Here is a 57,671-nt window from a genome sequence, read left to right on the forward strand (position 1 = left end):
CCCGAAATGCAGATTGAATGAAACCTCAATATTTAAACAGAACTGAGACATGAGCAAGCCAGTTCGGCATTATTAAAGCGAATGGATTTTTTTGTCATGGTTTATAACTCCTGTATGGGTGATAAATCGACTATAAAAGCATTCACTCTGCCTGTGAAATAAATAGAATATATGTGCTTTGCATATTTTTTCTATAGGAATTTTTCCGCAAAATTTATCTGCAATTGCTACTGACTGATTGCCTGTCTGGGTATGATTTTTGGCAAGTTTATAAAATTGAATAACAATTCTATGCTTGCATAAGATACCTGGCTCTGCACATCATAAAGCCCTATAGAAGTAGAAATAGGGACTTAATTTTACAATGGCTAACCCTGCTCAATTAGTACGTCACAAGCTGCTCAATACTTTCTTTTCCCGCCATTCAGTCTGGTTTGCCTGCATTCTGATTGCAGTGATTTTTACCACATTCCATATCGGTTATTCGCCGCGTTATATCTATTATTTTATGCCGCAAACTTTGGTGAATACCCTGTGGATTCTGAGTATTCTCCTGAGCCTGTTGGGTTTGTATGATGTACTGCAAAACAAGCATTCTATTCTGAAAAACTACCCCATCATGGGACATTTCCGCTTTATCTTCGAAGAATTTCGTCCGGAGATTCGTCAATATTTTATTGAAGCCGACCGCGATGCACTGCCCTTCTCCCGTATGCAACGTAGTCTGGTGTACCAGCGGGCGAAAAATGAAAATTCAGATAAACCTTTCGGTTCAATTCTCAATGTCTATGAGGACAATTATAGATTTGTCAGTCACTCTCTGACGCCATGTAAGGTGGCCGATCCACAAACGTTCCGTATCCTGATCGGCAATGAGCAATGTACACAGCCCTTCTCTGCTTCCATTTTAAATATTTCAGCCATGAGCTTTGGCAGTATGAGTGCCAATGCAATCCGTGCGCTGAATCTCGGCGCTCAAAAAGGTGATTTTTTCCATGATACCGGTGAAGGCAGTATCAGCCCCTATCATCTTGAATATGGGGGCGATCTGGTCTGGGAAATTGGCAGTGGTTATTTTGGCTGCCGTACCTTAGATGGACAGTTTGATCCGGAACGCTTTGCGGCACAAGCCAAATTACCGCAAGTAAAAATGATTGAAATCAAGTTATCACAAGGGGCTAAACCCGGACATGGCGGTATTTTACCTAAAAGCAAGATCTCGGAAGAAATTGCCCAAATCCGGGGCATCAGCCGTGAACATGATTGCGTATCACCCTCTAGTCATCCCGCCTTTAGCACCCCGATTGAAATGATGAATTTCATCCAACGATTACGTGAACTTTCCAACGGAAAACCGGTCGGATTCAAGCTATGTCTGGGGCAGCCCTGGCAGTTTATGAGTATGGTCAAAGCCATGCTGCACACCCAGATTTATCCCGATTTCATCGTCGTCGATGGCTCTGAAGGTGGAACGGGCGCTGCACCCATTGAGTTAATCGACTTTGTCGGTGCACCCCTAAGAGAAGGTTTACTATTTGTGCATAATACCCTTGTTGGTGCAGGTTTAAGAGATAAAATCAAAATTGGTGCAAGTGGTAAAATTATTAGTGCATTTGATATTGCCAGCACGCTCGCGATTGGGGCAGATTGGGTGAATTCGGCACGTGGTTTTATGTTTGCCGTCGGCTGTATTCAGGCTCAAAGCTGTCATACCAACCAGTGTCCTGTCGGTGTCACCACACAGGATAAAGATCGTCAAAAGGCCTTACATGTGCCCACCAAAGCAGAGCGCGTATTTCATTATCATAAAAACACCTTACACGCCTTGTCTGAACTGATTGCTTCTGCAGGCCTGAAACACCCTTCGGCGATTAAGGCACATCACTTGGCACAACGTGTGAATAATCACGAAATAAAGAACTTTGCGCAGATTCATTTTTGGTTGAAAGAGGGAGAATTATTATCCTGTGAAAATAAGGATGAGGAGAACTTCTACTTCCGGATGTGGAACCTGGCTAAACTGGATAAATTTTAACTCAATACAGTTAAATTAGAAAAGGCGTTTAATCAAACGCCTTTTTTCACATTGAATTGTAGATCAATAATAGGTTTTACTGCCCTGTGCATGTAGAAAGGCAGGAATCAAGCCGGTCAATGCAGCACGAATATCCGCGCGTTCATTGATCAGTTGATGCGAACCTTCTTCCAGCATCAGTAAGGTCTGGAGACGGAATTTACGTCGGATAAATTCGATATTATAGCGCCAGTCTACGGTCTGATCCTGTGCACCCTGTGCCAGCCAGACCGGAATACGACAGGCCGGACGCGCTTCCATTTCCAGCATCCAGCGCGACATCGCCAGAATCCAGTCCATACCCATCATCCGCGGCTGTAACGGATCTTTAAGCCGGATAAAACGCAGAAACTCCGGATTATGGTTATTGCGTCTGAAATGCCGGGGAACTTCACGCTTGATCCGGCTAATAATGCCCAGCCCGACCGAGTTATGCCACCAGGCTGTTTTCGCAGGACGAATCAGCGGCGATAACAGCAAAACCCGTTCTACAAAAGGATTTTCGCGGCGCTGTGCAAATTCGAGTAAGTGATGCATCCAGATTGCACCACCGGTACTCTGTCCAATGCCGACCCAAGGTTTGGGCAATTGCGCGGCATGTTGTACATAGCGATGTACGGCATGCAAAACCTGCTGATAATGATCAAAATTCTGAATGCTGGCAGGTGAACCATCACTCAGACCATGTCCGGGCAGATCATAGGTCAGCACACTAAAACCTTGCTCCAGCAGCTCTTTGACAATCGGCTGATAAATCCCGCTATGTTCCAGATAACCATGCAGCAAGAAAGCAGTGCCCTGAATCTTGTCAAAGCGGGTATTTTCCAGGTTTGGCTCAAATACCTGTACATGCAATTTAAACAATGGCATCTGTACATAGCCTTGCCAGTGTTTGCAGTCCAATAAATCAAAGCCATACAGCTTGCGATAGGATTGCAGATCAATTGGCGGCTCATCACTACGATTCAGGTTTAACGGCGGCAAGAGTTGTGGCGTTATATCCCGGCTTGGGATGGGTAAATCAAGTTGCTTCAGGATCGTGGGATTTAAAAATGGGATATCAGACATTATGGCACCTCCCGACAGTCACTAGATCCAAACCACATATCGCGCATGGTCGCCAACATTTCATAATTGGCACGACGACTATGATCATAATTTTGCGCACTTGGACGCCATCGTGTCAAAGGCTTCGGCATCGGTGCCTCTACCGGAATGGTTTGTATGCCATTTAAAGCAAATAAACGGCGGGTCCGTGGCATATGATAACGATCCGTAATCAGAATCACAGTCGGTGCTCCACCTTTCTTTTGTAATAATAATGAACTGAAACGGGTATTTTCACAGGTATTCATGCTGCGATCTTCCAGCAATTTGGCATCAACATCGTGGTTTTTCAACCAGCGCTGCATATACGGCGCTTCTACACCACTCAGCACAATCGGTAACTGATAATGTTTTTCTACCGCCAGCGTGGTTTCCAGACGTAAACGCGTATAGTGATTGACCACAATCTCTTCACCCTTTTCATCTAGCGTTAAACCGCCACCCAACACCACAATGGCATAAGGCTGGGAGCTATTCGCCGGTTTCACTTGTTGCTGATCTTGTAGTAAAGCCAGGTCCTGCTGAATTTCCTCTTCAGCGGTTTCTTGTACCGAGCTGGCCTCTTCTTGTTCTATAGGATGCGTACTCAGGAACTCAATATATTGTTCAATACGTTCTTTGTTTTCATTGCTGTCCCAGTCCAGCAACTTCCGAACATTTGCAGTCGGATCAACCGGCTCTGTCGGTACTTGTGAATATAATAATGGAACTTGAGCAGGCGGACTTTGCTCTGCCTTTTGACTTTGCTGCTCACGCTGATGTTCTTCAATGACCTGTTGCAGCGCTTTATAACGTGCCTGAATCAGAATCAGGTTGGCAGAATTGTTTTGTTGGATATCCTTTTCCATGACCTTTAAATATGCCTGACGGGCAATCCATAAATCGGAGCCAGGTTCCAGATTTTCATGCTCGCTCAATGCTGCCATTTTCTGGCTTTGCGCTGCTACTTCATTAAGTTCTAAAGATACAAACTGGTTTAAGCCCTTGACGATCATTTGCGAGTAAAAAGGGGTATAAACCAACACCAGTAGACAGCCGAATAGTACAAACAGTCCAGTGACCACTTGTAGCAAACGTACCATCCAATGGGTTTTATTCATATCATTTTTCATCCTGATGAGAACGGATCAATCCATTTTGGTCAAACAATACAGGTTCTGGTTCCAGCAGCAGCTTGAATTTTTCCCAGACCGACTGCTGTACTGCACGATAAGTTTTACGCACATCGGTAAGAGAGGCCTGACCATAATTCACCAAGACCAGCGCCTGTTTATGAAACATGCCGACAGACCCCAACTGTTTGCCCTTCCAGCCAGCCTGATCAATCAGCCAGCCTGCCGCCAGTTTAACTTGAGTATTGGCTTGCTGGTAATGGGGTAAATTCGGGAAAGATGCCGCAATCTGGTCAAAGACCGGCTGATCTACCAGCGGATTTTTAAAAAAACTCCCCACATTGGGAAATTCTTGCGGATCAGGTAATTTGCTTTGACGGATCTGAATCACTTGCTGTTGCAGGTTTTCTGCTGTAAGCGTATCACCGACGGCTGTCTTTAAGTCACCGTAATTCAGTTTCAAATCTGGCTGTTTCAGTAATTTAAAAGTCACATGGGTAATCACATAACGGTTTGGCTCATCTTTAAAAATACTATGTCGATAGGCAAACTGGCAATCTGCTGCGCTAATCGAGCCAAACTGTTTGAGCTGACGATCATAGACTGCAACCGAATCGATAAACTCGCCAACTTCGACGCCATAGGCGCCAATATTCTGTACCGGCGATGCACCAACACGCCCAGGAATCAGGGCCAGATTTTGTAAACCATACAGACCTTGTGCTGTAGTCCAGAGCACGAAGTCATGCCAGCCCTGCCCGCCGCCCACGCGTAAACGTTGCGACTGATCATCGCCATCCAGCATCTCAATGCCCTGAATATCGATATGCAAAACCAGTGCGTGAATCTGTTCAGGCAACAACATATTGCTGCCACCTGACAGAATCAGCACATTTAACTGTTGCTGTTCAGCAAAATCCAGAGCCGCCAGCAGATCATCGGTCGATTGAATATGGGCATAGTGTGAAGCAATGGCTTCTAAATTTAGGGTATTAAAGGGTTTAAGTTGAACCTGAGTTTGAATCTGCATTGCTTAAACCTTGTGTACATTCTGTTTGAAAATTTCAACCCATGCCTGACTGCTGGACTCACACTGATCGAGCACCCGTTCAAAACCATCCGCTTCGCCATAATAAGGATCGGGCAAGGCCTGTTGTGGATAATCCTGATCATGCTCACTCATCAATGCAACGCGTGCACGTAAATGACCGAACTCAGTTTCGGCCAGACGCTGTATATTCTGGATATTAGATAGGTTTTCCAGATCCATTGCCAGAATCAGATCATAATCAATAAAATCATGCGTGGTCAGCTGACGTGCGCGAAGCGTTGACAGATCATAGCCACGTTTCAGTGCATGCTGCTGGCTACGCAGGTCTGGGGCCTTGCCCGGATGATAATTACTGGTTCCAGCAGAATCGACCACAATATTCAGTTGCTGTTCATCACAATAATGTCTGAGTACCACCTCTGCCGTGGGAGAGCGGCAAATATTTCCCAAACAAACACATAACACCTTGTATGGCGTTCTGGATGACATAAACAACCTCAGAGCTACTTTATTTTAAGGATTCTTATGTTAAGTTATTTATATACTGATTCCTATCTCACAACCATAGAATAATCTCGTATTTGCAATAAAAAAATCAAGGATATCGCCATGAATCGTTTTCAGTTTCAAACCGTCCCCAATATCATTGCCGGACTAGGCACGATTCAGGAATTATTTAAAATTCTAAAAAATGGCCGTTATCAACGTCTTCTACTGGTGACTGACCCGGGTATGCTGAAGCAGCAATTACATCTGCCGATTCTGGATATTATTGAATCTGCCGGTCTGGATTATGTGATTTACTCAGATGTTCAGGCTGACCCGCCCGATAACGTAGTGCTTGAAGCAGCAGCTTTTGCAAAGCAGGAAAAGATTGATGTGGTGCTAGGCTTTGGTGGTGGCAGCTCGATGGATGTGGCCAAGCTGATTGCGATTTTGGCGCATCCTGAGCAGCATCAGACGCTTTCCGATCTGTATGGCGTCGATAATGCCACCGGGCCACGTTTAGCTCTAATTCTGGTTCCCACCACAGCCGGAACGGGCTCCGAAGTCACACCAATTTCGATTGTTACTACAGGTGAAACCACCAAAAGCGGCATTGTCGCGCCTATTCTCTATGCCGATATTGCTATTCTGGATGCGACTTTCACTCGGAATTTGCCGGCACAGATTACCGCTGCCACCGGAATCGATGCCATGGTACATGCCATTGAAGCCTATACCTCAAAACACAAGAAAAATCCTTATTCGGATATGCTGGCCAAACAGGCTTTAAGATTATTGAATGCCAATTTGCAACGTGTTCTGCAAGATGGTCATGATCTAGATGCCCGTCAAAATATGCTGGTCGGTTCCATGCTGGCCGGACAAGCCTTTGCCAACGCACCGGTTGCCGCCGTGCATGCGCTGGCTTATCCACTCGGTGGGCATTTTCATCTGTCGCATGGACATAGCAATGCTTTGGTGCTGACCGAAGTCTTAAAATTTAATGCACCTGTAGCCAAACAGCTCTATGCCGAATTGATGACCTGGTTAGAACCCCACAGTAAAGGTTGTCATGATGGACTGACCGATCTGTTTATTGATCATTTTAATAATCATCTGATACAGAGCGGCTTAACCTTAAAATTAAAGCAGTTAAATGTACCAGAACAGATGTTGATGGTTATGGCAGAAGATGCCATGCAACAAAGCCGGCTGTTGCAGAACAATCCACGCGAACTCAAGTTGGATGACGCTTACCAGATTTACCAGGCGATTTATGCCTAAATCTATTTCCACACTAAGCCTTGTCTAGCTGAGAGCGAATCCTGATGAAAGCCACGATCAAACAACGCGAACACTATGCCTTTTTCTTGCCCATTCAGACCCGCTGGGCAGACAATGACCTGTATGGCCACGTCAACAATGTGACTTATTACAGTTATTTTGACACCGCAGCCAATGCCCTGCTGATTCAGGAAGCGGCCTTTGATCCGAAATACTCTCCGATGATTGGGCTGGTGGTCAGCTCCAACTGCCAGTTTAATCAGGAACTGTCTTATCCGGAAATTATTGAAGTGGGCGTGGCCATTGAAAGCATGGGAAATTCATCACTGAGCTACGATCTGGCCATTTTTAAACGCAATTCGGATACAGCTGCAGCTCAGGGTAATTTTGTTCATGTATTTGTCGATCGTGAGACACGAAAAAGCACCCCGATTTCAGCCGAAATGCGGGATGCCTTATCTCGATTTGTTGTGCCTTAAAATCCAGTCTATTTCAGCTGAATATTTTGCAATTCACCATCGAACTGCTGCAACAGGTCACGTACCGCAGGTTCAGCCTGTAACAGCTCTTCAGCGCGTTTAAAGGCACGAGCCTTCCGCTGATGCTGCATGGTATAGGGTGTTAGCTGGTCCACACTTTCAAATTTCACCTGGAAATGAGTTTGCGGCCACTGCTGTTGTAAAGCAGCTTCCAGAGTATGTTGCAGTTGTGTCAAAAGTTGCTGGTATTGCTCAGGGATATGAAAAACGGATTGGCCATTAATCTGTCCGCTCATGACACCATACTGTGCCAGTTCCTGCACTGCTGGAGAAAGCTGGCTGTTACGGAACCAGTATTCCCATTTTTCGACGCTCCACTCACCCTCTAACATTTGCTCAGGGATTTTTAAAATATCCTGTGGCATCAGATTCTGCGTATTTAAATCTTGGGAAATGTCATCCGGTAGCGCAGTCTGAATCGGAGCGACTTCTTCAATCACAGGCTGAGCAATCGTTTCCTGTGAAAGTTCCAATTCCGGTGAGGCAAGACTAAATTCCTCATCAGCAGATATTTCTTGTGCTGCTTCGACATGAGTAACAGCATCTACAGGAATAAACTCTTCAAGCAGGAAATCATCCGAGCTGCTGCTTGTCGCCGGTGCTTCTACGCTACTCTCGATTTCATCAAAACCAAACAGGCCTTTGTCGTCATTTGGATCAAAAACGATCTGATCACTAGACTGTACTTCCTCAATCGCTGTCTGAATTACTCCCTGTTGAACAGGCTCAGGTGCATGATCATTAGTGGACTTTTCTTCATGGAGAAAATCATCTGAAGATGGTTCAGGCATTGATGGCGTATAAGCTTCCTCATCCGTCTCATCGTCCAGAGAGAAATCATCGAAGGTCGGTTCCGCTTCAAATGTTTTTGCTGTGACTGTTTCAGACTGCAATTGTGTCTGAATGGGCTGTTGTAGACGTGTAGGAGAAGCTGCTATTGGTTGAGTTGCGGCTTCATGAACGACTGGAACCTCGCTTGGCTGTAAGGGACGGAATGCCAATAAGCGTAGCACCGTCATCTCAAAACCTTGTTCCTGAGTCACCGCCAACTGTAAATCAGCGCGTCCTTTACATGCGACTTGATAATACAGTTGCAAATCCTGCGCCGAAATCAAACCGGATAATTGCATGATCTTTTGATTGATTTCAGCACTATATTTCAGACTTAAATCAGGCAGATATTGTAATAAAGCCAGTTCATGCAAAGTCGAAATTAACTGATCTAAAACCAGTGACACATCCAAAGCCTGCTGACGGAATTGCAGCAACAACTGACTGACCTGTGCTTTCTGGTTCTGGTGAATCGCCAGAATCAGATCATAAATAATGGTCCGGTCAATCAAGCCCAGCATGTCTTTGACATCCTGATGCTGAATCGCACCCTGACCATAGGCAATCGCCTGATCGGTCAAAGACAAGGCATCACGCAAAGAACCTTGAGCAGATTCGGCAATTTGCCAGATGGCATCCTGATCCGACTGAATACTTTCTTGGCCTAAAATCTGGGCCAGATGCTCGGTAATTTCATCAACAGCCAATGGGCGCAAAGTAAACTGTAAACAACGTGAAATTACGGTAATTGGCAGCTTTTGTGGATCGGTCGTAGCAAACAGGAACTTGACGTGCGCAGGTGGCTCTTCCAGAGTCTTTAATAAAGCATTGAAAGAATGCGTGGACAGCATGTGCACTTCATCAATCAGATAGACTTTAAAACGACCTTGGGTCGGTGCATAAGGCACATTGTCGAGCAGCTCGCGAGTATCTTCAACCTTGGTGCGTGAGGCTGCATCGATTTCGATCAAATCGATAAAGCGTCCTTCGTTGACGGCGCTACAAGTCGCACAGACTTCACACGGTGTCGAGGTGATACCGGTCTCACAGTTCAAGCACTTCGCCAAAATACGTGCAATCGTGGTTTTTCCGACACCACGCGTTCCTGTAAACAAATAGGCATGGTGCAAACGGCCACGTTCGAGCGCGCTGGTTAAAGCACGTGAAACATGGTTTTGCCCCACCAATTCATTAAAATTACGAGGACGGTATTTTCGCGCAAGTACTTGATACATGTATGCTCCTTTTTACAGGTCTAAGCATACTGTTTTTTTAGTAAATAGTGAAATGAATGCCGGTTTATAAACAATAAAAATCCCTTGATCAAAATCATTGAAAAAGGGATATAAAACATATATTTTCTTAAAATCAGACCGATTCAAACAGGATAAAGTCACTTTGCATCTGGTAGCGTTTGCCTGTTTGATCTTCACGAATTTCCAGAACCTGCTTTTTCAGATCCACATAAACCAGATTTCGGGTATCGACATTCAGCAGTTCAATCTTTTGTTGCGTATCATCCTGAAAACGGATCGGCCCAGTAATGGTTTCAATCGGGTTATGCCCACTCAAGCTTTCACGTGATAACGTAAAAGTCCGATCATCATGCAAGCTCAAAGCAACAGCCATACCCGGACAATCGTCACAACTTGAAAAACATCCCATACAGGGCGTGGTGCCCTGATAATTCCCGACCCAGGCAGGAATCTGAGCTTTAGCCTCAATAGCAGTATTTGCCGTCGATTGGTTTTGATCCTGGCAGCCAAACAAGGCACTGCTTGCGACCAGAGGAATCATCAGCACTTTTTTCATCACTTCATACCACAGACTGGGAGTCGCGCCAAAATAACATATTTTAAGGACTTTGCTAAACTCCCCAATCAGGGATATTTAGCGCCAACCTTTACGTCCAGTCAGGACGGCATCAGCACAGCGTAAGGTTTCCTGTGTCAAACCCCACAGACGATAATCTCCGGTCAATGAACCTGTCGGGAAATTATGGGTATAGGCAAAACTTAAATTGCGCTCAGGGTCACACCAGGCTCCCGAACCATTAAAGCCCATATGACCAAAACCTTGCGAAGCTTTACCTAAAGTAAGCACCCGATGATAACCCAATCGCCAGTGCATCGGCAAAGGCATGACCCGATCGCGTTTTTTGTATTGAATCTGACTGAGACGCTGAAAGACTTCAGGCGAGATCAGTTGCTGCCCTTGCCATTCACCGCGATTGGACAACATTGCATAGATTTTTGCCAGACTCTCTGCGGTAAATACTCCATTGGCGGATGGAATGATTGCTTGCAGGCCTTGCTCACTAAAGAAACTGAAATTCCTCATTCCTTTGGGAATCATCGCATCCTGAAAATCCTGCGGATCTTGTCCACTCCAGATCAAAGCCCGCTCCATCAGATTCGGTTTTCTTGATCCTGTTTTTTTCGCAGGCTGCGATTGAGACTTGGCTGCTTTAGCTTTAAAAGTCGGCAGTGCTACCCGAGCTAATTCATTGGTCGGCACACTGAAATAAGCACCATTCAACATCAAAGGCTGAACCAAATATGCCTGCATCAGTTCAGTTAAAGTTTTAGCTGTCGCTTTTTCTAATGCACCACCGACCTGCCAGCCAAAGGTCAGCGGTTGATAGGCCGCATCTGTTGCAACTTGAAAACGTGGTTCAGCCGCGGCAATTCGGTCTAGCATCTGCGGCCAGTCGGCCATTTCAGTGGCGTCGGCAATGATATTACGGATATCAAACAATCCGCTTTGATGACTCAGCATATGCGCCAGAGTAATATTTTCTTTACCGTTTTGCGCAAATTCAGGCCAATATTCTGCAACAGGCTGGTCATAATCAACCAGGCCCTGACTGGCCAGAATATGTGCCAGTGTCGCCAGCACACCTTTGCCCGTCGAATAACACAGCGACATGGTATCGGTTTGCCAAGCCTCAGATTCCGATTTTTTCCCGGTATAAATATCGACGACTTTTTGTCCCTGAAAATAGACAACAAGTGCCGCACCACCCTGCTCTGTGCGAGCATGCTGTAGGCGACTAAACTGACGGGCAAGGTCACGGAAATTTTCATTTACCGTTCCTTGGTAATGGGCTGTATCCGCAAATAAATAATCTTTGAGTGGCTGCATCATTCTATCCATAGAATATTGATTTCTTAAAAACAAAAAAGCCTAAATCAGGTTCAGGCTTTTATCGTACTTTAAATTGCGGTCACAGTTCCTGTGACATGCGGCTTCTGATTTTTGCTATTACGAATCAGGATTTCCGTATCATTAGCTGCTTTCGCGGTTAAGAATTGCACTTTGGAAGGCAGATATAAGGGCAGTTTAAACCAGACATCTGCTTCATAGGCATCGGGCAATGCCAGGCTGGACAAAGCTTTAGCCTTGGTCCACATACCATGCGCAATCGCCTGTTTAAATCCGAATGCCTTAGCCATTAGGGCATGAATATGAATCAGGTTAAAGTCGCCGGATGTCATGGCATAACGGCGACCCGTATTTTCTAGAATTTCCCATTCAGCATTCAGCTCATAATCGGGTGTCTTGTTTTCGACGATTTTGGCTGCAGCTTTGCCTTTACTCTTTTGACGGGACAGATAAGTGGTCAAGGCTTCCACCACCACTTCATCACCGACTTTTACTGTGGTGATGAAATCAAACTGTACACCTTTATCATGCGGCTGCAATTCACCAAACTTGCAAGACAATGTGAGAGATTCATTGACTCCGATTTTACGATACTGTTTGACCTGATTGCGAATATGCACCAGACCGAGAACCGGAAAAGGAAAAGCTTCAGCCGTCATCATATGCATTTGCAGGCTTTGTGAAAGAACTGTTAGATAAATGGCTGGAATATAGCCATTATTTTTAAAACCACAAACTTCATTATAGGCTTTCAGATGCTTTTGATCGACCTTGAATGAATCCACCACATATTCAACTTGCGGTAGAACTTTTTCAGCTTTTGGCTTTTTAAAAATCAAGCCCTGAATCACTTTTGGATAGGCTAAATAAGGTTTTGGAAGTTGACTAAAATGGCGAGTATTCATACTGAACCTTTGGAATATTTATCTTTATGACGTCCTTCTTTTTAAAAGAAGGAAGAATATCTTTTTAAATAAATCCCTCCCAACCTCCCTTTAACAAAGGGAGGAGTAGTCCCCTCTTTTGCAAAGAGGGATTTAGGGGGATTCTAAATTAAGCCCCTAACAGGCTCTGACCACACACACGCACCACATTGCCATTCAAACCTGAAGAGGCAGTCGAGGCAAACATCGCAATCGCTTCTGCCACATCAACAGGATGACCACCCTGACTCATGGAATTCATACGGCGTCCAGCTTCACGGATGGCAAATGGAATTGCTGCTGTCATTTGCGTTTCAATAAAACCCGGTGCCACAGCATTAATGGTTATACCATTTTTTAATGTCGGTGCTGTGAATTTCACCACACCAATCACACCTGCTTTAGAGGCTGCATAGTTGGTTTGACCCAGATTACCTGCAATACCTGAAATAGAAGATACACAGATAATACGGCCATTTGCATTTAGACCATCGTTGCAGAGCAAGTAATCATTGACGCGTTCAATTGCTGACAGGTTGATGTTAATGACCAGATCCCAAAGCTCAGGCTTCATATTGGCCAAAGTCTTGTCGCGGGTAATCCCGGCATTATGCACGATAATATCCAGACCACCCTGCGCCGCTGCCGCCTGTTTGATTTTCTCACCCGCATCGGCTGCAGTAATGTCAATCGCTAGTGTAGAGCCGCCAATTTCACCAGCGACACGATCCAGATCTGCCTGCTGTTGTGGGACATCCAGACAAATCACATGTGCGCCATCACGTGCCAGCACATGAGCAATCGCCTCACCAATACCACGGCTTGCTCCAGTTACTACTGCCGTTTTTCCTGCCAGTGGCTTACTCCAGTCCAAGTCTACTTGTGCTGCTGCCGATACACGAATAACCTGACCAGACACATAGGCAGAGCGTGGAGAAATTGCAAAACGTAGCACAGACTCAAGATTGGCTTCGGCACCTGCATCGACATAAATCAGGTTGGCTGCAATACCCTTTTTAAATTCTTTGCCCACAGATTTGACAAAACCTTCGAGCGCACGTTGTGCAATGGCCTGACTCACAGATTTTGCAGATTCAGGTGTTGTGCCGATCACGACCACACGACCAGAACTTTGAATCTGACGCGCAATCGGATTAAAGAATTCATAAAGTGATTTCAACTGCTCTGAATTTTCAATACCAGAAGCATCAAAAATAACCACTTTAAACTTGGATTCTTTATCGCCAGTATTAAATGCATTCAGGTTCAGACCCGATTTCGCCGCTGCCTGTTGCAGTTCCGCATTATTGCCTGCATAGCTATTGGCATGAATATTTGCCAGCACCTGAGCAATAGAACCGGTCAATACACTCGCAGGTGCAGCACCGAATAACACAGCGCCTTTTACCACTGGCGTTGCAGACTCGAAACGGTCTAGGGAAATTGGGGATGGCAGGCCCAGATTTTTAATGACAAATTTACCAATAGGAGATTTTGCGAAATTTTGGTACTGATCAGTCATGTTTATTATCTCTCATACAAATTAATTTTTGATCGATCTAAAGTTATCCTTTAACTTCAATATAATGCCAGATACTTATATTGCAATAGATCTACCAGATTCTACCCAATCATACTTGAGATATCTGGCAGATGACTTGACCTGAGCGCAGTCTGCAATGTCATTGTAGTCAATACAGCATATACTCATCTATGCTAATGTAAGCCACAAGAAGACGATCAATTTGCTTGGAAAAGCCTTATGAGCAAAACAACTCAAGAAAATCCAGCAGTCGAGAATTCCGCATCTCCAGCTGTGTCAAAATCATCAACGCGTGCTAAGCGTAGCACTAAAAACACGGATACAGCCGCTGCTGCAGCTAAAAGTCCGGCTAAAACTCCGCGTACCCGTCGTACAGCGAGCAGTAGCAGTCAGACGACATCAACTCAAACAGATTCAGTTTCAAAAACACAGCCTTCTGTTCAACAGGATAATAATATGAGCCAAAACACAGTTCGCCGCGTTGCTATTCTTGGTGGCAACCGTATTCCATTTGCACGTTCGAATGGTGCCTATTTTACTGCCTCTAACTCGGACATGCTGACCGCAGCATTAAATGGTCTGGTAGAGCGCTTTAATCTGCAAGGTCAACGTGTCGGTGAAGTGGTTGCAGGTGCTGTCCTGAAGCATAGCCGTGACTTTAACCTGACTCGTGAATGTGTTCTGGATACGGCACTGGCACCAGAAACCCCAGCTTATGATATCCAGCAGGCGTGTGGTACGGGTTTACAAGCTGCATTTTTAGTGGCAAACAAGATTGCACTGGGCCAAATTGAAGTAGGAATCGCCGGTGGTGTAGATACCACCTCTGATGCGCCCATTGCATTTGGTGACGGCTTGCGTAAAGCGCTGCTTGAATTGAACATTGCCAAAACTGCCAAAGACCGTTTAAAAGCCTTGACCAAAATTAATGTCAAAGAATTGATGGACGCACCTAAAAATGGTGAGCCACGTACTGGCTTGTCTATGGGTGATCATCAGGCGATTACCACACTAGAATGGGGTATTTCCCGTGAAGCGCAAGATGAACTTGCTGCATCTTCACACCAGAAAATGGCAGCAGCTTATGAAGAAGGTTTCTTTGATGATCTGATCACGCCATTCCTGGGTTTAGAGCGTGACAATAACCTGCGTGCTGATTCTTCAGTCGAGAAACTGGCGAAGCTTAAACCTGCGTTTGGTAAGGGCGATGCGCGTACCATGACTGCGGGTAACTCTACCCCACTGACAGATGGTGCTTCTTGCGTTCTGCTAGCGTCTGAAGAATGGGCAAAAGCCAATGGTCATGAAGTTTTGGCTTATCTGACTTTTCAGGAAACTGCAGCAGTTGATTTCGTCGAGAAGAAAGAAGGTTTATTGATGGCACCTGCTTATGCTGTTCCTCGCATGCTGGAACGTGCGGGCCTAAAACTTCAGGACTTCGACTATTATGAAATTCATGAAGCATTTGCTTCTCAAGTGCTGTCTACTTTAAAGGCATGGGAAGATCCAGCATTCTGTAAAGAGCGTTTAGGTCTGGATGCGCCACTCGGTTCAATTGACCGTGCAAAACTGAACGTGAAAGGCTCATCACTTGCAGCCGGTCATCCCTTTGCAGCAACTGGTGGTCGTATTATTGCGACGGCAGCCAAACTGATTGCTCAAAAAGGTTCAGGTCGTGTACTGGTATCGATCTGTGCTGCCGGTGGTCAGGGTGTTACAGCGATTATTGAAAAATAAGCTGCTACCTTGATTCAAAAAAGCTCCTCGATTGAGGAGCTTTTTTATACCTTTTACCTACTGTATTGGCATTGGATTATTTTTAAAGTATTCGTCAACTTTATTCCAAGGTGCTGTTGATGCTACACCCCTCACAATGTTTTGATTAACCCCCTGGCACAGCGCTGCATCGGGAGTGAGGTGGAATGTGTTAACATTTGGGTCCATATAAGGCAGTGAACCAGGACGGCGCTGGAAGTAGAAGTTCAACCAATCCACCATCGGTTCGAAGCCATGTGATGACATCGCCCATGCGCTATTATGCCCCCCCCAATGATGTCCGAATTCATGCGCAATAATACGAAAACCTGATAAACGATAGTGACCATAGAATAGCCAAGTATCGACACCCAGCACGGTACCGCCACCAAGACCACCCCCCATATTGGTAATACCAAGATTAATCTCGTTACGATTTAAAATCTCTTTGTAGATACGAACATAGTCTTCAGGCGTATAAATACCGTTTGGCCCATCGACTTGACCTGCATTACCAAAGAAATCATGGCCCATCACTGCTTTATGATTAAACCAGAGGTTTTCAAATTCAGGGGTACTGAGCATATATGCTAAGTTCGTCATCATGATGACCCATTCACGCGCATAGACAGGCGTTACTCGACACCATTTGCCTGGTTCGTCATATTTACCAAAATAGATTTTCCATTTTGCCTGAATTTTATTGAGCTTTTTCACATGCTCGTCTGTTTCAGAAGTCACATGTAAATCGAAAATATCACTTGGTATCAGCGTGGTCTGACTTAAACCTGCCAACTGAATTGAACCACTGCCATCTGCAAGCGGGAAGCGGGATTGATCATTCAATTTAATATTAAATTTTGCAGTGGAAAATGGCGTAAGCTCATCTAAATCTGCAAGTATAACCCAATCATCTGAATGACGAATTTTGGCGCGAATTTGTAAATTTCGAACAGGAACAGCGCTATAACTTTTAAGCGTTAAAGCGTTGCTACTCAGCTCTGCCGATAAAATCCGATTCATATACACATGACGTTCAGCACTATTGGTCAGCGTCTCCCAAGATTCACCATCTTGCAATACACGTGTTTGATTTTGTGCTTTAAATTCAGTCAACAATAATGCAGAACTCAGCTGTTTGGTCTTATTTTGCTGTAATGTGACCATTGGCAAGAGCTTAACCCTTTGATTAGACAAATGAATCAACTGTTGGCCATACACCGCAACATCACCTGCTCTTTCGATATGACTGCTTTCAGCTTGCCCTTTCAGGATATATTTTTTGAATTGGTCGATATTGTGCTTTGGCAGAATTGATTTTAAGCCAAATTCCTGAGTAGGATATGTTGCTATCGAACCATCATTCCTTGCGGTATACACAGTACCGTCATCATGACGGTGTAAAAGGGTCGCAAGATTTGACTCTGTCAAAATAGGTGCAATGTGAGTGTCATTTTCACGAATTTGGTTAATGTCATGCACATAAGTTTTACCGTTTGGAAGGCTGGTATACAGATGATCTCCCATGACTTCCATACGTGCATTACAGTTACGACCACAATCTGGAAGACTAAGCTGAGCAAACTTTTTCGCTTTTAAATGGTTTTGTGCAATAGCATCGCTTTGACGCCAGACATTAATACGACCTTCGATATCGGGGACATAGATATAGCGGTCATCTGCGGTAACAGCATTACTGTGAACTAAAGCATGGTTCACTGTATCGCCCCACCAAACGCCAGTTCCTAGCGCCATCACAAAGCTCGGTTGAGGCTGTGAAATATCTAGAATATCGACACGGTTAGAACCATAACTGGCCACATATAAGCGTTCTGCATGGATTTCGATATCTGCAAGACTGTCCCATTTTTTTGCTAAGCCTTCAATTTTTAATGGATCAATTGCACTCAGCGCACGTTTTTGTTTTAAATCATAACGTAAAATTTTTGATTCTGATTGGCTGTTGGCGATATACAATATATCACCAGTTCGTACCAGGGCTGTAGGATTCCATGTACTTAAACCGAAATCTTGAGCAGTAAGTTCCGAACCCACATCCAAGACTTTAAATTCTGAAATTTTGGTAAATTGAGCATTATTTCCTGTTGATGGATTAGAGCCAACCGTACCTGACCCAGGCTTAGATGCATGGCTGTCATTCTCACCACCACCGCCGCCACAAGCAGTCATGAGTAAGGCAATGCTTAAACTCAACAAGCTGTATTTTAACTTCATAATTCCCCTTAGATGCAAATGCATAAAAACTTCTGCTCTTATAAAGGGGTTTAAGATGAATACAAAGTCGAATAAGTGTGCTATGTGTCAAAGAAATACTGCTGTTTACTAGATTCCCCACATAAAGCACAAGTAACATTAGCTGTGCTTTATTTTTTTCTATGCTTTTCTTATTATATTTTTCGATGCTCAGGCTGATATCCAAGCATTTCTTCTATCGAATCATAACACCACTGAAAAATGAAGGTATATACCAGAATACACAAGGTCAGGCTAAAATCGAGCACAATCGCCTGCCATAGTCCCATGTTCATCGCATAGGCCACCATTGGAATGGTGGCGAGCATTAAACCACCTTCAAAGCCAATCGCATGTAAAATACGCACTCGAATCGTTCGTTTCAGTTGACGTTTCGCTTCAAATTTTTCGAAATAATGATTAAACAGCATATTCCAGATGACAGAGGTCACGGCCATCACAATTCCCAGTGCACCTGTGACTTCTAGCGGCATATTAAAAATAAGACTCAAAGCTATCGCAATGATCACCAACAGGATGACTTCATAGCTAAGCGCATGCACAAGTCGTCTTTTGGAAATCAACATTTTCATTACTCGGTTTTTTATCAATAATCGCGCATATTATGTTCTTTAAACTGATTAATCGAGTTAGAATATTTCAATAAAATTGATAGATAAGATTACATGAATATTAATCAGGAACAACTCACTGTATTTAAAACTGTGATGGAAACCGGTTCATTCTCTGCAGCTGCACGAAAATTGGGAAAAGTTCCCTCTGCCATTAGCATGTCAATTGCGAATTTAGAAATTGATCTGAATCTGCAACTGTTCCAGCGTATTGGGCGTGAACCTGTGCCAACGGAGCAGGCACAGACACTGTATGAAAGAACAGAACAGCTGTTAATCGAAATGAATCAGTGGAAACAGCATGCGCTTGCCCTAAGTTCAGGCCTGGAGTCTGAACTGAATATCGTCATCGTTTCTGAATTACTGCATACGCGCTGGACTGATTATGTCGTTCTGGTGGAACAGCAATTTCCCGAGCTTCAGATTAATGTCTTTGGTGCACCTCAGGAAGATGCGCAACAGATGCTCTTGGATGGTAGCGCACAACTGGCATTAATGTTTGAGCGGGAACAACTCGATGCACGTGAACAGTTTGTGGAATTAAAGCGTGAAGTCTTGATTCCTGTCGCAGCCAAGCAGCATGTACTGAGTCAATACGATCAGGTCAGCTTTGAACAGATTCTAAATAGCCGTCAAATTGTGGTGGCGAGCCGTGACCGTAATATTAAACCTGAATTATTATATTCCCGTCATTACTGGCGCACTGACAATCATCATTCTGCCTGTAGCATGATTCAACAGGGTTTGGGTTGGGGTGTTCTCCCGCAGGAAATGCTAAAAAAACAGCCGAATTTACAGCAAAATCTGCAAGTGCTGAATCTGCTCGATTTCACCCCAAAGTTTGAATATTTTATCGATCTGGTCTGGAGTCGGGAAAGCAACTTGGGCACAGCTGCTCATTTTTTGATTAATCATCTGCGAAATCAGCGTAAAAGTAGCAAATAATCACAGAAACACCACTTCAGTCTACTTGGTAAATACAGGGTTTATGATATAAAAGTATGCATAAGCAATAACCATAGAACTAGATCGTAATGACATTAACCGCATTAGACCAATTAAAAAACTTGACCACAATTGTGGCGGATAGCAGTGACTTGAGCGCAATTGAAAAATTTCGTCCTCTGGATGCAACCACCAATCCATCACTGATTACAGCAGCGGCCAGTCAAGTTGAGAACAAGGCCCTGATTGAAGCGGCCTATCAGCAGGCGCAGCAGGAAGGCTATGCGGATGATGCCCTAATTGAACGTACCATTGATATTTTGACCGTCAAATTCGGCGTTGAAATCTTGAAATTAATTGAAGGGCGTGTTTCGACTGAAGTCGATGCGTCCCTGTCTTTTGATACTGCTGCCACCATCGCAAAAGCCAAAGAGTTACTGGCACTATATGCGCAGTATGGGATTGACTCCGATCGCATCCTGATCAAGATTGCATCAACCTGGGAAGGCATTCAGGCCGCAAGAACCTTAGAAGAAGAAGGCATTCATACCAACCTGACCCTGTTATTTGGCCAGCATCAGGCCCATGCCTGCGCTGATGCCAAAGTTACTTTAATTTCACCTTTTGTTGGCCGGATTCTGGACTGGTACAAGAAGGCTGAAGGTGTGGATGCTTATCCAATCGAAAAAGATCCTGGCGTGTTATCGGTTAAAAGTATTTATGAGTTTTATAAAGCCCATGGCATTCAAACCGAAATTATGGGCGCCAGCTTCCGCAGTATCGATCAGGTCTTGGGCTTGAGCGGTTGTGACCTTCTTACCGTTGCACCAAATCTACTGGCAGAACTGAACCATGATCAACGTGAAGTTCAGCCGCAACTTTCAGCGACAGCTATTACTGTGCAGGGTGAATTGAGTCCGATCAGTCAGGCAGCATTTCTGGAACAGCTGAAGCAGGATCAAATGGCCAGTGAACTGTTACAAGGCGGTATTCAGGGTTTTATCAAAGCGCGTGAGCAACTGGCTGCGCTATTAGGTCAAACCTTTCTCAATCCCGTTGAAAGCTAAGCTAAAATCTTAGAAATTTTACCAGCCGATGTTGCTATAATGCCGCATCGGCTTTTTCTTGTGCGAATTCTTCGTGTTTGGTATTACAGATCTCAGTACCTTTATCATTGGCACCACCTTAATTGTGCTCTTGCCCGGCCCCAATTCCCTTTATGTCATGTCCATTGCCTCACGTTTTGGTATCAAGACAGGTTATTTAGGTGCTCTGGGAGTGTATACCGGTGACATGATTCTGATTTTATGTACTGCTTTGGGGGCTGCATCTTTATTGCATGCTTTTCCAATCCTGTTTATTACTTTGAAGATTATCGGCGCCATCTACCTGAGTTATCTGGGGATGAAGCTATTAATTGCCGCCTATAAAACCATTCGTCCAACAGAAAAAGGGACCATTCCGCAGATGAATGCGGCTGATGCTAAAGCTTCGTCTATTCAGCCATTTCGTACTGCATTGACCATCAGTATTTTAAATCCAAAAGCGATTCTGTTTTACCTGTCATTTTTTGTGCAATTTGTCGATCCTCGCTATCCTTATCCAGCATTGACTTTCATTCTGTTGGCTTTAATCTTGCAATTGATTAGCATGACCTATCTGTCCATTCTGATTTTCTCAGGGGTAAAACTGGCCTCCTATTTCAACCAGCATTACAAACTGACAGCCAGTTGTGTGGCCATAGTCGGCATTTTATTCTGTGGTTTTGGGATGAAGCTAGCCAGCTCTACCTTATAAAAGCTTGAAACAGATATTGTCTAAATACGTGAAAAGCGTATGATTTAAACGCTTTTTAAAATTGTGTCATGGACGATGCCAAAACTATTACAAGATCTGTCTCTTACTGCGGTCATTGCCGGCCTGATTACCTGCCTGATTGGCATTAGTGTTTCTGCTGTACTGGTGATTGAAGCTGCACAAAGCTTAGGCGCCAATGCGGCACAAATCAGTTCCTGGTTATGGGCACTGGGAATCGGCATAGGTATCTCTGGTGTGTGGCTGTCCTGGAAATATCAGTATCCTGTTTCTACTGCCTGGTCAACGGCGGGACTAGCTTTGATCATTGCGTCTGCGGGTCATTACAGCCTCGGTGAAGCGATTGGTGCGTTTCTGATTTGTGGACTGTTGACTGCTGCGCTGGGATTCTTAGGAATTTTTGAGCGTATTTTTCATTTTATTCCACAAAGTTTAACCAGTGCCATGCTGGCTGGAGTATTGCTAAAATTTGGTATTTCAGTATTTGGTAGCCTGCAACAGTCCTGGGAATTTGTACTCAGTGTCCTGGCCATTTATCTGATCTCAAAAAAAATCAGCACACGCTATAGCATCGTGATTACCGTATTTACCGCAATTGCGCTCTGCCCTTTCTTTATCGATTTTACAATCCCGAGTTTAAACTGGAGTATGGCCCAGCCGGTCTGGATCCAACCTGAATTTAGTCTACAAGCTGTTCTAGGGCTGGCTTTACCACTGTTGGTGATCAATCTGGCTTCGCAATATCTACCCGGACTGGCAGTAATTAAAAGCTATGGCTATCCACCCAAGGTAAACGGTATTTTAGGCTGGACCGGTATAAGTCAGGCGATACTGGCACCTTTTGGCTGCTTTAGTGTCAATCTTGCTGCGATCAGTGCGGCAGTGAGTCTGGATACTCAAGCTCATCCCGACCCACAGAAACGCTATATTGCAGGCATGAGTTGTGGGCTGTTTTATATTTTGATGGGACTATTTGCAGCGACCTTGACCAGTGTCCTGATGGCATTTCCAGCAATCCTGATTACTATTCTGGCCGGAATTGCCTTATTCGGCACCATTGGGCATAACATCGCGCTGGCTTTTCAGCAAAGCCATGAACGTGAAGCGGCACTGATGACCTTTTTATTCAGCGCATCCAATATTCAGTTTTTCGGGATTGGTTCAGCCTTTTGGGGCCTATTACTGGGATTAATGGTTCATTTTCTATTTAAGCTCAAGCCTCAAGTCACTTAAAATTGATGACTGATCATTAGAATAAAATGACAAATAAGGGCAGCGATCATGTCTGCCTTTTATGAATGTCCTGCGGTCTGGGAAAAAAGGTTGATGACGAGTACACCGGAAATAATCAGTGCAATGCCAATAAGTGCAGGCACATCGAGCGTCTGCTTGAAAAGTACATAACCCACAATTGCAGTCAGAACAATTCCCACACCGGCCCAGATGGCATAAGCGATTCCCAATGGAATGACTTTAATCACTTGCGACAATAAATAAAATGCAATACAGAATAAAACCACGACTGCCAAAGACGGCCATAATTTGCTAAAGCCTTCAGATTTTACTAAAAATGTAGAGCCTGTGACTTCGGCGACAATCGCCAGTGCCAGTAACAGGTAGGCCCACGATACAGGATTCATTTTTCCATCTCCAAAATTTCAGTGTTCATGCTTTGAATAACAAGCCAATTAAAATAGAAAATTAAACTTTAAATAATGCTTATTTTACAGTGAATGCTGGTGCAGAAAATCAAGGGTGCGAATAAAGGTTTGCTGACTCTCTTTTTTGCCCATAAAAAACTGGTATTCATGAATCAGCCAGGCCTTAGATTCCGGATAAAATACCTCGGTCACTGCAATATTCCGGGCCTTGAGTGTCTCTACAAAAGGCAAGGACTGAGTATCGGTCAGAAAGTCTTTATTACCGCCACTGATGAACACCGGCGGATAAGCATTTGAAATATGCTGGATCGGGGAAATCTGCTTTAAAAATTCGACATCATCTTTCTGGTCGCCCGTATAAGCCTGTACCAGATTATAAACGCCCCATTCGACCATTTTGATTTCATCCGGTGCTTTTTGCACAAAGGCCTGTAGATCGTAAATACCACAATGCAAAATCAAGCCTTTGAGCTGCATTGGCTGAATATTTGGACTGAAATTGGATTGTTGTGAAAACTCTGGATTGGTCAACAATGCGGCATAATGACTGGCCAGATTGGCACCGGCAGAATCTCCGGCTAAATACAGTTGTGCTGCATCAATGTAGTAGTTCTCGGCATGCGTGTTGATAAATGCCAACGCCTGATTAATTTGCTGAAGTTGACTCGGATAAGTCACCTGCGGCGCAAACTGATATTGTACAGAAATCACGTTATAGCCTTGCGCCGCCAATAGCTTAAAATAGCCGCGGGCATGTGCCTTGGAACCTGAAATCCAGCCACCGCCATGAATCCAGACAATGGTCGGTCTCGGGCCTAGATTCTGAATATTCTGCGGTTGATATAGATCGAAGCTTAAATCCTGTAGCGGCTGGTACACGATATTGTTCTGTACCCGAACAGTTTCAGGAGCATAACGATCCATCACTTTTTGTTGTAGGCCCGTGGTCATATTGAAGGCACTGGCAATTAGCCTGCTATTTTGTACGGTATTCTGACAGCCCGCTAACATCATCGAGCTGACCAGCACAAGATTTACCGCGATATATCTCACAATTTCAATTTCCCTATATTGATAAAAATCAAGCGCAGGCAGTTTAACTGAAATGCTCAAAAACCAAAAACTTAATCCAGTTCGTTCTGGCAGCAGAGGTGAAAATCCCCAGTTTTTTGCTCGGATTTATTTGCCCATTTCTTTACAGTTTTATGTGAATAATAGTTGTAATTTAATGAGTTTTTTCATTTTTTTAGGTTTTGCAATTGCACCTGTAGAGTCACTGTGCTATCAATGAATCAGAAGCGAACAATAAACATTTGGAGTAAAAAAATCATGGCCTATCAGCATATTTTAGTTCCGGTAGACGGCTCAGAAATTTCTTTTTCCGCAGTACGACATGCTGCAAAAATTGCCAAAGCATTTGGTGGCCAGCTTTCCCTGATCAGCCTGATTGCAGAAGATCCTTTTACTGAAGCTGATTTCTATTACAGCTCATCTATCATGAAGGAATATTTTGTACAGGCGCATGCCAATGCCAAAAATGCCCTGAAAGAAGCCACTGCGATTGCAGCGACTGAAGGTATTGAAGCTCAGTCACGGATCGTCACAGGTCTGGTCAATGCCGAACACATTGCCAAAACTGCTGATGAAGTAAAAGCAGATCTGATTGTTATGGGTTCTCATGGCCGTAAAGGCTTCCAGAAAATGATTCTGGGCAGCTTTGCACAGGATGTTTTAGGTGCCAGTGAAATTCCGGTTCTGATCGTGAAAAAATAATCAAAGCTTTGCGCATCTTCAAGGTGCGCATTACTCGGTTTTCTATATTTGATTTCAAACCAAACCGTACGTTATGGAGATTCACCCACCTAACCCCTATTCTCCTTACTGCAATAATAAATATCAGGAAGCACCATGAATAATTATGATCATCTTCTCGTAGCACTCGATGAGTCCTCGATTTCCTATGCTGCCGCAGAACATGCCCTCGAACTGGCCAAAGTATTTCATAGCCATGTCACCTTACTCAGTGTCATTGCGGTTGACCCTTTTAAGGGCGTAGATTTTTATAAAGTTGCTCCAGCAGTCACAGATTACTTTATGCATGCAGAACAAAATGCGCTTGATCGCTTAAATGACCTGAAACAGAGCTTTGTTCGTGAAGGCATACAGGTCACGACAAAAATCCTGCATGGTATGGCACCTTCAGAAGGAATCTTACAGGCTGCAAATGAATCACCGACTGATGTCATTATTATGGGTTCACATGGCCGTAAAGGTTTGCAAAAACTCATGCTGGGCAGTGTGGCGCAAAATGTGCTGGCACTTTCTGATATTCCAGTACTGGTGGTCAGACAATAACAGGTATTGATGAAAGCCTGAGCTGAGCAGGCTTTTAGCGAAGCTTTTGATTCAGCTCACTCAAGAAGATTTCTGCATCAAGCTGGCTTTGAAATACTTTCTTGTATTCCCCGACCTGCTGAACAGAATGAGGTGTATATTGAATCGAGATTTCAAGTAAGCCATTTTCAGGATTCTTGCTGACATGTACGGCAATAATATGCTGGCTATTTAAATAAAAACCATCTTCAATTTTCACTAACATATCTTAAATGACCTCCAGTAAGTGGATCTCTAAGATCCTTTTACCCTGCTTACAGCTTAATAAATCAGTACTCTTGTCCGTATAGCAATACTGTACACGCTTTGGTTGCCACATAGTGCATCAGCGTATTTCAAATGTATCTAAACCGGCCATTTGAGATCAAAACAGATAAAAAAACCGGATCTTGATGATCCGGTTTTTTTATACAGACTTAATTTTATATGCTTAGCATACTATTTAATGTCTCAGACACATTTTTAGATTTGACCAGTGGCTTCAATACTTCAAGTTGCGCCTTGACTTCACTGCGTTGCGGCTCAGCAAGGGTGTACCAGCGTGACAATACTTGCAGCAGACGTGAGCCCACAATTGGGTTTTTCTGATCTAGATATTTCGCCAGACCAATAAAATGCTGCACACCAAAGCTCCAGGTATTCACCGGGTTGGCGTTCAGACCGCCGCTCACAGCACGGATCCGGTTTGGTACAGCCAGATCATAATCAGGATGCTGGGTCAGATAGGCAATGGTTGCATCGGTTGCTTTTGGATGCGCTGCCTGCACCATAAACCACTGATCTAAAGACAGGGCTTCGTCTTCAAAGCGGCTATAAAAGTCTGCCAAAGCTTCTTCTGCTTGTGGTGCATCGTTCCAGACCAGAACTTTCAGGGCGCCCAAACGTTCAGACATATTACCTGTGTGATATTGCTCATAAGCCAAATCAAAGGCAGATGCATCTCCCTGACGGGCGATCATCGTCAACATGATGTTTCTTAAAGCACGTACACCCATCGCTTGCGAGAATTCAGATTGCAGATCAGGATCCAGATCAAGATACGTCTCTTTGGCTGTTTCACCAAAGGCACGTGCCAGCGTATGCAGCAAAGCCTCACGCTTTTCCTGAATCATGACCGGATTATAGTCCTGATCAATACGGCTGCCCAAATAACCTTCAGACGGCACATCAAACAGACGTGATGCCAACAGCGGATCTTTTTCAATCACACCCGGCAAGGTATTCAACATCGCCGCGATATAAATATCCGCAGGCTGATCATCCAGCAAGATACGCTCTAATAACGTTTGAGTGGCTTGCCACTGGTTAAAACCATTGGTCTCATATTGCAGCAGGAAGGCCAATTCTTGTTCTGAATAGTCAAAGTCCAGATTGACTGGCGCAGAAAAATTACGCAGCAAGGATACCACCGGTTTTGCTGTTACCCCACTAAATTCAATCGTGGCTTGTTCCTGATCAAACAGATACACCCCATCTTTCACGCCATTTTCAAAGAGTGCTTCAGAGTTTAGCTTCAACTGCTCACCGGTTTCGGCATCAAACAGCGCCAAAGCCACTGGAATAGGTACCGCTTTCAGATTCGGATATTTGGCATGGGTTTTCAGGCTTTGCTTCAAGCTAAGACGATAAGTTTGCATTTCAATATCATATTCGGCTTTTACTTCAAGTTTCGGTGTACCCGGCTGGTTATACCAGGTCAGGAAGTTGGATAGATCCACCCCTGAACCTGCGGTGAGCGCGGCCACCCAGTCTTCCACCGTTACCGCCTGACCATCATGACGGCGGAAATACTCATCGGTACCTTGGCGGAATTTTTCCTTGCCCAGCAAGGTCGCCATCATGCGGTTAATTTCCGCCCCTTTTTCATACACGGTTGCGGTATAGAAGTTGTTAATTTCGACAAAATGATCCGGGCGTGGTGGATGGGATAGCGGGCCAGAATCTTCCGGGAACTGATGTGCCTTCAGAACCGCCACATCATCAATACGCTGTACCGCAGCCGACTGTAAATCTTCCGAGAAAGACTGGTCACGGAACACGGTCAAGCCTTCTTTCAAGCAGAGCTGGAACCAGTCACGGCAGGTAATCCGGTTACCAGTCCAGTTATGAAAATATTCATGGGCAATCACCGACTGTACCCGCATGATCGCAGCATCAGTGGTAAATTCTTCATCGGCGAGCACACATGAGGTATTGAAGATATTCAGCCCTTTGTTTTCCATGGCACCCATATTAAATGCACTGGTCGCCACGATCATGTAATTGTCGAGGTCATATGGCAGGCCATAATGCTCTTCATCCCAACGCATGGAATGTTTTAGCGCTTCCATGGCAATCTTGCATTTTGGAATATCTTTTTCTTCTGCATAGATTTCCAGTGCCACATTGCGGCCTTCTGACGTAACATAGGAATCTTTCATCACCGCCAGATCACCAATGACACAGGCAAAGAGATAACTTGGCTTTTTGGTCGGGTCCTGCCAGATGGCGTAATGACGGTTGGCATCAACTTCCCCGGTTTCCAGCAGGTTACCATTGGCGAGTAAAACAGGATATTTCTTGTCTGCTTCGACACGTGTGGTAAAGACCGACAACACATCCGGACGGTCTGGATAGAAGGTAATTTTACGGAAACCTTCTGGCTCATTTTGGGTTACAAACAGATCTGAACTGGCCTGATACAGACCTTCCAGCATAGTATTGCTTTCCGGATGAATTTTCACCACGATTTCAAGCAATACCTGATCAGGTGCATTGGCAATCAGCAGTTGCTCAGCATCCAGACTGTAGTCACTGGCATTGAGTATTTGACCATTTAACTGAATCGATTGCAGTTCCAGATCTCGTCCGAGCAAGACCAGATTACCGGCAGTTTGACGCTGCATCTGCAGTTTGCTGCTGACCAGCGTATGATCCGCATAGACCTGAATATTCAGCTCGATAGAATCGACGATAAAGGAGGGTTTTTGGTAGTCTTTTAAATAAATGGTTTGATCCGCTTCGATCACCGGGTTTGCCGCAATATTCATGTCCTGTCCTAATCTTTATCTTATTCGACATTGTTCATGTCAAAATCATACGCCAAGTTTTAAACGCTGTCTGTGCATTTGTATTGTTCGCTCTAATATGGGCATTGTACGCACCACTTTCAATGCATTTTGCCTAATTGTGCAGCATTCGATTAAGCTTAAGAAATATCTATGCCAAATAAACAGCCAGAATCATAATTTCTTACATTATTATAAATATTTGATTTAAAGATATATATTGATATCCAAATTACACTTCACAAATACAGATTAAAAAATAAGCACACTTCTTGCTAGAGTTAAGCTGTATTTCCCCGCCCTTAAAATTAAAGAATAATGATAACCATGAGGTGAGCCATGTACTTAAAAAAACATATTGTACGAATGGAAAATATCAAAACCCTGCAAACACTGGATCAGGCCAATATTGACCATAAAGTCATTGCACTCTTGATGAGCTGTGAAGGTATTCCTCTTCAGGCACATGAAGTGACTGCCATTCTCAACAGCTACGATGCCCTCGGTACCAAGAAAGTTCCATCTAAAAAAGTTCAAGCCTTAATTCACGCCAAACATCGCGGACAACAAGACGAAACCTTACCATGCCCAGTCTAAAACCCGTCATTTCATGTTTTTAAGATCAGAGCTACTTCGGTAGCTCTTTTCATGTGCGCGTATATTTTTTGCTGACGTAAAATAGCATCAGTCAACTACATTTGCTTCGCATCAGCGGTGTATAATCAAATGCCCGTCCATTCTAAAGTTGCTCGCGCCCATGGTATTCAGTGTTCTGCAAAAACAGCTTGATGAAAGCACCCACTGCCCGCTATGTAAGGCATCGATGTATTGGATTGAGGCGGAACAGTATGATCAGGAGATGAGTTACCATGAATGCAGCCATTGCCAGCATCAGCTTCATCCGGATCAAAAAAATAATTGTTATTGCGCACAGTGTCTGGCCCAACGTAAACGCATGCTCAAGGAAGTCCGTTTACAGGAAAATCGTCTCTATCATAAAAAACAGGACCGGCCGGTTCCTGAGCTCAATCAGCTCAGTTTTATCAATAAACTGTTTCTACTTTCGATTTTAGATGAACAAGTACAGGAATATAGCCAGCACCGCGAATATATCGACTGGCATCAAATTCGCTATTTTTCCATCAGTCCGAACTATCTGTTTCAACATGGTCTGGTCAAAAATATGCTCAGAGAACAGATTTTAATTCCCAAAGATGTGCAACAGGAAAATCAGCACTATTATATTAATGTACGTCTGGATGGCTATTCTGAACCGAGCCTGTTCAGCATTACCCAGCAACTACGCAACTGGTTTTATCAGAACCTGAGTCAAGGTGTGCCCTTTAAAAGTGCAGATGAAGTCAAAGATGCCCTGTATTGTCTGCTATATGAGGAGATCATTCAGTTTGCGCAATTTTACTGTCGTAGCTGGAATGTGCAGATTGCCGGAAATCAGAGCTTTCAGACCTTTTGCTATCGCCTTTTAGATGTCTTGGCAGTGGGACAGATTTATTATCTGGTACAGACCGCACTGGAATATCTATATAAGCAAAAAGCGCTTAAACCACGCAATGAAAATTTTATTAATACCAATCTGCTGAAAAAAACCTTACAACAGTATCGGGAACGTTCTGTCACGGAAAAATGGGAAACCTCTACCCTGCCACGCCCGCCACAACTGGCCTTCAGCAAGATGAGTGAAATCCTGTTTTATCGCTTCCTGGGTTATGATGAGAATATTTTCTTTCAGCCGGTCTGGCGCTCATGGCATAAAATTGAACCGCGCCTGAAATTTTATTCGCAGAAACGTTGTATGCACTGCGGTTCACAGGAGCTTTCGGTGGATTATGATGCCAGTGACTATGTCAGCCTGTTCTGCCGTAGCTGTAAGCATCAGGACCATTATTTTACCCGCTGAGCGAAGATACGACTTAGATTACTTTTTGACAGATGATCATTATGAATACTTCTACGCAAGCACTACAGCACACGCTTCTGGGTCAAATCTGCGAGGCATGGTTAAAGTTACAGCAACATCAGCCATTGGTGCATATCATGACCAATGCCGTGGCCAGTAATTATGTGGCCAATGTGGTGCTGGCTGCCAATGCTTCCCCCGCCATGATCGATAATCCTTTTGAGGCCGAAAGCTTTGCCAAAATTGCAGCTGCGATCAATCTCAATCTGGGTACACCGACCACCGAACAAGTACAGGCCATGCACATTGCTGCGGAAACGGCACATCGTCTGAAAAAACCGTGGGTACTGGATCCGGTTGGTTATGGAACGGTACTGCATTGGCGCTCGAATACGGTAGATCAGTTACTCAATTCCCATCCGACAATTTTACGGGGCAATGCCTCTGAAATTGGTGCTTTGGCCGGCAAGCGGATCGAATCCAAAGGTGTGGACAGTACCATCAATAGTGCCGATGTTTATTTACAGGCACAAAGCTTATTGGCGCATTGTGACTGTGTCGCGATTTCCGGTGAATCTGATTACATCATTTCCAGAGATTATCCGGTAATACAGGTATCAGGCGGATCATATTTACAACCGCGAGTCACGGCCACCGGTTGTGCACTTGGTGCACTGATTGCAGCCTATAGTGCTGTAAGTTCTCCCGCAATCGCAGCACTCGCTGCACATGTGCATTTTGCAATTGCAGGTCAACGGGCTTTTGAACGTGCGCCACAGCTTGGCCGTTTTAATGTGGCTTTTTTGGATGAAGTCCATCAACTTAATACTGAAAGCATCCGACAATACGCCAACTTTCAAATTTTGCCGGGAGCAGTTTAGTTTGCTAACAGCTTTAAGGGATGTTTGCAGGTTTGCATAGACCTGACACCCCACTTTTAGCTGTACATCGCTCACATTTTCTACTAATTTCTGAAGAGATAGGTTGTTTCTGAATCCTACGCTGAAACTATTTTGAGCATAATCGGTGGTTAACTGAACAGGCTTCATATAACTTAATGTAATTTATCTACCGATTTCCGCCAAAGAGATCAAAATTTTGTTTGATCTGTTTTTGCATGATCCAACTGAAATCATATGAATTATAATTTAATTATCCAGCAGGATTTGAATGTTACTTTTAAGCTTTAATTAACAGGCTCTATTGATCAATATCCAGTATGTGATTCTGCTTATGCTGCATTACGAACCTGACTATTAGACTTAAAACTCTAGTGCAATATCAGGCCATTCAGCTCAATATCCAACTTGAGTGATAGTCTGCATCGAATGATAAAAAATCTGTCTGAACAATGACCTCACTTTGTTTTTAATAAGGACATTTGAGAAAAGATGCATTAAAAAAAGTCAGCTGCCACTAGAGCAACTGACCTTCAAGATTTGAACAAAGCAAGTGTTTAAGCCGCGTAATGAATACTAACTGATTTGATACGATTGCTTTCAATTTCAGTGACTTTGAACTGTACACCTTGATAATCCAATTCAGTACCGACTTCGACCACACTGTTGGTTTTATCCAAAATCAGACCCGCAACACTGATATAACCAGCATCTTCATCAATCAGATCAATCATGCCGAGTTCAAGCTCAAGCTGATACAGATCCAGCATACCTGAAGCGATCCAGTGGGAATCGTCAATTCTGACCAAATCAAGTTGTTCGTCTGCATCCGGGAACTCACCGGCAATGGCTTCAAATACATCTAGTGGTGAGATCAAACCCTGTACATTACCAAACTCGTCGCTCACCAAGACCAAAGAGCCTTTAGAGGTACGCAAAGTATTGATCGCATCAATAACTTTCATCTTTTCAAAGATATAAATTGGACGATGGCGTTTGATCAGGGCTTTTAACTCTTCTGGTTCTTCCAGCACATCCAGTAATTCCTTGGCACGTACGATGCTAATCACCTTATCCAGGCTGCCACGACATACCGGAAACAGGCTGTGGGGAACAGATAGAATTCTTTCACGGATCTGTTCCGGGCTATCCTCTAGATCGACCCATGAAATCTGACTGCGCGGTGTCATGATCGAAGCGACTGAACGCTCTGCAAGGGTCAATACCCCGCCAATCATGTAACGTTCTTCATCTGCAAAGGCTTCTTGAGCTTCATTTTTGTCAGTATCAGTGGTTTCCAGCTTGCCGCCCATTAACTTCAAAATAGAATCAGCCGTACGATGACGCAAAGGAATCTTAGATTCATGCTTTGCTGCATTACGCTGGCCGAACTGGTTGAACGCTTCGATCAAGATCGCGACACCAATACCCGAGTAGATATAGCCTTTTGGAATGTGGAAACCAAAACCTTCTGCAATCAGACTGATACCAATCAAAAGCAGGAAGCTTAGACACAGAATCACCACGGTTGGATGACGGTTTACAAAACTGGTCAATGGTTTCGATGCCAGTAGCATTACACCCATCGCAACAATCATTGCAGCCATCATGACGTAAATATTGTCGACCATCCCAATTGCAGTAATCACTGAATCTAAAGAGAATACAGCATCTAAAACCACAATTTGGGCAACAACAGCAGTGAAACTTGCATAAACCACCTTAGTGGTCAATTTGACTTCAGGCTTACCTTCTATCTTTTCATGTAACTCTGTGACGGCCTTATACACCAAGAACAAGCCACCAAATAACAAGATCAAGTCCCGACCGGAGAAGGTCCAGTCAAACAGGGTGATCAACGGCTGAGTCAAAGTGACCAGCCAAGCAATGGCAAACAACAGGCCCAGACGCATCAATAATGCGAGTGAAAGACCGATGACACGAGCTTTATCACGTTGTTCAGGAGGAAGTTTTTCAGCCAGAATGGCAATAAAGACTAGGTTATCAATACCTAAAACGATTTCAAGAATAATAAGAGTAATTAAACCTACCCAAATTCCGGGATCTAATAAAAATTCCATTAGAGAACTACCCCGTTCGAGTAAGCTAGAAATAGAGATGGAAGATCAACGCACGGCGAGGGATCCATTAAATTTAACCTATGTAACTTAAGACCATTCCATTATGCATAAACTGAGTATTTTGTAATGTATTAATTTATAAAAAAATTACATGATTATGATTTTCCTTAGACTTTTTTCATTAATCAGTGTGTATAAAACGCATTAAACTTAATTTTTTCTTCACAAATTATTTTACTTTAATTAAAAATATGCAGTAATTACCATTCATTAGCTCAAACACTTTTAAAGTGAACTAAAAATTCAGCCATCAAATATATACCGATTAAAAAAGCAATCAGTTAAAATAGAGCTTGAAATTTTTGATGGGGAAATTCCTCCACATAACTGCATGGATCCATCAGCAAAATTGTCTGGTTGATTAAAATCAGAGTGATTGCATTTTGGCCGATAAGCGAATCATGCTGTCGAATGACAAACGATTGCGGAAAATGATTCCGCCTCAGAAATATACAATTAAGTATTAATTTTACACAAAATATTATTGCCTTTCATCCGATTTAAAATGGCCATTCTCTGTCCCGAATCAGCGCATATGCAGAACTGCTCGACTTCTGGGGCTATTAAGAAAAACTAAAAAGTGCAATCTCTTTAACATTTTTAAAATAAAGGTTGAAACATGCATAAACTTTTTCATAAAATGGACGGGCCCTAGAAAAATAAATACAAGGAACATTTCATGACTAAGAAATATGCAAAATTTTTACCGTGTACGGAAGAATTTAATTTAGAAAACTTTCCCTATTATTGGGTTACTCAGGTTCATGCTCAATATGTACTTAATGTCGATCACGCACTTAAAAAATATGGTGTAGACAATTCGCGCCGCCGTATCCTTCTTGCCTTAAAATCCAAACCGCATGCGAGTGTATCCGACTTATCAGAGATGGTCGTATCTAAAATGTCGACCACCACTAAAATCGTTTATCGCTTAAAAGATGAAGGTCTGGTTGAGACTTATTCATGTGAAGATGATGCACGAATTACCCGGGTATTTTTGACCGAAAAAGGCATGCAAATGACACATAAGATCAATGATCTGACCAATATAGTACTAGAGCAGTCATTTGAAGGCTTGACGCCTTTGCAAATTGAAAAAACCATGGAAAGTTTACGTCATATTTTTAAAAATCTGGCTCGTTAAAAGTCCTACTTTTTATTTTTAAATAGACGCTGGCGAATTGGCATACTTTCAATAATAAATAATTCACCGGAGCTTTCTAAGAATCAAAAAAGTTCAGTTGTGGGCTGGCTTTTTTGATTTTTTCTTTGGGAACATGTGAACATTCAAACTCTTCTTCCGGAAAGCCGTGTACAAAACTCCGAATATCCGGATGACTCAGTGTCAGCCATTCTTGTAGTCGCTCATGTGGAATTACGATCACCGAACGTTTGATGTTTCCAGGCTCATGAAATTCTTTCATCATCGGATGGTCAATGGCATCCATCGTAATCATGCTGGCAGATCGTACAATTTCCCCTTGTACTCGTGTAATCTCATATACTGCCGCAATAAAAGTCGCCTGACCATCTTGACGTCTTACACCCCAACGCTGTGGTTTATTGTCAAAATATTTGGACTCATAAAACTCGGCAACAGGAATGACCCCAAAATGACATTTGGCAGTGGCTTCAGCAAAGGTTGGCTTTTGCAATAAAGTTTCATTTCTGGCGTTATAGGTCTTGGTAGCTATACTTTTATCTTCTGCCCATTTTGGAATCAGGCCAAAATTTACCAACCGCCATTCCAGTCCTTGAGCTGAATGAAATAACAGCGGTGTAGCATAATTGGGATAGACCTCTTCCGGATATTCAAAGGGAATTTCGGGCAACCCCAGATTATGCAATTGTTCTAAGCTTAAAGGTTTAAAGTTGGCACACATGGCGGATTAATGTAAATCATTCGACCACTCGATTATAACCTGATGTCTGAGCCAAACCTGTAATATTGATATAGATTTGAGTATCATGAATTCGGTATGGTCAACCAGTGTGTCCGGGTAAACTCCTCAAAAATCCAGCGACCATTAAAACGTCCTAGTCCTGAGTTTTTCTCGCCGCCAAAGGGTGCATTAGACTGATCTGCAACACTGATCCCGTTAATATGGGTCATGCCAATATCCAGTTGTGCCGCAAAAGCGCTGCCGCGTTCGATATTTGATGTACAGACTGCACTGGACAAACCGAACTCTGTTGCATTGGCTAGATTTAAAGCATGGGCCTCATCACGTGCTTTTAAGATCGGTAAAATCGGACCGAAGCTTTCTTGTTGTGCTAAATCAGAATCGGCTGCGACGTTAATGAAAATATGCGGATAGACCAGATTTCCTTCAATTCCGCCCTCATATACCAGCTGTGCGCCCTGCTCGCTGCCTGTCTGAATGATCTGTTGATGCTTTTTGACCTGACTCCGATTAATGATCGGCCCGATGATGGTATCTTCCAGATTCGGATCGCCCACTGGAATCATTTTGACCCGATCCAGAAGCTTATCCACATAAGCATCATGAATAGATGCATCGATAACGACCCGATTGGTGCTCATGCAAATTTGTCCCTGATGCATAAAACGCCCCATCAAGGTCAGTTCAACCGCCAGATCAAGGTCGGCATCATCCAGAATCACCAAGGGTGCATTGCCGCCCAGTTCCAATGCCAAACGTTTGATTCTGGAACTGGCCAGAGCTTTACTGCCGACACTTTTCCCCACTTCAGTCGAGCCGGTAAATGAAATCATTTTCGGCACTGAATGCTCGACAAAATAATCCCCGATTTCACTGCCAGCACCGGCAACAATATTCAATGCACCTGGAGGCAAACCGGCTTCTTCAAATAATTTCCCGATTAATGTACCGCCAGTCACCGGCGTATCACTGGCTGGTTTCAAGACAACTGTATTGCCACAGGCAATCGCTGTCGCCACTGAACGCAAGGACAGATGAAATGGAAAGTTCCATGGACTGATGACTGCAATCACGCCTAAAGGTTTACGCAAGACCAAACTTTTCCGTACTGGATCTTTGCTTTCGAGCTGTTCAGTTTTCAGCTGATCTGGAAATGCCAGACTTTCCTGAATAATCCCCAAGGCAGCATCTACCTCAAGGCCGGCTTTAATGCGCGTACTGCCTGATTCAATAATCAGCCAGTCAATGATTTCTGCACGGCGCTGCTGAATAATATTAATTAAATTTTGCAATACTGTTTTACGGACTTCAATGGAATTCAAAACACCCTGTTGAAAAGCCTGTTCTGCTGCCGTATACGCACTGTCTACATCGACAGAGCTGGCAGCTGCAAGACTCATAATTTCGGTTTGGGTAAAAGGATTGATATTTTTTATGATTTTGGTTGAAGTTCCATGTTGCCACTGACCATGAATAAACTGCTGGTCTAAGTCCTGATATACCGTCATCATTTTATTGTTCCTCGCAAGCTTTGCTCCACTTTAAGAGTTCAGCTGAAAAATTTCTAGTCAGAAAGACAGCCGCTTACCATTAGACAATAAAAAAGCCTCCGAAGAGGCTTTTTTAAGTTAGACGGGATTAGTCACCTGTATAACCTTTTAACTTTAAACGTGCTGCATGTAAAAGTGGCTCGGTATAACCTGATGGCTGTTCACCACCTTTAAAGATCAGGTCAGACGCTGCCTGGAATGCAATATTGTTGGCAAAGTCTGCAGACATTGGCGTATACAACGGATCATTGGCATTTTGCTGATCTACAATTTTCGCCATACGCTGCATCACTTCTTCTACTTGCTCACGGCTTACCACACCATGACGCAACCAGTTCGCCACGTGCTGCGAAGAGATACGTAAAGTCGCACGGTCTTCCATTAAACCGACATCGTTGATGTCGAGTACTTTAGAACAACCTACACCTAAGTCTACCCAGCGAACTACATAGCCCAAGATCCCCTGACAGTTATTTTCAAGTTCTTTGGTTTTCTCTTCTTCAGACCAGTTAGTGTCTGTTGCTAATGGTGGCGTTAACAAGTCATCTAGTGACAAGGCTTCAGTTGCCAATAACTCTTGCTGACGATCCGCAACATTAATCTGATGATAGTGAATCGCGTGAATTACCGCACCTGTTGGTGATGGCACCCATGCACAGCTCGCACCTGCTTCCGGATGTTCAGTTTTGGTTTTATACATGTCGAGCAACATGTCTGGTTTTGGCCACATGCCTTTACCGATTTGCGCTTTGCCACGTAAACCTGCTTGCAGACCGATCATCACGTTACGGTTTTCATAAGCCGGGAACCAGATCTGACCTTTGACTTCGCCTTTACGTACGAATGGGCCTGCTTCCATAAAGGTATGGATTTCGTCACCGGTACGGTCCATGAAGCCTGTATTGATGAAAATAGTACGGTCTTTGGCTTGTGCAATACAGTTCTTCAGGTTTACAGAAGTACGGCGCTCTTCATCCATAATCCCGATTTTTAAAGTTTTTGCAGGCAAACCCAGTACCTGTTCCGCACGTTCAAACAATTCAACGGCAAATGCCACTTCTTCAGGACCATGCATTTTTGGTTTAACGATATACATTGAACCTTGACGCGAGTTCTTAATGGTATTTTCACCTTTGATGTCGGCAAAAGACAACAAAGGTGTAATCAAGGCATCCATGATGCCCTCAAAAATCTCTGCACCATCGACCAAAATGGCAGGGTTTGTCATCAAATGACCGACATTACGCAGCAACATCAATGAACGACCATGAACCTTGGTTTCACCACCTTCCACATTTTTGAAAGTACGGTCTGCATTCAGTGTACGGGTAACTGTTTTACCATTTTTCTGAATGGACTCTTCTAAAGTGCCTTTCATCAGACCTAACCAGTTACGATAGCCTTCCACTTTTTCTTCAGCATCAACCGCTGCAATCGAGTCTTCCAAATCCTGAATGGTGGTAACCGCAGCTTCAAGAACTACGTCTTTTACGCCAGCGGCATCAGTCTGGCCAATCGGGCTCGTTGCATCAATTTGCACAATAACGTGCAGACCGTTATTTTTAAATACGATTTCAGTCGGTGCTGACGCTTCGCCATTGAAGCCAACAAATTTAGCGCTATCCGCAACAGTCGTTGTAGAACCATCTTTTAATGTTACAACCAGTGCGTTGCCATCAACTGCATATTGAGTTGCGTCTGCGTGCGAACCTTGTGCCAATGGGAAAGTTTCGTCAAGGAAGTTTTTCGCAAATGCGACAACTTTCTCACCACGTTTCGGGTTATAGCCTTTACCTTTTTCCGCGCCATCTTCTTCAGAGATCACGTCGAAACCATAAAGTGCATCGTAGAGAGAACCCCAACGTGCGTTGGCTGCGTTGAGGCAGTAACGTGCATTACGTACCGGTACCACCAGCTGTGGGCCGGCCAATACGGCAATTTCTTCGTCTACATTTTCAGTGCTGATTTGAAAATCTTCTACTTCTGGTAACAAGTAGCCAATTTCAGTCAAGAAAGCTTTGTAAGCTTGTAATTCAAATGTGTTATTGCGGTGCCATTCATCGATTTTCGCTTGAATGTCATCACGCTTAGCCAAAAGTGCTTTATTTTTAGGGCTAAGATCAACAACGACTTGTTCAAAGTTTTTCCAGTAAGTTTCACTATCCAAACCAGAACCTGGTAGTGCTTCATTTTCGATAAAATCGTAAAGTTCTTTAGCAATCGCTAACTTGCCTTTTTGAATACGTGCAGTCATTGTCTTTCCTGATATTGCTACTTTTTATACAAGAGATTCTAGTATACCGATTAAAATCTAGCTGAATAGTATTATCAAATTGCTAAATACTGAGCATTTTTCATAATATGAGTACCCTCATAAACATATCAGACGTCGCTCAGCCGCATTGAGATATCATTCTGCTAAATACCCTAATGACAGTGTATAAAGTTTTCGAAATGTAGAAATTAGACTTAAGTTCAGATTTTCGAGTAAAAATTATGCATTCTAGTTATACACGATCATATTTAGATCAAGATTAAGCCATGTTTGGCCCTAGTTGTCGATCAATTACCTGCTTATTTTTATAAAAAAGCGCCAGTCAATGACCAGCGCTTTTATTCTGCTTCCTACTCACTCGAGATAGTTTTCTGAATCTGACGATGTTCAGAATTCAGATATTCATCCGACTGCATTTCCAGTAAACGTGAACGCGTCCGTTCAATTTCAAAGACCAGTTTTTCACCTTGGTAAATATCAATAATATTGTCTTCCGAGGTCAATAACAGTTTGACACCACGGTCATAGAACTCATCGACCAGATAAATAAAACGGCGCGTCCCATCATTGAGGAAATCGGTCAGGTGCGGCACATTACTGACTAAAACCGTATTATAAATATTGGCAATTTCAATAAAGTCAGCCGGGCTACGTGGTTTTAGACACAGCTCAGAAAACTCGCACCACAATACATCTTCGGTATGTGACACAGTTTCCACAATACGGTTATTGATGATAATCGGCTCTTCAGAGCAGGTTTGTGTCTGAGTCAAAGCGCTGAAACGTTGCGCAATCCAGTTTTTATGATCATGGGTTAATGGGAATTTGAATAACTGCGCCTGTTTTAATACGCGTAAACGGTAATCGACGCCGGCATCGACGTTTAACACCACACAGTTTTTCTTGACCAGTTCAATCGTCGGCAGGAAACGGTCACGATGAATCCCGTTTTTATACAAACCATCTGGGGCAATGTTCGAAGTTGCAACCAAAGTAATCCCGCGTTCAAACAGTTTCTGGAACAGATCACTCAGAATCATGGCATCGGTGACATTGGATACAAAGAACTCATCGAAACAGATAATCACCGCGTCTTTATAAATCTGATCCGCGACCAGATCCAGCGGATTACGCTGCCCAGAGAGCTTATTTAATTCACGATGCACATGCTGCATAAAGTGGTGAAAATGCATCCGGGTTTTACGGCGAAATGGAATCGAATCATAAAACTGATCCATTAACCAGGTTTTGCCACGACCCACACCACCCCACATATACACGCCATTGGGAGAAGTCTGACGGCGAAAACGGCGAAAGGCTTTTTTCGAGGCCTTAAAACGCTGAATCAATTCCAGCCAGACACGATTCAGTTCATGTACTGCCATTGCCTGTGCATCATCAGGCATAAACTGTCCCGAAGATATTGCTTGTGCATAACGTTCTGCAGGAGAAATCGGACTAAAGGCGGTGCTGTGCTGTGAATTAAAATCGGACATAGAGTTTCGTACTATTTGGGATCAATTTAATTATAGCGGAGTTTAATCAACACACTATAACACTTTGGCATAAACAGGCTTAGGCTATTTTACATATTGCCGAGGGCTTTGCCCAAACCAGCGTTTAAAGGCATGGTTAAAAGCAGCCGGCTCGGAATAGCCCAACAACTCTGCAATCATTTCAATTGAATACTGTTTATATTCAATCAATCGCAAAGCCTTATCTTTAATAATATCTTCGCGAATCTGTTTATAACTGGTATCACACTGCTGTAACTGATGCCGCAAGGTTCGCTCCGGAATATTTAGCGCCTGCGCAGTTTCGGCCATGCTCGGCATCAAACCACTTTGTATTTCCAGATAATCCTGAACGCGCTGCACCACTGTCGGTGTCTGCTCATCCTGTTGCAAACGTTGCAGTTCAGCAAAACACTTGGCTTCATACAGCGCAAAGGTCACCGTATCCGCAGACGGAATTTTAATATCCAGAACTGCTTCATCAAACCAGAATGCCGCACTTGGTGCATCGAACTGAACCTGTGTCCCATAATAATCATGATAGACCTTTAAGGTATTCGGCTCTTGCGGATGGGCAAATGGTAACTCGATCCGTAAATCAGGTTTGGACAGGCCCATCATTTTGTAAATATCACGGATAAACTTGAAAGTTCCCGAAATCTCCGCCTGTGCCAGCAACACACCCAAACCATCTTCCAGATTTTTCGGTCGATAACACAGCGCGCTATGATGCTCGCTTTGTTGCAAACCCAATTGTCCTGTCAAATGCGTCAACTGTTGAAAGCGGATCACCTGATGCAGCGCATCACGTACCGTCGGACTGGTAACCAGTAACATCAACAACGGACCATAACCTGCCAATGCATAATGCTGGCCAATCAATAATCCCTGCTCAGCTTCGATTTCCTGCCCTACCACCTTAAGTACATCATGTTCCAAACTCGGATGAATAATCGAGCCAGGATCAAAGGCATCGACACGCAGTCCAATGTTTTGCAGCTTCTGATCGACGTCTATGCCCGCCTTTCGCATCCCTTGAATCAAATACATTAGACTGAGAACAGAACGTTTCATAACCATACAAATACAATGTGATAGTCTTAGTTGTACTATAAAAATAAGTGTACTGCTATTGCCGTTTAGATCAATTTTAGGTCTAATCTTTTATCAGTGAATGATGATAATAATCTCTTATTAAAATAAGCAAGGAATGCAATGATGCTGGAAAATACAAGTGCCACCCGCTCGCCACCCTTTACCAAAGTCGCCATTATTGGCGCCGGTTTTGGCGGTATTGCCATGGCAATACGTTTACAGCAGCAAGGCATCCATGATTTTATTCTGCTGGAAAAAGGCAATGAATTTGGTGGAACCTGGCGAGACAACCAGTACCCTGGCGCAGCCTGTGATGTGCAGTCACATTTATATTCCCTGTCATTTGCGCCGAAAAGCAACTGGTCAAAACGCTATGCCGAAGCACCCGAGATATTTTCCTATATTCAGGATCTGGTAAACGATTATAAGCTACGTGCTTTCTGCCGCTTAAATACTGAAGTCCTTTCAGCGCATTACCAGGCAGAGCGCTGTCTGTGGCAATTGCAGTTACAAGATCAAAGTATCCTGGAAGCCCAATTTGTCATATTTGCTTCAGGGCCTTTGCACATTCCCCAGATTCCACCTATCCCCGGTATTGAGAAGTTTCAAGGGAAAGTCTTTCATTCTGCACAATGGGATCATACTTATGATTTAAATGGCAAAAATGTCGCATCGATTGGCACAGGTGGCAGCGCCATTCAATATGTTCCGGAAATTGCCCCACAATGCAAACAACTCTATGTCATGCAACGTACTGCAGCCTGGATCATTCCTCGCGATGAACGTGTCTATCACCCTCTCGAAAAGACACTATTTGAAAAATATGACTGGTTCCGAAAACTGCACCGTGCCCGCTTATATTGGTCAAATGAATCGCGGGTCATCCCCATCGTTAAACCCGGAATCATGAAATACACCCAGAAACTGGCAGAACTGTTCATCAAATACCAGATTAAAGATCCTGAGTTAGCTCAAAAACTCACTCCGGATTACATCATGGGTTGTAAACGTATTCTGGTTTCCAATAGCTATTTCCCGACTTTTAACCGCAGGAATGTAGAACTGGTGACTGAAAAGATTCAGGAACTCACTGAAAATAGCATCATTACCCAAGATGGTCAGGAGCGGCCAATTGACTGTCTGATTTATGGCACCGGGTTCATTACCGATCCACGCATCTATATGAAGAATTTTCAATGTACTGGGCTGGATAATCTACAGCTCAATGAGGTCTGGAAACAGGGGGCTGAAAGTTATTATGGAATTTGCATGAAAGGTTTCCCAAACCTGTTTCAATTACTGGGCCCAAATACCCTATTGGCACACAACTCTGTGATTTTTATGATTGAGGCACAAGTTGACTATATCTTGCAGCTCATGCAGCGGGTCGATCAATCATATAGCGATGCCATTATGGTCAAAGAGCAGGCGCAAGATACATTTAATCAGCAGGTGCAACATATGTTTGAACAGACCGTATGGCAATCTGGCTGTGTCAGCTGGTATCAGCAGGAAGGTGGCAAGAATTTTGCCCTATGGCCGACTTATACCTGGAAATACTGGCTGAAAACCAAGAAACCCAATGCCGCAGATTATCGATTATTCAATAAAGTTAGCTAAAAGCTTTTCACCATCTAGCATCAAGCGATGGCATAATTTAAAGATAATTTTTTCAATCTATTAAACTTATGCAATCGCTTTGGCTCATCTTTCAGCTTCTTCTCTGTTTGGCACTCGGTTTTGTTTTGGCGAAACGGATTCCAGTATCGATGATTAAAATCTGTTTCAAGCTCTTACCTTATTTTAGCTATGTGTTACTGATTGCGATTTCCTTTGAATTCTCACAGCTTGTGGATGAATTACAGCATCCCCTACAGATTCTGAGTACATCCATCAGCATTGCCTTTCTGACATCACTCGGTGCTTTTGCTATTTGCTATTTGCTGTTCAAGTGGGCTGGTTTTCTTCCCAGTTCAGGCAGAGTATCCCTTGATCTGGTAATTAAATCCTTACTGAATATGAGTTATGCTTTTTTGGCACTCGCAGGTGGATACTTTTTACATGCTGGCTTGAGTCTGTTTGATTTATCCTTGCACATTAGCACCTGGCATTTGTTACTGATATTTATGTTTTTCATTGGTTTAGATCTGGCTTATTCGCCACTGGATCGTTCTTGGTTAAATATCAAAATTCTTCTGGTTCCGATCGGTTGTATCTTCGGTTCATTATTCGCAGTTATGCTGTATTCATTCTGGAACACACAGATTGGCCTGAAAGATTTGATCATGCTGTCACAAGGCTATGGATTTTACTCAATGTCAGGCGTTGTCGTGACCGAGCTTCGAAATGCAGAACTCGGCAGCATTGCACTAATGAATGACCTGTTTAGAGAAATTTTTGCCATCTTACTGATGTATTGTATGGGCTGGAGATATCCAAGATCGGCCATTTCCGCAGCAGGTGCAACTGCAATGGATGTGACTTTACCGATGGTTAAGCAGGCATGCGGGCATGACTTTATTCCACATGCTATGGTCAGTGGATTTATTTTGTCACTGTTAGCACCAGTCATGGTGAGTGTACTGGCAGCGATTTAATTGCTTTATTGCTTTCTCAATCTCCCTAAATCTCTCTTTTCTAAAGAGGAACTCTCCTTCCTGACTAAGTTCTAAAGCAGGATTTTAAAACGAAGCACAAGCAAGAAGGGCTGACTAAAAACTTAAATCAATATCACTTAAGGCATCGCCTACTGTTTCAATAACATCCGAAGCAAGGCTGATGGCATCAGATGCCAAACTGACCACATCGATCCCTGCTGTCCAATCTGCTGAGCTTGCCTGCTGTTGTTGCTGTTCTTGTTGCTTAAGCTGTTCCGCCTGTTGAACATTTTGAATCACGTCATTCTGTTCTTTTTCTAATTGTGGTTCAGATGAAGTCATCATTTTTCCTTTTTATTTTATAACCATTTTTTTCAATAGGCGGATTCAAGCGGCAAGTGCAACAGTATAAAAAAAGCCTTTCGACTGAAAGGCTTTTTGTCATTCAAACCATATTAAAGCGTTGCCAAAATATCTTTTAAAGTCTGACGCATATTCTTAGACTGGGTAATGGGACGGCCAATCACCAGATGAGTCGAACCATTCAGCATCGCCTGTTTCGGTGTCACAATACGCTTCTGATCATCGGCATTTGAACCTTCAGGACGAATACCGGGTGTTACCAAAGCAAAGTCTTGGCCTAATGTTTCACGTAACATTTTTGCTTCTTGAGCTGAACACACCACCCCGTCCAGGCCACTGTTTTTGGTCAGTTGAGCCAGACGCTTGACATGCTCATTTGGCTCAATATCCAGACCAATATCTTTGAGGTCTTCACGACCCATTGAAGTCAGCACTGTCACAGCAATGAGTTGAGTTTTATAGTTGCCTGCTTGTAAACGCTCCACACAGGTTTCCATCATTTTTCGGCCACCAGATGCATGTACATTCACCATCCATACACCCAAATCAGCTGCCGCGCAGACTGCTTGTGCAGTCGTATTTGGAATATCATGAAATTTCAGATCCAGAAATACATCAAAACCTTTATCTTGAAGTGCTCTGACAATGATTGGACCTTCATGGGTAAATAACTCTTTGCCCACTTTTAGTCGACACAAGGCAGGATCTAGCTGTTCTGCAATGGCTAAGGCATCAAATTGGCTTTTGGCATCTAGTGCAACAATGATACTCAAGAGATTATCCCTTCAAATAGGCAAAAAATAAGCCCATTATAATGAGCTTTGATTTTCATTGGTAATATCTAATACAGTTTTTTCATGCCGGGTATGGGCTGCTGCTTCAGCGGCCATTAACTTGGCTGTATTCAACTGTTCCTTACGCAGATGTTCAATGTCTTTACGCAGTCGCTTGATTTCCCAATTGGTCTGGAAAACCCGGAAGATTTGAACGCCCAATAACAGGCCTAATACGACGCCTAGAGATAGGGTAAGGAGCAGCAATAATCCTAGACGCATTGCAGGAACTTGAGTAAATAACAAGTCCACGGACAATTCGGTACCATTTTGCAAAACCAAAGCCAATGAATAGCCAAACAGCACCAATAAAAGAACGACCAGAACGTAACGCATGAACACCCCGTAAATATTTACAATTATTTATTTGCAGATTCGTTTACAGCATCACGAAGGGCCTTACCTGGCTTAAAGTGCGGAACTGCTTTTGCAGCCACTTCTACAGATTTACCAGTTTTAGGGTTACGACCCACGCGTGGCTCACGATGATGCAATGCAAAACTACCAAATCCGCGAATCTCGATACGATTGTCAGATGATAAAGCTTCTATCATTTGATCAATCATAATTTTAACCGCTTCTTCCACTAAAGGCTCGGCCAAATGCGGATTTTTTAATGCAATGCGCTCTATTAAGTCAGACTTATTAAGTGCTTCAGTAGTCATCTGCGACCTCTTTAATTATCAAGCTACTTGGGATCTATTTCCCGATAATAACCTGTTTAAATACAAAACGGTAGCGCAATAATTAAATACTACGCTACCGTTTACAGTATTTGTATAAAAAGTATTAGTTAACTTACATTAACAATACAATTCAAACGTCTACTTAGTTGCCCATTTGAGCTTTGATCAGGTCACCAATCGTCTTAGGACCATTGTCTTGACCAGCAGCTGGCGCTGTTTTCAAGTTAGCAACTGCTTCTTTCTCTTCAGCTTCGTCTTTCGCTTTGATAGACAAGTTGATTGCGCGAGATTTACGATCAACGTTGATGATCTTCGCTTCCACTTCTTGACCAACTTCAAGGAACTTAGTTGCATCTTCAACGCGATCGCGGTTGATTTCAGATGCTTTCAGAGTCGCTTCAACTTCGTCAGCCAACTTAACAGTCGCGCCTTTCGCATCAACTGCAGTTACAGTACCTTTAACCAACGCACCACGTTCGTTAGCAGCAAGGAAGTCATTGAACGGATCGTTGTTCATTTGCTTGATGCCAAGGCTGATACGGTTGCCTTCAGCGTCTACAGAAAGGATAACCGCTTCAACAGTGTCGCCTTTCTTGTAACGACGAATCGCTTCTTCGCCTTGTTCGTTCCAAGAAATATCAGACAAGTGAACTAGACCGTCGATACCGCCTGGTAAACCGATGAAGATACCAAAGTCAGTGATAGATTTGATCGTACCAGAAACTTTTTCGCCTTTGTCGTGGTCTTTAGCAAACTCTTCCCATGGGTTAGCACGAGTTTGTTTGATACCAAGAGAAATACGACGACGCTCTTCATCAACTTCAAGAACCATAACATCAACTTCATCACCGATCTGAACAACTTTAGATGGGTGGATGTTTTTGTTCGTGTGATCCATTTCTGAAACGTGTACTAAACCTTCAACGCCTTCAGCAATTTCAGCGAAACAACCGTAGTCAGTCAGGTTAGTTACGCGCGCTTTAACGATTGAACCTTTAGGGTAACGGTTCATGATCGCTAACCATGGATCTTCGCCAAGTTGTTTAAGACCTAGAGAAACACGGTTACGCTCGCGGTCGAACTTAAGTACTTTAACAGTAACTTCTTGACCCACTTCAACAACTTCTGAAGGATGCTTGATGCGTTTCCAAGCCATATCAGTGATGTGAAGAAGACCGTCAATACCGCCAAGGTCAACGAATGCACCGTAGTCAGTAAGGTTTTTGATCGTACCAGTAACAGTTTGACCTTCTTCAAGCTGAGCAAGAAGAGCTTCACGGTCAGCTGAAGATTCAGCTTCCATAACAGCACGACGTGAAACAACAACGTTGTTACGTTTAGCGTCAAGTTTGATTACTTTAAATTCTAACTCTTTGCCTTCTAGGTGAGTCGTATCACGAATAGGACGAGTATCAACTAAAGAACCTGGAAGGAACGCACGTACTGGACCGATGTCAACAGTGAAACCGCCTTTAACTTTACCAGAGATAACACCAGTAACGATTTCGCCGTCTTCAAAGATTTTTTCAAGTTTAGTCCAAGTCTCAGCGCGTTTAGCTTTTTCGCGAGAAAGAACAGTTTGACCCATACCGTTGTCAAGCGCTTCAACAACTACGTCTACAGTGTCGCCAACTTGAACTTCAAGTTCGCGCTGTTCATTTAAGAACTCAGCACGGTCAACAACGCCTTCAGATTTAAGGCCAGTGTCAACAGTTACCCAATCAGAGTCAATGCTTACTACAACGCCCTGGATAACTGCACCCTTTTCAACGTTGAGGTTTAATTCACTTGCTTCAAAGAGGGCTGCAAAAGATTCGGTCATGATATTTCCGATAAAGTCAGCGGTCTTGGATCAGACAAGGCCGGTTTAATTAAGCATCTACATAGTCCATATAAAACTGATCAAGCTATGCGTTTGCTGATAAAATCAGGTTAATTGGCTAACTGCTGGTCCACATAAGTGGTCATCAACTGGAATACCTCATCAATGTTCAAATTTGAACTATCGATAATGTAAGCATCGTCGGCAGGCTTGAGTGGAGCGACAGTGCGTTCCATATCTCGTTTATCACGCGCGATGATATTAGCTAAAATATCGTTTATTTTAACATCCAGCCCCATACCCTGCAACTGCTTTACACGTCTTTGCGCGCGCGATTCAGCCGATGCAGTCAAATATATTTTAGCCTGAGCTTGCGGGAAGATACTTGTGGCCATATCGCGGCCATCTGCCACCAGACCAGGTGCCTGTGCAAAAGCATGTTGACGTGAAACCATTGCCATTCTAAGCTCAGGAATTGCAGCAACTTTTGAAGCAAATTCTCCGACGCGTTCAGTTCGAATGGTCTGGGAAACATCTTCGCCATCCAAGTACACCTGCACCCCGGTTTCGCTACTGACAAACTGGATATCCAGATTTGTTGCGATTTGTACGCATTCTGGCAACTTAATGTCCATTGAATCCAGTAAATCATGGTGATGCAATGACAAACCCAAAAGCCGGTAGAGCGCGCCAGAATCCAATAAGTGAAACTGATAATGTGCAGCCAGTTTTGCTGCCAACGTGCCTTTGCCAGACCCACTTGGACCATCAATGGTAATAATTTGAACTGTCATTGCTTTCCCGTTGTTGTTTAAACAGATTTTGCGAGTTTCGTCAGGCCTAGTTTAATCGCTGCCTGTAACTGTGCAAGAATTAATTTACTCACAAAAGGCGCACGCGCCTGTAATTCAATCGTATAGGTGACCAGGGTTTTATCATCGGCCAGCGCTTCAAATTCGATAATCCCCAGATGATGCTTGATCAATGGATTTTTAATAATCTGATATTCAATACGAGCATTCGGCTCAAACAATGTAATCTGTTCTTTCAGCGGCTTGAGCGGCCCCACCCCCATAGCACGCACCGAACCTAGTCCATCCGGATGTTCAGCATCTGCAGAATCCTTGATTCGTTCAACCTGCATCGGCGCAAAGGCAATATTATAGGTGGCATGCTTAGACATTAAATCAAAGACTTCATCAATCGATGCCGGAAATTCTTTTTTTACTTGAATGCTATGCATTATTTTTCCTGAAATTATAGATTCGAAACTAAGGAATTTTAGCGATAAAGTAGATTTATTTCTGCGTATTTAATAATTTTTCTTGTAACCTGAGTTGCCGCTTCTGCTCACGACGCAACTTGAAAAATGCACTAAGCTGTTCGGAGCATTGCTGCTGCATGCAGCCTGCTTCAAAGGAAAATACATGATTATAATAGCCCGTTTCAAATAATTGACGTGCACTGACCAGTGAACCCGCTTTCGCTTCAAATGCGCCAAATACTACCCGTGAAACCCGTGAATGTACCAAAGCACCAACACACATGGTGCACGGCTCAAGGGTTACATACAGCACTGCATCGTCAGGTAGTCGATAATTCTGGATATTTTGACAGGCATCACGCAGCGCCACAATCTCGGCATGCGCGGTCGGATCATTTAAGGAAATCGGCGCATTAAAGCCCTGACCAATGATCTGATTCTGACTAACAATAATCGCACCCACCGGAATTTCGCCCTGTGCGGCAGCAAGTGCAGCCTGCGCATAGGCAAGCTGCATCCAGTATTCATGACTCAATTGTGTTTCGGACATGTAAGACTTAAATCACACCATACTGTTTTAACAAGGCATTCCAGCTTTCAATATTGGTCACCGGAGGGTTTGCAGACAAAATACCTTTTAAGCTCATATCTGCACCCTTTTTCCATGCAGGAGAAAGGTCTTTATCCACCAGACGCGCGCGTACCCCCTCAACGAAATCATGATGACGGATTTTCCAGTCAGAAATCTGGGTTTCCAGTTCAAAAATTTCATTCCAGGAATGTACCTGTTTACCCCATTGCCAGAGCAACCAGGTCAATGCAGCTGTAGTTGGTGAACCTTTTTGCAGATTTTCACTGGCTTGACGCAACCAGTCACTGCGCGCATCACTCAGACCGATAATCGATTCATAATCATGCTCGAAGTTGACACCACGACAAACACTATGAATCACATCCAGAGAGTTTTGCAGTGGTCCTGGCCCTACCGGACGATGCATACTATTTAAAGTGTCATCAATGGCACGGAAGTCACCTGCAGGATAATGATCCCAGTCGATATTAATCACTTTATCTAAAACTGAATCACGCTGTGCATCACAAATATGTGTTGCCCAGCCAATCCCATAAGCGCCTGCAGCGGTCATGATTGAACCGGTCAAGCCGGTAAATAAACCAATCGCGCCCCGATCGGCCAGGAAACGGGTTGCACCCACATCGGGATATAAACCGATATTGATTTCAGGCATCGCCAAACGCGAATACGGCGTCACTAAACGGAAAGGTGCCGCCATAAACAGACCAAGGCCCCCACCCATCACATAACCTTCACCCCAGACCAAAACCGGTTTGGCATAATTATGCAATAACAAATCCAGCGCATATTCCTGTTCAAAAAACTTATTGGCAGCCGCCACTTCATCGTTAATGACCAGTTGACGTAATTTACGCACATCGCCGCCGGCACAGAATGCTTTCGGTGTGGTTGAATCTAACCAGATCGCTTTTACGCTGTCATCCGTATGAAAATCCTGAAATACTTCCAAAAGTGCAGAAGCAATCGATTCATCCAGAGCATGCAAAGACTTTGGACGATTTAAACGAACGATACGCCAGCCATTATGCGCTTCTTCAACGATCAAATCCGGATGATAAGTTTTATTAAGGGGAGAATATGTCATGCGTCCAGCTGCCAATCTATAGGCTCAATGCCATGTTGTTTGAGATAGTTATTCGATTTTGAAAATACTTTACAACCAAAAAAACCACCACGGTTTGCGGCCAAAGGCGATGGATGTGCGGCCTTTAACACAAGATGCTTGTCCTGATTGATGCGCTGTCCTTTACGCTGTGCGTATGCGCCCCAAAGAATAAAGACAATATGTTCACGCTGCTCATTTAAAACATCAATGACGTGATCGGTGAATTCTTCCCAACCGCGCTTTTGATGCGAAGTCGGCTGACCTGCTTCTACGGTCAGTACTGCATTTAACAGAAGCACACCCTGCTCCGCCCAATGCGTCAAGTCACCATGCTTTGGTCGTTCAACCCCGACATCCGCATGTAACTCGTGGAAAATATTACGCAAAGATGGCGGCAATGCAACCCCTTTTTGCACCGAAAAGCTTAATCCATGCGCCTGATTCGGGCCATGATAAGGATCTTGCCCTAAAATGACTACTTTAACCCGATCGAGCGGCGTGGTATTCAAGGCATTAAAAATCAGATGATTGGGAGGATAAATTGTTTTATCTGCTTTTTTTTCTTCAACCAGAAAAGCTTTTAATTCGTCCATTTTCGGACTGAGTAAAAACTCACTCAATCCATATTTCCAGCTTTCATCCAACTGAACCTTATTCAGTTTGGCCAGTTGCTGTTCATTTAAAGACATTCTTCAATCCTAAATCTATGTCAATGGATTTAAAGCCACGCAGACTTTAAATCTGTACCTGTAAATCTACAGTCGGGTTATGAAATGCTGTGCCCTGTTTCAGCTTGTTCAACATGTCCGGATCGGTCCATTCAGCTTGAACCTGTTCAGAAAACTCAATTTGATCCAGACTCAGAATGCCCATCTGTTCATTTTGAATATCTTCCAAAAAGCTTTGTGCATAACCGGTATCGGTTTCATGCATAATCACAGAGTAGACTTCGACATCACCTTCGCCATTTTGAGTCACGGTCGATGCCAGCACTTGTTGCGCCAGAAAGAAAAAGATACGTGAAAACTGCTCTGCCGATGGTGATACCGGTAACGACACCCATCGCGCACTGAAAGTTTTGCAAGCCTGAATATATTCCGGGTCGTCATTTTGCCAGAAACAGATCGCATGATCGAAAGAATCAAAGAAATCCTTAATCACACCTTTAAGCAGACCAAAGTCATAGACCATCTGCCCATGATCTAATTTCGAGGCTTTTAACAGTAGCTCGACTTTATAACTATGGCCATGGATCGAACGCTTACAGCGATCTGACGTGCAGTTACGCACAATATGAGCATTCTCAAACTTAAATAACTTACGAATTAACATATGCCGTAATGTCGTCAAAAAATAGGTGAATTGATTTTGATTATAAAGCAAAACTACAGCTTTGAGGATTAATTTTGCTGTTCAGCCTGATAGGGAAAAGGGATCAAGCTGCTGTTCAGATTTAGACTGACGGTATAACTGAATAAGCCCTGACTAAAAGGGTGCCATACTGCGATAAGCCACATATACCTGTTTGTCCTGACGAACCAGATCACTACTGAACTGGCGCTTGCGTTCATTCAAGACCACTTCGATCTGAGCTTTAAAATAATTGGATTGCACTCCGAGCAGGCTATTAAACAGATTACGCTTGGCAGCATCGACTTGCGCAAACGGTTCGAGTGACCATAACTCAGACACATTAGAAAAGTGTTCCAAATTGGCCTGTCGCTGATCCAGCAATTGTTGTACTGCATTCACATCCAGTTTTTCATCCATACTGGCTAAAAGAAAAGCAGATGCTGTATTAATATTGACCGGACTTTCCTGCATCGGTGCAGCACTCAGATAAGGTGCTATCCGTTTGTACTTATTTTCTTCAAAACCACGTACCAGCTTTAATTCCTCTACGCTATGAAATTTTGCATTCGGCGGTAAAGCGGCATTCGGTAAGCCTTGATAATAATTAGATTCGGCACCCATACCTCCACTCACCAGCTCGTTTTCATCCTGCCAGTCAATTACGGCTTCACTGAGCTGCGCTGGCAAACCTGCACGTTTTAAAATCAGCTCGAACCATGCTTTGGCATTTTCATTGACGCTATCTTCAGCAGTGATCAGGCTATTTAAATTAAACTTGCCCGATTCATCCTGGATGATTCCGGAAACATAGCCGTCATCGACCGGAAAAGCCGGCATCGGCTGCGCCCAGGTTTCCTGTAGATGATCAACCTCTGCGGCATTTTCAGCATCATCCACCAGTAATTCAGAAAAAAAGGCTTCGGCACTTTTGGCATACATCAGCGACTGATTTTGCCGCATCAGATAGGCGGTACTTTCAGCAGTTGCAGCCTGACGCTGGGCAATCGTGGCTGCCAGAATAGTCGCCAATGCCACCATCACCAGAATGGTAATCAGTGCAATGCCCTGCTGCTGCTTCAGCCTCTGTTTATTCATTTTCATTTTTTATGATTCTTAGCCGGGTTGACCTGTATTCTGATTATCAAGCAAAAAGTCCGTATTTAATAAACTAAACAGCCACTCATAGCTGACGCCATTCACGGTTAAATTGATTTTAATGCCTTTGGGCAAGCGCTGTTTCTGCTCTAGCTGATTTAAATCCATAGAAGAATCAGGCCACTGTGTGAGTTCATTTGGATTCAGCACCACAACCTGAAATTGCTCAACGTCCGATAATAAAATACTGGATTCAGGTTGATCACGACCGGTCTGATTCAGGTTGCGATATTTCAGTCGATACAGTTTTTGTTCATCGGCCCGATACTGATATTCAATGCGTTCATCTGGCGAAATACCCTCCTCCAGAGGATCAGTCACGCCAGTTTTACTAAAATTAAAACGGCCATTTTGCAAAACCAGAGCCGGTTGAATATCACTATTGATATTGGCCGTTAAAGGGACTGCCTGTACCGTATCCCGTAAAATTTGCTGATAGGTTTCCTGTAGCTGACCTAGACGCTGTTCATGTACTGCATTTTGATCTTTGGTTTTGACAATATAATCAAAAACTTTCCAGCCCAAAGCAGACAGTACCGCAAAGATTGCAATGGCAACCAATAATTCGACCAGGGTAAATCCTTTAGGCTTCATGGCGTATTGTTCATGCGATGATTAAAGAACATCAAGCTGCTGATCCCGGATGCAACTTGACCAGTCTCCTGATTGACCAGACTGACCTGTAGTTCAATACGCTGCACATTGGGACTGATCGTCGGTTCACTGCGCTTGTCAATTTGCCAGGTTTCGCCTTGCTGGGTCAGCTGTTTGGAGGCCGTACCATCCATCCATTGCTGATTGATTTCCATTTGAGCCACTTCGTTCAGGGCAACAAACTGTGCTTTGGTGCGCAGAATGGCATTCGAGGTTGACTGGGTATATTGCATCGCGACTTTGGTCAGCGTCATGGCTGCGGTGGCGAAAATTGCCAGTGCAACCATAACTTCCAGCAAGGTAAAGCCTGAGCTGCGATGAGTGAAATGCTGTTTCACCGCTGCGCAAGACGAAGAGCTCTGCTCGAAGTGCCCACAATGCAATCGATCAGCACTCGATTTAAATGGTTTGATCAGCCTGGAGCACACACTTTGCTTGAAAGATCTAGATTTCATTGATTTTACCCAGATGATCCACCTCAATCGCAGAGCCGACTTCGCGATCTTCTAAAAAGAACTGAATCCGTACCGGCTTGACCTCACCATTCCCCAGCCAGATCAATTGAGGAGAATTCACCTGCGTCAGATCACGATTTTGCGCACGGGCATAACGCTGTTGTTCTAGCCCCTGAATCCGAAAAGACACATGATCCGGCAGCTTACGTAATTTAAATTCTGTATAACTCTGCCATTTTTCATTTTGCAGGTTCTGTTCAGTCTGCGCTGCTGAACGATATTCTACAATCCCATAACGAAATGGCGAGACATCGGTCGCGGGTTGCATATCAAGCGCCAGTATTCTGGACTGGTCATTCGCCTCACGCATGACCCGCTGCAAGTCTAATAACAAAATCTCGCGTGCCTGCATGGCCTTACGCTGATCGACACCACTGGTATTCAGCAATACCAGTGAGGCCATGATTCCCATAATCACAATCACCACCATCAATTCGATGAGGGTAAAGCCACGAACTGCGCTGTGAGATGATCTGATCATACTAAGCTCTAACCTTAGGCAAACTGCTCGGCAGAATGCACCTGCTTTGGCAAAGCCAGTGCTTGATCGATATAGGCCACGCGCAAGGTATCGCGTGAACCCAGATAACGCTGATAAAAACTGGAATTGAGAATTGCAGCGGCGCCATGGGTCAGTGACCAGATCGACGCCAGATAGTCACGCACCGACATGCGGCTATGAATTGAAACCAGATAACTTTCCGTCATGCGGATGATCAGGCGTAAACGCTGTTTGCGTACCTGATACAGTTCACTGAATAGATGCTGAATTCCCACGCCAGTCGTTGACAGACGTTCTTCAATCTGATGGAACAGCACCGTACGTTCTGGATGATGTAAATGGTGCAACATAAAGAAGGCCAGATGTTCAGGAAAAGCTTTATCACTATCCTGAATCATTTCCAGCAACATGCGCTCATTACGGATAATCAGCAACATATACAGTTCATCTTTACTCTGAAAATGTTTATAGAGTGTCCCTTTGGCCAGATCAAGTTCAGCAGCAAGCGCATCTAGCGTCATTCCTGCTTCACCATTTTCCAGCAGGAGCTGCTCTGCGACTTGAAAAATCAAGGTTTCTCTTGCTCGAAACTGAGCCTGACGATCCATCTTCACCCTATAAACTCTCTTGTACTTTATATAACTTTATTTACTTTAAATTTAGAAGATTTTCAAAGTTCTGCTTTGTGATAGAAGCCATTTCTTCTAGCGACTTATCATATACATCACAAAGCGCTTTGGCTACATAAGGAACGTATTTAGGTTCGTTAGATTTACCACGATATGGCATCGGCGCAAGATAAGGACTATCGGTTTCAATCAGTACACGATCCAGCGGAACCTGTTTGGCCACATCGCGCAGATCCTGGGCATTTTTAAACGAGATAATCCCGGAAAATGAGACATAATAACCGCAGTCTAAAACCGCTTTGGCAGTTTCCCAATCTTCAGTAAAGCAATGCAAGATGCCATGCGTGGATTTTTCCGCACGGATAATATCCACGGTATCATGCTTGGCAGCACGGGTATGTACCACCACCGGTTTCTTGGTCATTTGCGAAGCATGGATATGACGGGCAAAGCAGGCTTTTTGTTCTTCGACAAAATCTGTACTGTGATAATAATCCAGACCGGTTTCACCGAGTGCCCAGACTTTTTCAGGCTGTGCCAGCTCGACCAGATATTCGGTCGTGGCACGCGCCATGGTCGCAGCATCTTCGCAAGGATGTACCCCAACGGTATAACCGACATCCGGGTGACGCGCGGCAATTTTCGCCAGCGCGATATGATCATCCAGATCGACCGAGATACTCATGAACCTAGATACACCCGCTTCACGGGCCTGTGCGAGTGCCTGATCCAGATCACCGTTATACGGCGTTAAATCCAGCATCGTTAAATGACAATGGGTATCTACAAACACAATGCGTTCCTACCACAGCTAAATGAACTACATAGTGTAACTTTTACGCCCTTCAGATTTAAGACCTGCAACCAGACGATCTGCTTCATTTTTGAAATAAACACCCTTTTCACCGCTTAACTGGATGCCAAAGCCTTGTGGCTTGATGCCATTCTGCTTTTGCGAGACCCAGATCACTTTACCGGTTAAAGGAATTTTCTGGGTCTGTTCAGGCAAAGTGGTCAATACAAAAACTTCTTCACCCAGCTTGACCGGCTGCTTGGACGGAATAAACAGTCCACCACCCCATACATAAGGCATATAGCTGGCAAACAGTGTTTCAATATCAGGAATATTGGCCTGAATAATACCGCCCATACGTGGTTGCATGTGATTTCCCCTTAATTAAAGATTCATCAGCTTGATAAACAGCTCATCGATCACCAGATTGCTTTGAACATTCTGCTCGAGATATTGCTTGGAACGCTGAAAATCTTCATAAATTTTAAAAAGTGCTGCTAATGAATATTGTTCGGCAAGCACATTAAACTCAAGATCAATGTTTTTCACCGTTTGATTGAGCTTGACACAAATTAAATCGGACAACAAGTATTCAAACATGGGAGCAAATTCACCAAAGCTCAGGCTTTTGTTCCATTTGGTCGCAATTGCAAGCGGCATATTTTTTTGCATCACCAGTTTTTGCCAGTCTTGCAGGAATTCCTGACGCAGTGGCAGCCAGGCACTTTGTGCAACCTCGAGTGCTTGTAAGGGCATCTGATTGGACAGGTTCATCAATAACTGTTGCTGGCTAGAACCTGCATCCGGCAACTGTGCCTGAACATAATCACTAAATTGTTCTGCAGAAATCCGGTCTAAGGCAAAATGCTGCAAGCGACTCCGTATCGTTGCA

Annotated in this window: 56 protein-coding genes (1 of these 56 running past the window's edge); 16 read left to right on the forward strand and 40 right to left on the reverse strand. The window is 43.8% G+C overall.

Going from position 1 to position 57,671, the window contains the following annotated elements:
- Positions 1–364: 364 nt before the first annotated feature.
- The gene (locus KT990_RS00235; RefSeq protein ID WP_005097253.1) at positions 365–2,035 is read left to right on the forward strand and encodes an FMN-binding glutamate synthase family protein; all 1,671 of its coding nucleotides are present in this window, start codon (positions 365–367) and stop codon (positions 2,033–2,035) included.
- A 63-nt stretch (positions 2,036–2,098) separates the two neighbouring features.
- Here the strand turns inward: KT990_RS00235 and KT990_RS00240 are convergent, their stop codons facing one another.
- From KT990_RS00240 to KT990_RS00255, 4 genes are read right to left on the reverse strand one after another with little or no spacing between them, the layout of a single operon-like run.
- The gene (locus KT990_RS00240) at positions 2,099–3,142 is read right to left on the reverse strand and encodes an alpha/beta hydrolase (protein ID WP_005097254.1); all 1,044 of its coding nucleotides are present in this window, start codon (positions 3,140–3,142) and stop codon (positions 2,099–2,101) included.
- Positions 3,142–4,281: a YdcF family protein gene (locus KT990_RS00245; protein ID WP_100535329.1), complete on the reverse strand. Its 1,140-nt coding sequence runs from the start codon at positions 4,279–4,281 to the stop codon at positions 3,142–3,144. Before KT990_RS00245 ends, KT990_RS00240 begins: the two co-directional genes overlap by 1 nt.
- Position 4,282: 1 nt before the next feature.
- The gene (murB, locus tag KT990_RS00250; RefSeq protein ID WP_005170480.1) at positions 4,283–5,323 is read right to left on the reverse strand and encodes a UDP-N-acetylmuramate dehydrogenase; all 1,041 of its coding nucleotides are present in this window, start codon (positions 5,321–5,323) and stop codon (positions 4,283–4,285) included.
- A 3-nt stretch (positions 5,324–5,326) separates the two neighbouring features.
- Positions 5,327–5,833, reverse strand: coding sequence for a low molecular weight protein-tyrosine-phosphatase (locus tag KT990_RS00255; RefSeq protein WP_005170478.1), 507 nt, complete (start codon positions 5,831–5,833; stop codon positions 5,327–5,329).
- 120 nt (positions 5,834–5,953) lie between these two features.
- Between KT990_RS00255 and KT990_RS00260 the strand changes: the two genes are divergently transcribed.
- Positions 5,954–7,114 carry an iron-containing alcohol dehydrogenase gene (locus tag KT990_RS00260; protein WP_005097261.1) on the forward strand — a complete coding sequence of 387 codons (1,161 nt, stop codon included), beginning with the start codon at positions 5,954–5,956 and terminating at the stop codon, positions 7,112–7,114.
- Between the two features lie 44 nt (positions 7,115–7,158).
- On the forward strand, positions 7,159–7,593 hold the full coding sequence (locus KT990_RS00265) for an acyl-CoA thioesterase (RefSeq protein WP_005170474.1): 435 nt from the start codon (positions 7,159–7,161) through the stop codon (positions 7,591–7,593).
- A gap of 8 nt (positions 7,594–7,601) precedes the next feature.
- On the opposite strand, the gene dnaX is transcribed toward KT990_RS00265, so the two are convergent.
- The 5 genes from dnaX to KT990_RS00290 form a co-directional block, all read right to left on the reverse strand.
- On the reverse strand, positions 7,602–9,719 hold the full coding sequence (gene dnaX, locus KT990_RS00270) for a DNA polymerase III subunit gamma/tau (protein WP_005097263.1): 2,118 nt from the start codon (positions 9,717–9,719) through the stop codon (positions 7,602–7,604).
- Between the two features lie 133 nt (positions 9,720–9,852).
- On the reverse strand, positions 9,853–10,296 hold the full coding sequence (locus tag KT990_RS00275; protein WP_034608473.1) for a copper resistance protein NlpE N-terminal domain-containing protein: 444 nt from the start codon (positions 10,294–10,296) through the stop codon (positions 9,853–9,855).
- A gap of 78 nt (positions 10,297–10,374) precedes the next feature.
- Positions 10,375–11,628: a serine hydrolase domain-containing protein gene (locus KT990_RS00280; protein WP_416378410.1), complete on the reverse strand. Its 1,254-nt coding sequence runs from the start codon at positions 11,626–11,628 to the stop codon at positions 10,375–10,377.
- A gap of 71 nt (positions 11,629–11,699) precedes the next feature.
- Positions 11,700–12,554, reverse strand: a complete 855-nt coding sequence (locus KT990_RS00285) for a MaoC family dehydratase (protein ID WP_005170469.1) — start codon at positions 12,552–12,554, stop codon at positions 11,700–11,702.
- Positions 12,555–12,702: 148 nt separating this feature from the next.
- The gene (locus tag KT990_RS00290; RefSeq protein WP_005097268.1) at positions 12,703–14,094 is read right to left on the reverse strand and encodes a 3-oxoacyl-ACP reductase; all 1,392 of its coding nucleotides are present in this window, start codon (positions 14,092–14,094) and stop codon (positions 12,703–12,705) included.
- A gap of 240 nt (positions 14,095–14,334) precedes the next feature.
- On the opposite strand from KT990_RS00290, the gene KT990_RS00295 reads away from it, so the two are divergent.
- Complete coding sequence (locus KT990_RS00295; RefSeq protein ID WP_218208941.1) at positions 14,335–15,852, forward strand: acetyl-CoA C-acetyltransferase; 1,518 nt, start codon at positions 14,335–14,337, stop codon at positions 15,850–15,852.
- A gap of 57 nt (positions 15,853–15,909) precedes the next feature.
- On the opposite strand, the gene KT990_RS00300 is transcribed toward KT990_RS00295, so the two are convergent.
- Both KT990_RS00300 and aceI read right to left on the reverse strand, forming a co-directional pair.
- Positions 15,910–18,105, reverse strand: coding sequence for a beta-propeller fold lactonase family protein (locus tag KT990_RS00300; RefSeq protein WP_218208942.1), 2,196 nt, complete (start codon positions 18,103–18,105; stop codon positions 15,910–15,912).
- A 173-nt stretch (positions 18,106–18,278) separates the two neighbouring features.
- Entirely contained in the window at positions 18,279–18,710 is a 432-nt protein-coding gene (gene aceI, locus KT990_RS00305; protein ID WP_005170461.1) for a chlorhexidine efflux PACE transporter AceI, read from the reverse strand.
- 99 nt (positions 18,711–18,809) lie between these two features.
- On the opposite strand from aceI, the gene KT990_RS00310 reads away from it, so the two are divergent.
- The 4 genes from KT990_RS00310 (at position 18,810) to KT990_RS00325 (ending at position 22,748) form a co-directional block, all read left to right on the forward strand.
- A complete protein-coding gene (locus tag KT990_RS00310) occupies positions 18,810–19,700 on the forward strand; it encodes a LysR family transcriptional regulator (protein ID WP_005170459.1) in 891 nt (296 codons plus the stop codon).
- Positions 19,701–19,789: 89 nt separating this feature from the next.
- The gene (gene tal / locus KT990_RS00315; RefSeq protein WP_100535289.1) at positions 19,790–20,767 is read left to right on the forward strand and encodes a transaldolase; all 978 of its coding nucleotides are present in this window, start codon (positions 19,790–19,792) and stop codon (positions 20,765–20,767) included.
- 73 nt (positions 20,768–20,840) lie between these two features.
- Positions 20,841–21,497 carry a leucine efflux protein LeuE gene (gene leuE, locus KT990_RS00320; RefSeq protein ID WP_218208943.1) on the forward strand — a complete coding sequence of 219 codons (657 nt, stop codon included), beginning with the start codon at positions 20,841–20,843 and terminating at the stop codon, positions 21,495–21,497.
- A 75-nt stretch (positions 21,498–21,572) separates the two neighbouring features.
- Positions 21,573–22,748 (forward strand): benzoate/H(+) symporter BenE family transporter, encoded by a 1,176-nt coding sequence (locus tag KT990_RS00325; RefSeq protein WP_218208944.1) that lies wholly within the window; start codon positions 21,573–21,575, stop codon positions 22,746–22,748.
- A 59-nt stretch (positions 22,749–22,807) separates the two neighbouring features.
- On the opposite strand, the gene KT990_RS00330 is transcribed toward KT990_RS00325, so the two are convergent.
- Positions 22,808–23,155, reverse strand: a complete 348-nt coding sequence (locus KT990_RS00330) for an SMR family transporter (RefSeq protein ID WP_005097280.1) — start codon at positions 23,153–23,155, stop codon at positions 22,808–22,810.
- Between the two features lie 84 nt (positions 23,156–23,239).
- Complete coding sequence (locus KT990_RS00335) at positions 23,240–24,190, reverse strand: alpha/beta hydrolase (protein WP_218944654.1); 951 nt, start codon at positions 24,188–24,190, stop codon at positions 23,240–23,242.
- Between the two features lie 315 nt (positions 24,191–24,505).
- Between KT990_RS00335 and KT990_RS00340 the strand changes: the two genes are divergently transcribed.
- Positions 24,506–24,949, forward strand: a complete 444-nt coding sequence (locus KT990_RS00340; protein ID WP_005170452.1) for a universal stress protein — start codon at positions 24,506–24,508, stop codon at positions 24,947–24,949.
- A 135-nt stretch (positions 24,950–25,084) separates the two neighbouring features.
- Positions 25,085–25,531, forward strand: a complete 447-nt coding sequence (locus KT990_RS00345; RefSeq protein ID WP_005097283.1) for a universal stress protein — start codon at positions 25,085–25,087, stop codon at positions 25,529–25,531.
- 34 nt (positions 25,532–25,565) lie between these two features.
- Here the strand turns inward: KT990_RS00345 and KT990_RS00350 are convergent, their stop codons facing one another.
- A complete protein-coding gene (locus KT990_RS00350; RefSeq protein WP_005097285.1) occupies positions 25,566–25,775 on the reverse strand; it encodes a hypothetical protein in 210 nt (69 codons plus the stop codon).
- Between the two features lie 217 nt (positions 25,776–25,992).
- The gene (gene pepN, locus KT990_RS00355) at positions 25,993–28,599 is read right to left on the reverse strand and encodes an aminopeptidase N (protein WP_218208945.1); all 2,607 of its coding nucleotides are present in this window, start codon (positions 28,597–28,599) and stop codon (positions 25,993–25,995) included.
- Positions 28,600–28,956: 357 nt separating this feature from the next.
- Here pepN and KT990_RS00360 point away from each other — a divergent pair, with 357 nt between their 5' ends.
- The 3 genes from KT990_RS00360 (at position 28,957) to thiM (ending at position 31,416) form a co-directional block, all read left to right on the forward strand.
- Positions 28,957–29,214, forward strand: coding sequence for a hypothetical protein (locus tag KT990_RS00360; protein WP_005097289.1), 258 nt, complete (start codon positions 28,957–28,959; stop codon positions 29,212–29,214).
- A gap of 160 nt (positions 29,215–29,374) precedes the next feature.
- Positions 29,375–30,535, forward strand: a complete 1,161-nt coding sequence (locus tag KT990_RS00365; protein WP_005170446.1) for a hypothetical protein — start codon at positions 29,375–29,377, stop codon at positions 30,533–30,535.
- Positions 30,536–30,567: 32 nt separating this feature from the next.
- Positions 30,568–31,416 carry a hydroxyethylthiazole kinase gene (gene thiM, locus KT990_RS00370; protein ID WP_218208946.1) on the forward strand — a complete coding sequence of 283 codons (849 nt, stop codon included), beginning with the start codon at positions 30,568–30,570 and terminating at the stop codon, positions 31,414–31,416.
- Positions 31,417–31,991: 575 nt separating this feature from the next.
- Here the strand turns inward: thiM and KT990_RS00375 are convergent.
- The gene (locus KT990_RS00375) at positions 31,992–33,515 is read right to left on the reverse strand and encodes a TerC family protein (RefSeq protein ID WP_005097293.1); all 1,524 of its coding nucleotides are present in this window, start codon (positions 33,513–33,515) and stop codon (positions 31,992–31,994) included.
- Positions 33,516–34,254: 739 nt separating this feature from the next.
- Here KT990_RS00375 and KT990_RS00380 point away from each other — a divergent pair.
- Positions 34,255–34,719, forward strand: coding sequence for a MarR family winged helix-turn-helix transcriptional regulator (locus tag KT990_RS00380; protein WP_005097294.1), 465 nt, complete (start codon positions 34,255–34,257; stop codon positions 34,717–34,719).
- Between the two features lie 76 nt (positions 34,720–34,795).
- Here the strand turns inward: KT990_RS00380 and KT990_RS00385 are convergent, their stop codons facing one another.
- The 5 genes from KT990_RS00385 to KT990_RS00405 form a co-directional block, all read right to left on the reverse strand.
- Complete coding sequence (locus KT990_RS00385; protein WP_159516015.1) at positions 34,796–35,458, reverse strand: SOS response-associated peptidase family protein; 663 nt, start codon at positions 35,456–35,458, stop codon at positions 34,796–34,798.
- An 83-nt stretch (positions 35,459–35,541) separates the two neighbouring features.
- Positions 35,542–36,990, reverse strand: a complete 1,449-nt coding sequence (locus KT990_RS00390; protein ID WP_218208947.1) for an aldehyde dehydrogenase family protein — start codon at positions 36,988–36,990, stop codon at positions 35,542–35,544.
- Between the two features lie 127 nt (positions 36,991–37,117).
- Complete coding sequence (locus KT990_RS00395; RefSeq protein WP_180001811.1) at positions 37,118–39,283, reverse strand: malate synthase G; 2,166 nt, start codon at positions 39,281–39,283, stop codon at positions 37,118–37,120.
- A gap of 371 nt (positions 39,284–39,654) precedes the next feature.
- Positions 39,655–40,800 (reverse strand): cell division protein ZapE, encoded by a 1,146-nt coding sequence (zapE, locus tag KT990_RS00400; RefSeq protein ID WP_005097301.1) that lies wholly within the window; start codon positions 40,798–40,800, stop codon positions 39,655–39,657.
- Positions 40,801–40,884: 84 nt separating this feature from the next.
- Positions 40,885–41,892 (reverse strand): AraC family transcriptional regulator, encoded by a 1,008-nt coding sequence (locus tag KT990_RS00405; protein ID WP_005097302.1) that lies wholly within the window; start codon positions 41,890–41,892, stop codon positions 40,885–40,887.
- A gap of 141 nt (positions 41,893–42,033) precedes the next feature.
- Between KT990_RS00405 and KT990_RS00410 the strand changes: the two genes are divergently transcribed.
- Both KT990_RS00410 and KT990_RS00415 read left to right on the forward strand, forming a co-directional pair.
- A complete protein-coding gene (locus KT990_RS00410; RefSeq protein WP_416378411.1) occupies positions 42,034–43,533 on the forward strand; it encodes a flavin-containing monooxygenase in 1,500 nt (499 codons plus the stop codon).
- Positions 43,534–43,601: 68 nt separating this feature from the next.
- The gene (locus KT990_RS00415) at positions 43,602–44,510 is read left to right on the forward strand and encodes a lysine exporter LysO family protein (protein WP_218208949.1); all 909 of its coding nucleotides are present in this window, start codon (positions 43,602–43,604) and stop codon (positions 44,508–44,510) included.
- 114 nt (positions 44,511–44,624) lie between these two features.
- Here KT990_RS00415 and KT990_RS00420 read toward each other — a convergent pair whose 3' ends face one another.
- The 19 genes from KT990_RS00420 to KT990_RS00510 all read right to left on the reverse strand — a co-directional run.
- Positions 44,625–44,852: a hypothetical protein gene (locus tag KT990_RS00420; RefSeq protein ID WP_100329616.1), complete on the reverse strand. Its 228-nt coding sequence runs from the start codon at positions 44,850–44,852 to the stop codon at positions 44,625–44,627.
- Between the two features lie 113 nt (positions 44,853–44,965).
- On the reverse strand, positions 44,966–45,646 hold the full coding sequence (gene pyrF, locus KT990_RS00425; RefSeq protein ID WP_180049093.1) for an orotidine-5'-phosphate decarboxylase: 681 nt from the start codon (positions 45,644–45,646) through the stop codon (positions 44,966–44,968).
- Between the two features lie 36 nt (positions 45,647–45,682).
- Positions 45,683–46,042: a lipopolysaccharide assembly protein LapA domain-containing protein gene (locus KT990_RS00430; RefSeq protein ID WP_005097310.1), complete on the reverse strand. Its 360-nt coding sequence runs from the start codon at positions 46,040–46,042 to the stop codon at positions 45,683–45,685.
- Positions 46,043–46,065: 23 nt separating this feature from the next.
- Entirely contained in the window at positions 46,066–46,371 is a 306-nt protein-coding gene (locus KT990_RS00435) for an integration host factor subunit beta (RefSeq protein ID WP_005097312.1), read from the reverse strand.
- Positions 46,372–46,534: 163 nt separating this feature from the next.
- Positions 46,535–48,214 (reverse strand): 30S ribosomal protein S1, encoded by a 1,680-nt coding sequence (rpsA, locus tag KT990_RS00440; RefSeq protein ID WP_005097313.1) that lies wholly within the window; start codon positions 48,212–48,214, stop codon positions 46,535–46,537.
- Between the two features lie 110 nt (positions 48,215–48,324).
- The gene (cmk, locus tag KT990_RS00445; protein ID WP_005097314.1) at positions 48,325–49,008 is read right to left on the reverse strand and encodes a (d)CMP kinase; all 684 of its coding nucleotides are present in this window, start codon (positions 49,006–49,008) and stop codon (positions 48,325–48,327) included.
- 17 nt (positions 49,009–49,025) lie between these two features.
- Entirely contained in the window at positions 49,026–49,457 is a 432-nt protein-coding gene (locus tag KT990_RS00450; protein WP_005097315.1) for an SRPBCC family protein, read from the reverse strand.
- A 55-nt stretch (positions 49,458–49,512) separates the two neighbouring features.
- Positions 49,513–50,028 carry a tRNA adenosine(34) deaminase TadA gene (tadA, locus tag KT990_RS00455; RefSeq protein ID WP_100358124.1) on the reverse strand — a complete coding sequence of 172 codons (516 nt, stop codon included), beginning with the start codon at positions 50,026–50,028 and terminating at the stop codon, positions 49,513–49,515.
- 7 nt (positions 50,029–50,035) lie between these two features.
- Entirely contained in the window at positions 50,036–51,157 is a 1,122-nt protein-coding gene (locus KT990_RS00460) for an enoyl-CoA hydratase/isomerase family protein (protein ID WP_005097318.1), read from the reverse strand.
- Entirely contained in the window at positions 51,154–51,867 is a 714-nt protein-coding gene (gene ung, locus KT990_RS00465; RefSeq protein ID WP_005097319.1) for a uracil-DNA glycosylase, read from the reverse strand. The genes KT990_RS00460 and ung overlap by 4 nt, the downstream gene beginning before the upstream one ends.
- Positions 51,868–51,913: 46 nt before the next feature.
- Positions 51,914–52,510: a 6-pyruvoyl trahydropterin synthase family protein gene (locus KT990_RS00470; protein ID WP_005097321.1), complete on the reverse strand. Its 597-nt coding sequence runs from the start codon at positions 52,508–52,510 to the stop codon at positions 51,914–51,916.
- 153 nt (positions 52,511–52,663) lie between these two features.
- Positions 52,664–53,632: a type II secretion system minor pseudopilin GspK gene (gene gspK, locus KT990_RS00475; protein WP_218208950.1), complete on the reverse strand. Its 969-nt coding sequence runs from the start codon at positions 53,630–53,632 to the stop codon at positions 52,664–52,666.
- Positions 53,633–53,644: 12 nt separating this feature from the next.
- A complete protein-coding gene (gspJ, locus tag KT990_RS00480) occupies positions 53,645–54,280 on the reverse strand; it encodes a type II secretion system minor pseudopilin GspJ (protein ID WP_005170411.1) in 636 nt (211 codons plus the stop codon).
- Positions 54,277–54,678, reverse strand: a complete 402-nt coding sequence (gspI, locus tag KT990_RS00485; RefSeq protein WP_252721253.1) for a type II secretion system minor pseudopilin GspI — start codon at positions 54,676–54,678, stop codon at positions 54,277–54,279. The genes gspJ and gspI overlap by 4 nt, the downstream gene beginning before the upstream one ends.
- A gap of 106 nt (positions 54,679–54,784) precedes the next feature.
- Positions 54,785–55,336: a type II secretion system protein gene (locus tag KT990_RS00490; protein ID WP_100329620.1), complete on the reverse strand. Its 552-nt coding sequence runs from the start codon at positions 55,334–55,336 to the stop codon at positions 54,785–54,787.
- A gap of 14 nt (positions 55,337–55,350) precedes the next feature.
- Positions 55,351–55,965 (reverse strand): TetR/AcrR family transcriptional regulator, encoded by a 615-nt coding sequence (locus tag KT990_RS00495; protein WP_004645466.1) that lies wholly within the window; start codon positions 55,963–55,965, stop codon positions 55,351–55,353.
- Positions 55,966–56,005: 40 nt separating this feature from the next.
- Complete coding sequence (locus KT990_RS00500; protein WP_074383252.1) at positions 56,006–56,779, reverse strand: TatD family hydrolase; 774 nt, start codon at positions 56,777–56,779, stop codon at positions 56,006–56,008.
- A gap of 27 nt (positions 56,780–56,806) precedes the next feature.
- Entirely contained in the window at positions 56,807–57,148 is a 342-nt protein-coding gene (locus KT990_RS00505) for a PilZ domain-containing protein (protein ID WP_005170399.1), read from the reverse strand.
- A gap of 15 nt (positions 57,149–57,163) precedes the next feature.
- Positions 57,164–57,671, reverse strand: partial view of a DNA polymerase III subunit delta' C-terminal domain-containing protein gene (locus KT990_RS00510; RefSeq protein WP_100329621.1) — the 3' portion only. Its footprint extends 473 nt past the window's final position; 508 of the gene's 981 nt are visible here — the last part of the coding sequence; its start codon lies beyond the right edge, outside the window; its stop codon occupies positions 57,164–57,166.

The organism is Acinetobacter sp. F9 (genome assembly GCF_019195275.1).
In the GTDB taxonomy this organism is placed as follows: domain Bacteria; phylum Pseudomonadota; class Gammaproteobacteria; order Pseudomonadales; family Moraxellaceae; genus Acinetobacter; species Acinetobacter pseudolwoffii.

Coding starts and splice junctions, on each gene's coding strand:
- KT990_RS00235 (WP_005097253.1), top strand. CDS start 365: ATGGCTAACCCTGCTCAATTAGTACGTCACAAGCTGCTCAATACTTTC.
- KT990_RS00240 (WP_005097254.1), bottom strand. CDS start 3,142: ATGTCTGATATCCCATTTTTAAATCCCACGATCCTGAAGCAACTTGAT.
- KT990_RS00245 (WP_100535329.1), bottom strand. CDS start 4,281: ATGAATAAAACCCATTGGATGGTACGTTTGCTACAAGTGGTCACTGGA.
- murB (WP_005170480.1), bottom strand. CDS start 5,323: ATGCAGATTCAAACTCAGGTTCAACTTAAACCCTTTAATACCCTAAAT.
- KT990_RS00255 (WP_005170478.1), bottom strand. CDS start 5,833: ATGTCATCCAGAACGCCATACAAGGTGTTATGTGTTTGTTTGGGAAAT.
- KT990_RS00260 (WP_005097261.1), top strand. CDS start 5,954: ATGAATCGTTTTCAGTTTCAAACCGTCCCCAATATCATTGCCGGACTA.
- KT990_RS00265 (WP_005170474.1), top strand. CDS start 7,159: ATGAAAGCCACGATCAAACAACGCGAACACTATGCCTTTTTCTTGCCC.
- dnaX (WP_005097263.1), bottom strand. CDS start 9,719: ATGTATCAAGTACTTGCGCGAAAATACCGTCCTCGTAATTTTAATGAA.
- KT990_RS00275 (WP_034608473.1), bottom strand. CDS start 10,296: ATGAAAAAAGTGCTGATGATTCCTCTGGTCGCAAGCAGTGCCTTGTTT.
- KT990_RS00280 (WP_416378410.1), bottom strand. CDS start 11,628: ATGCAGCCACTCAAAGATTATTTATTTGCGGATACAGCCCATTACCAA.
- KT990_RS00285 (WP_005170469.1), bottom strand. CDS start 12,554: ATGAATACTCGCCATTTTAGTCAACTTCCAAAACCTTATTTAGCCTAT.
- KT990_RS00290 (WP_005097268.1), bottom strand. CDS start 14,094: ATGACTGATCAGTACCAAAATTTCGCAAAATCTCCTATTGGTAAATTT.
- KT990_RS00295 (WP_218208941.1), top strand. CDS start 14,335: ATGAGCAAAACAACTCAAGAAAATCCAGCAGTCGAGAATTCCGCATCT.
- KT990_RS00300 (WP_218208942.1), bottom strand. CDS start 18,105: ATGAAGTTAAAATACAGCTTGTTGAGTTTAAGCATTGCCTTACTCATG.
- aceI (WP_005170461.1), bottom strand. CDS start 18,710: ATGTTGATTTCCAAAAGACGACTTGTGCATGCGCTTAGCTATGAAGTC.
- KT990_RS00310 (WP_005170459.1), top strand. CDS start 18,810: ATGAATATTAATCAGGAACAACTCACTGTATTTAAAACTGTGATGGAA.
- tal (WP_100535289.1), top strand. CDS start 19,790: ATGACATTAACCGCATTAGACCAATTAAAAAACTTGACCACAATTGTG.
- KT990_RS00325 (WP_218208944.1), top strand. CDS start 21,573: ATGCCAAAACTATTACAAGATCTGTCTCTTACTGCGGTCATTGCCGGC.
- KT990_RS00330 (WP_005097280.1), bottom strand. CDS start 23,155: ATGAATCCTGTATCGTGGGCCTACCTGTTACTGGCACTGGCGATTGTC.
- KT990_RS00335 (WP_218944654.1), bottom strand. CDS start 24,190: ATGATGTTAGCGGGCTGTCAGAATACCGTACAAAATAGCAGGCTAATT.
- KT990_RS00340 (WP_005170452.1), top strand. CDS start 24,506: ATGGCCTATCAGCATATTTTAGTTCCGGTAGACGGCTCAGAAATTTCT.
- KT990_RS00345 (WP_005097283.1), top strand. CDS start 25,085: ATGAATAATTATGATCATCTTCTCGTAGCACTCGATGAGTCCTCGATT.
- KT990_RS00350 (WP_005097285.1), bottom strand. CDS start 25,775: ATGTTAGTGAAAATTGAAGATGGTTTTTATTTAAATAGCCAGCATATT.
- pepN (WP_218208945.1), bottom strand. CDS start 28,599: ATGAATATTGCGGCAAACCCGGTGATCGAAGCGGATCAAACCATTTAT.
- KT990_RS00360 (WP_005097289.1), top strand. CDS start 28,957: ATGTACTTAAAAAAACATATTGTACGAATGGAAAATATCAAAACCCTG.
- KT990_RS00365 (WP_005170446.1), top strand. CDS start 29,375: ATGGTATTCAGTGTTCTGCAAAAACAGCTTGATGAAAGCACCCACTGC.
- thiM (WP_218208946.1), top strand. CDS start 30,568: ATGATCATTATGAATACTTCTACGCAAGCACTACAGCACACGCTTCTG.
- KT990_RS00375 (WP_005097293.1), bottom strand. CDS start 33,515: ATGGAATTTTTATTAGATCCCGGAATTTGGGTAGGTTTAATTACTCTT.
- KT990_RS00380 (WP_005097294.1), top strand. CDS start 34,255: ATGACTAAGAAATATGCAAAATTTTTACCGTGTACGGAAGAATTTAAT.
- KT990_RS00385 (WP_159516015.1), bottom strand. CDS start 35,458: ATGTGTGCCAACTTTAAACCTTTAAGCTTAGAACAATTGCATAATCTG.
- KT990_RS00390 (WP_218208947.1), bottom strand. CDS start 36,990: ATGATGACGGTATATCAGGACTTAGACCAGCAGTTTATTCATGGTCAG.
- KT990_RS00395 (WP_180001811.1), bottom strand. CDS start 39,283: ATGACTGCACGTATTCAAAAAGGCAAGTTAGCGATTGCTAAAGAACTT.
- zapE (WP_005097301.1), bottom strand. CDS start 40,800: ATGTCCGATTTTAATTCACAGCACAGCACCGCCTTTAGTCCGATTTCT.
- KT990_RS00405 (WP_005097302.1), bottom strand. CDS start 41,892: ATGAAACGTTCTGTTCTCAGTCTAATGTATTTGATTCAAGGGATGCGA.
- KT990_RS00410 (WP_416378411.1), top strand. CDS start 42,034: ATGATGCTGGAAAATACAAGTGCCACCCGCTCGCCACCCTTTACCAAA.
- KT990_RS00415 (WP_218208949.1), top strand. CDS start 43,602: ATGCAATCGCTTTGGCTCATCTTTCAGCTTCTTCTCTGTTTGGCACTC.
- KT990_RS00420 (WP_100329616.1), bottom strand. CDS start 44,852: ATGACTTCATCTGAACCACAATTAGAAAAAGAACAGAATGACGTGATT.
- KT990_RS00430 (WP_005097310.1), bottom strand. CDS start 46,042: ATGCGTTACGTTCTGGTCGTTCTTTTATTGGTGCTGTTTGGCTATTCA.
- KT990_RS00435 (WP_005097312.1), bottom strand. CDS start 46,371: ATGACTACTGAAGCACTTAATAAGTCTGACTTAATAGAGCGCATTGCA.
- rpsA (WP_005097313.1), bottom strand. CDS start 48,214: ATGACCGAATCTTTTGCAGCCCTCTTTGAAGCAAGTGAATTAAACCTC.
- cmk (WP_005097314.1), bottom strand. CDS start 49,008: ATGACAGTTCAAATTATTACCATTGATGGTCCAAGTGGGTCTGGCAAA.
- KT990_RS00450 (WP_005097315.1), bottom strand. CDS start 49,457: ATGCATAGCATTCAAGTAAAAAAAGAATTTCCGGCATCGATTGATGAA.
- tadA (WP_100358124.1), bottom strand. CDS start 50,028: ATGTCCGAAACACAATTGAGTCATGAATACTGGATGCAGCTTGCCTAT.
- KT990_RS00460 (WP_005097318.1), bottom strand. CDS start 51,157: ATGACATATTCTCCCCTTAATAAAACTTATCATCCGGATTTGATCGTT.
- ung (WP_005097319.1), bottom strand. CDS start 51,867: ATGTCTTTAAATGAACAGCAACTGGCCAAACTGAATAAGGTTCAGTTG.
- KT990_RS00470 (WP_005097321.1), bottom strand. CDS start 52,510: ATGTTAATTCGTAAGTTATTTAAGTTTGAGAATGCTCATATTGTGCGT.
- gspK (WP_218208950.1), bottom strand. CDS start 53,632: ATGAAAATGAATAAACAGAGGCTGAAGCAGCAGCAGGGCATTGCACTG.
- gspJ (WP_005170411.1), bottom strand. CDS start 54,280: ATGAAGCCTAAAGGATTTACCCTGGTCGAATTATTGGTTGCCATTGCA.
- KT990_RS00490 (WP_100329620.1), bottom strand. CDS start 55,336: ATGATCAGATCATCTCACAGCGCAGTTCGTGGCTTTACCCTCATCGAA.
- KT990_RS00495 (WP_004645466.1), bottom strand. CDS start 55,965: ATGGATCGTCAGGCTCAGTTTCGAGCAAGAGAAACCTTGATTTTTCAA.
- KT990_RS00505 (WP_005170399.1), bottom strand. CDS start 57,148: ATGCAACCACGTATGGGCGGTATTATTCAGGCCAATATTCCTGATATT.